51 protein-coding genes and 1 riboswitch (2 of these 52 only partly in view) are annotated in these 56,643 nt (G+C 61.3%); of the genes, 35 read left to right on the forward strand and 16 right to left on the reverse strand.

Translation table 11 applies throughout. The features are described 5' to 3' along the window. On the forward strand, positions 1-1,361 hold the 3' portion of the coding sequence (locus tag ACP7EW_RS20660) for a lipopolysaccharide kinase InaA family protein (RefSeq protein ID WP_426219329.1). It extends 82 nt beyond the left edge of the window; only the last 1,361 of its 1,443 coding nucleotides appear in the window; the start codon falls outside the window, past its left edge; the stop codon is at positions 1,359-1,361. Positions 1,362-1,387: 26 nt separating this feature from the next. Here the strand turns inward: ACP7EW_RS20660 and ACP7EW_RS20665 are convergent, their stop codons facing one another. Continuing rightward, positions 1,388-2,776, reverse strand: coding sequence for a surface-adhesin E family protein (locus ACP7EW_RS20665; RefSeq protein ID WP_426219331.1), 1,389 nt, complete (start codon positions 2,774-2,776; stop codon positions 1,388-1,390). Positions 2,777-2,852: 76 nt separating this feature from the next. Further along, positions 2,853-4,955, reverse strand: coding sequence for a TonB-dependent receptor family protein (locus tag ACP7EW_RS20670; RefSeq protein ID WP_426219332.1), 2,103 nt, complete (start codon positions 4,953-4,955; stop codon positions 2,853-2,855). 201 nt (positions 4,956-5,156) lie between these two features. On the opposite strand from ACP7EW_RS20670, the gene ACP7EW_RS20675 reads away from it, so the two are divergent. The 8 genes from ACP7EW_RS20675 (at position 5,157) to ACP7EW_RS20710 (ending at position 13,716) form a co-directional block, all read left to right on the forward strand. Beyond that, positions 5,157-5,513 carry a YceK/YidQ family lipoprotein gene (locus ACP7EW_RS20675; RefSeq protein WP_426219334.1) on the forward strand — a complete coding sequence of 119 codons (357 nt, stop codon included), beginning with the start codon at positions 5,157-5,159 and terminating at the stop codon, positions 5,511-5,513. 142 nt (positions 5,514-5,655) lie between these two features. Continuing rightward, the gene (locus tag ACP7EW_RS20680) at positions 5,656-7,413 is read left to right on the forward strand and encodes a carbamoyltransferase family protein (RefSeq protein ID WP_426219336.1); all 1,758 of its coding nucleotides are present in this window, start codon (positions 5,656-5,658) and stop codon (positions 7,411-7,413) included. After that, positions 7,397-8,527 carry a glycosyltransferase gene (locus ACP7EW_RS20685; RefSeq protein WP_033897822.1) on the forward strand — a complete coding sequence of 377 codons (1,131 nt, stop codon included), beginning with the start codon at positions 7,397-7,399 and terminating at the stop codon, positions 8,525-8,527. Before ACP7EW_RS20680 ends, ACP7EW_RS20685 begins: the two co-directional genes overlap by 17 nt. Then, positions 8,527-9,423, forward strand: a complete 897-nt coding sequence (locus ACP7EW_RS20690) for an antimicrobial resistance protein Mig-14 (protein ID WP_426219338.1) — start codon at positions 8,527-8,529, stop codon at positions 9,421-9,423. The genes ACP7EW_RS20685 and ACP7EW_RS20690 overlap by 1 nt, the downstream gene beginning before the upstream one ends. After that, positions 9,420-10,808 (forward strand): PIG-L deacetylase family protein, encoded by a 1,389-nt coding sequence (locus ACP7EW_RS20695; protein ID WP_426219340.1) that lies wholly within the window; start codon positions 9,420-9,422, stop codon positions 10,806-10,808. The genes ACP7EW_RS20690 and ACP7EW_RS20695 overlap by 4 nt, the downstream gene beginning before the upstream one ends. Then, complete coding sequence (locus ACP7EW_RS20700) at positions 10,805-11,761, forward strand: glycosyltransferase family protein (protein ID WP_426219342.1); 957 nt, start codon at positions 10,805-10,807, stop codon at positions 11,759-11,761. The genes ACP7EW_RS20695 and ACP7EW_RS20700 overlap by 4 nt, the downstream gene beginning before the upstream one ends. Before the next feature lie 51 nt (positions 11,762-11,812). Next, positions 11,813-12,574 carry a glycosyltransferase family 2 protein gene (locus ACP7EW_RS20705; protein ID WP_314524795.1) on the forward strand — a complete coding sequence of 254 codons (762 nt, stop codon included), beginning with the start codon at positions 11,813-11,815 and terminating at the stop codon, positions 12,572-12,574. A gap of 56 nt (positions 12,575-12,630) precedes the next feature. Beyond that, entirely contained in the window at positions 12,631-13,716 is a 1,086-nt protein-coding gene (locus tag ACP7EW_RS20710) for a glycosyltransferase (protein ID WP_426219344.1), read from the forward strand. On the opposite strand, the gene ACP7EW_RS20715 is transcribed toward ACP7EW_RS20710, so the two are convergent. Beyond that, positions 13,705-14,271, reverse strand: coding sequence for a toluene tolerance protein (locus ACP7EW_RS20715; protein ID WP_269134153.1), 567 nt, complete (start codon positions 14,269-14,271; stop codon positions 13,705-13,707). The two genes, ACP7EW_RS20710 and ACP7EW_RS20715, sit on opposite strands and share 12 nt — an antisense overlap. 148 nt (positions 14,272-14,419) lie before the next feature. Between ACP7EW_RS20715 and ACP7EW_RS20720 the strand changes: the two genes are divergently transcribed. The 6 genes from ACP7EW_RS20720 to ACP7EW_RS20745 all read left to right on the forward strand — a co-directional run bounded on the left by ACP7EW_RS20720 (position 14,420) and on the right by ACP7EW_RS20745 (position 21,330). Next, entirely contained in the window at positions 14,420-15,598 is a 1,179-nt protein-coding gene (locus tag ACP7EW_RS20720; protein WP_426219346.1) for an O-antigen ligase family protein, read from the forward strand. A 9-nt stretch (positions 15,599-15,607) separates the two neighbouring features. Beyond that, positions 15,608-17,416: a lipid A export permease/ATP-binding protein MsbA gene (gene msbA / locus ACP7EW_RS20725; RefSeq protein WP_426219349.1), complete on the forward strand. Its 1,809-nt coding sequence runs from the start codon at positions 15,608-15,610 to the stop codon at positions 17,414-17,416. A gap of 152 nt (positions 17,417-17,568) precedes the next feature. Further along, positions 17,569-18,273: a sulfotransferase family 2 domain-containing protein gene (locus tag ACP7EW_RS20730; protein WP_426219351.1), complete on the forward strand. Its 705-nt coding sequence runs from the start codon at positions 17,569-17,571 to the stop codon at positions 18,271-18,273. Further along, entirely contained in the window at positions 18,266-18,874 is a 609-nt protein-coding gene (gene cysC, locus ACP7EW_RS20735) for an adenylyl-sulfate kinase (protein ID WP_426219353.1), read from the forward strand. The genes ACP7EW_RS20730 and cysC overlap by 8 nt, the downstream gene beginning before the upstream one ends. Positions 18,875-18,977: 103 nt before the next feature. Continuing rightward, complete coding sequence (gene hldE / locus ACP7EW_RS20740; protein WP_033897841.1) at positions 18,978-20,402, forward strand: bifunctional D-glycero-beta-D-manno-heptose-7-phosphate kinase/D-glycero-beta-D-manno-heptose 1-phosphate adenylyltransferase HldE; 1,425 nt, start codon at positions 18,978-18,980, stop codon at positions 20,400-20,402. After that, positions 20,395-21,330 carry an NAD-dependent epimerase/dehydratase family protein gene (locus ACP7EW_RS20745; RefSeq protein ID WP_426219355.1) on the forward strand — a complete coding sequence of 312 codons (936 nt, stop codon included), beginning with the start codon at positions 20,395-20,397 and terminating at the stop codon, positions 21,328-21,330. The genes hldE and ACP7EW_RS20745 overlap by 8 nt, the downstream gene beginning before the upstream one ends. 25 nt (positions 21,331-21,355) lie before the next feature. Here the strand turns inward: ACP7EW_RS20745 and ACP7EW_RS20750 are convergent, their stop codons facing one another. From ACP7EW_RS20750 to ACP7EW_RS20765, 4 genes are read right to left on the reverse strand one after another with little or no spacing between them, the layout of a single operon-like run. Further along, complete coding sequence (locus ACP7EW_RS20750) at positions 21,356-22,315, reverse strand: hypothetical protein (protein WP_028615485.1); 960 nt, start codon at positions 22,313-22,315, stop codon at positions 21,356-21,358. A gap of 41 nt (positions 22,316-22,356) precedes the next feature. Further along, positions 22,357-23,169, reverse strand: a complete 813-nt coding sequence (locus tag ACP7EW_RS20755; protein WP_426219357.1) for an aldo/keto reductase — start codon at positions 23,167-23,169, stop codon at positions 22,357-22,359. After that, a complete protein-coding gene (locus ACP7EW_RS20760) occupies positions 23,166-24,341 on the reverse strand; it encodes an NAD(P)/FAD-dependent oxidoreductase (RefSeq protein ID WP_426219359.1) in 1,176 nt (391 codons plus the stop codon). Before ACP7EW_RS20760 ends, ACP7EW_RS20755 begins: the two co-directional genes overlap by 4 nt. Positions 24,342-24,396: 55 nt before the next feature. Then, complete coding sequence (locus ACP7EW_RS20765) at positions 24,397-24,732, reverse strand: DMT family transporter (protein ID WP_010213655.1); 336 nt, start codon at positions 24,730-24,732, stop codon at positions 24,397-24,399. 101 nt (positions 24,733-24,833) lie between these two features. Here ACP7EW_RS20765 and ACP7EW_RS20770 point away from each other — a divergent pair, with 101 nt between their 5' ends. Together ACP7EW_RS20770 and waaA are read left to right on the forward strand one after the other, a co-directional pair. Further along, a complete protein-coding gene (locus tag ACP7EW_RS20770; protein ID WP_033897848.1) occupies positions 24,834-25,724 on the forward strand; it encodes a LysR family transcriptional regulator in 891 nt (296 codons plus the stop codon). 23 nt (positions 25,725-25,747) lie between these two features. Next, entirely contained in the window at positions 25,748-27,025 is a 1,278-nt protein-coding gene (waaA, locus tag ACP7EW_RS20775; RefSeq protein ID WP_426219361.1) for a lipid IV(A) 3-deoxy-D-manno-octulosonic acid transferase, read from the forward strand. Between the two features lie 120 nt (positions 27,026-27,145). On the opposite strand, the gene ACP7EW_RS20780 is transcribed toward waaA, so the two are convergent. Further along, positions 27,146-28,585, reverse strand: a complete 1,440-nt coding sequence (locus tag ACP7EW_RS20780) for a TolC family outer membrane protein (RefSeq protein ID WP_028615490.1) — start codon at positions 28,583-28,585, stop codon at positions 27,146-27,148. A gap of 194 nt (positions 28,586-28,779) precedes the next feature. Beyond that, positions 28,780-28,885: riboswitch (TPP riboswitch) on the forward strand. 149 nt (positions 28,886-29,034) lie between these two features. On the opposite strand from ACP7EW_RS20780, the gene thiC reads away from it, so the two are divergent. Both thiC and cytX read left to right on the forward strand, forming a co-directional pair. After that, positions 29,035-30,924, forward strand: a complete 1,890-nt coding sequence (gene thiC, locus ACP7EW_RS20785) for a phosphomethylpyrimidine synthase ThiC (RefSeq protein ID WP_016975619.1) — start codon at positions 29,035-29,037, stop codon at positions 30,922-30,924. Positions 30,925-31,077: 153 nt separating this feature from the next. Next, positions 31,078-32,367 carry a putative hydroxymethylpyrimidine transporter CytX gene (gene cytX / locus ACP7EW_RS20790; protein ID WP_426219363.1) on the forward strand — a complete coding sequence of 430 codons (1,290 nt, stop codon included), beginning with the start codon at positions 31,078-31,080 and terminating at the stop codon, positions 32,365-32,367. On the opposite strand, the gene ACP7EW_RS20795 is transcribed toward cytX, so the two are convergent. After that, on the reverse strand, positions 32,336-33,073 hold the full coding sequence (locus ACP7EW_RS20795; protein WP_269132676.1) for an RsiV family protein: 738 nt from the start codon (positions 33,071-33,073) through the stop codon (positions 32,336-32,338). The genes cytX and ACP7EW_RS20795 overlap by 32 nt on opposite strands. 455 nt (positions 33,074-33,528) lie before the next feature. On the opposite strand from ACP7EW_RS20795, the gene ACP7EW_RS20800 reads away from it, so the two are divergent. From ACP7EW_RS20800 to ACP7EW_RS20835, 8 genes are all read left to right on the forward strand, one after another. Continuing rightward, on the forward strand, positions 33,529-34,146 hold the full coding sequence (locus ACP7EW_RS20800) for an NUDIX domain-containing protein (protein WP_033897867.1): 618 nt from the start codon (positions 33,529-33,531) through the stop codon (positions 34,144-34,146). Next, positions 34,137-34,586, forward strand: a complete 450-nt coding sequence (locus ACP7EW_RS20805; RefSeq protein ID WP_003171323.1) for a DUF1249 domain-containing protein — start codon at positions 34,137-34,139, stop codon at positions 34,584-34,586. Before ACP7EW_RS20800 ends, ACP7EW_RS20805 begins: the two co-directional genes overlap by 10 nt. 97 nt (positions 34,587-34,683) lie before the next feature. Next, positions 34,684-35,499, forward strand: a complete 816-nt coding sequence (gene cpdA / locus ACP7EW_RS20810) for a 3',5'-cyclic-AMP phosphodiesterase (protein ID WP_426219366.1) — start codon at positions 34,684-34,686, stop codon at positions 35,497-35,499. Between the two features lie 49 nt (positions 35,500-35,548). Continuing rightward, the gene (locus ACP7EW_RS20815) at positions 35,549-36,157 is read left to right on the forward strand and encodes a YqiA/YcfP family alpha/beta fold hydrolase (RefSeq protein WP_426219368.1); all 609 of its coding nucleotides are present in this window, start codon (positions 35,549-35,551) and stop codon (positions 36,155-36,157) included. 45 nt (positions 36,158-36,202) lie between these two features. Continuing rightward, the gene (gene parE, locus ACP7EW_RS20820) at positions 36,203-38,110 is read left to right on the forward strand and encodes a DNA topoisomerase IV subunit B (protein ID WP_033897857.1); all 1,908 of its coding nucleotides are present in this window, start codon (positions 36,203-36,205) and stop codon (positions 38,108-38,110) included. Beyond that, positions 38,110-39,105, forward strand: coding sequence for an esterase-like activity of phytase family protein (locus ACP7EW_RS20825; RefSeq protein WP_426219370.1), 996 nt, complete (start codon positions 38,110-38,112; stop codon positions 39,103-39,105). The genes parE and ACP7EW_RS20825 overlap by 1 nt, the downstream gene beginning before the upstream one ends. 73 nt (positions 39,106-39,178) lie before the next feature. Then, positions 39,179-41,443, forward strand: a complete 2,265-nt coding sequence (gene parC, locus ACP7EW_RS20830; protein WP_025999681.1) for a DNA topoisomerase IV subunit A — start codon at positions 39,179-39,181, stop codon at positions 41,441-41,443. 176 nt (positions 41,444-41,619) lie between these two features. Further along, positions 41,620-42,330 (forward strand): PqiC family protein, encoded by a 711-nt coding sequence (locus ACP7EW_RS20835; protein WP_033897860.1) that lies wholly within the window; start codon positions 41,620-41,622, stop codon positions 42,328-42,330. Positions 42,331-42,516: 186 nt separating this feature from the next. On the opposite strand, the gene ACP7EW_RS20840 is transcribed toward ACP7EW_RS20835, so the two are convergent. After that, entirely contained in the window at positions 42,517-44,004 is a 1,488-nt protein-coding gene (locus ACP7EW_RS20840) for an AhpA/YtjB family protein (RefSeq protein WP_426219373.1), read from the reverse strand. A 133-nt stretch (positions 44,005-44,137) separates the two neighbouring features. On the opposite strand from ACP7EW_RS20840, the gene serB reads away from it, so the two are divergent. Beyond that, positions 44,138-45,352 (forward strand): phosphoserine phosphatase SerB, encoded by a 1,215-nt coding sequence (gene serB / locus ACP7EW_RS20845; protein WP_028615502.1) that lies wholly within the window; start codon positions 44,138-44,140, stop codon positions 45,350-45,352. 49 nt (positions 45,353-45,401) lie between these two features. On the opposite strand, the gene asd is transcribed toward serB, so the two are convergent. Genes asd through ACP7EW_RS20860 form a run of 3 tightly spaced genes read right to left on the reverse strand, consistent with a single transcriptional unit; the run spans position 45,402 to position 48,686 of the window. Beyond that, entirely contained in the window at positions 45,402-46,262 is an 861-nt protein-coding gene (gene asd / locus ACP7EW_RS20850; protein ID WP_033898477.1) for an archaetidylserine decarboxylase, read from the reverse strand. Positions 46,263-46,277: 15 nt separating this feature from the next. Further along, positions 46,278-47,093 carry a rhodanese-like domain-containing protein gene (locus ACP7EW_RS20855; RefSeq protein ID WP_426219377.1) on the reverse strand — a complete coding sequence of 272 codons (816 nt, stop codon included), beginning with the start codon at positions 47,091-47,093 and terminating at the stop codon, positions 46,278-46,280. Between the two features lie 57 nt (positions 47,094-47,150). Next, positions 47,151-48,686 (reverse strand): HDOD domain-containing protein, encoded by a 1,536-nt coding sequence (locus tag ACP7EW_RS20860; RefSeq protein WP_426219379.1) that lies wholly within the window; start codon positions 48,684-48,686, stop codon positions 47,151-47,153. A gap of 166 nt (positions 48,687-48,852) precedes the next feature. Here ACP7EW_RS20860 and motA point away from each other — a divergent pair, with 166 nt between their 5' ends. Together motA and motB are read left to right on the forward strand one after the other, a co-directional pair. Next, positions 48,853-49,704 carry a flagellar motor stator protein MotA gene (gene motA, locus ACP7EW_RS20865; protein WP_016976894.1) on the forward strand — a complete coding sequence of 284 codons (852 nt, stop codon included), beginning with the start codon at positions 48,853-48,855 and terminating at the stop codon, positions 49,702-49,704. A 3-nt stretch (positions 49,705-49,707) separates the two neighbouring features. Then, positions 49,708-50,727: a flagellar motor protein MotB gene (gene motB, locus ACP7EW_RS20870; RefSeq protein ID WP_033898472.1), complete on the forward strand. Its 1,020-nt coding sequence runs from the start codon at positions 49,708-49,710 to the stop codon at positions 50,725-50,727. Between the two features lie 62 nt (positions 50,728-50,789). Here motB and ACP7EW_RS20875 read toward each other — a convergent pair whose 3' ends face one another. Together ACP7EW_RS20875 and rsgA are read right to left on the reverse strand one after the other, a co-directional pair. Further along, positions 50,790-51,185, reverse strand: coding sequence for a type II toxin-antitoxin system PemK/MazF family toxin (locus tag ACP7EW_RS20875; RefSeq protein WP_426219382.1), 396 nt, complete (start codon positions 51,183-51,185; stop codon positions 50,790-50,792). Between the two features lie 286 nt (positions 51,186-51,471). After that, positions 51,472-52,503, reverse strand: coding sequence for a small ribosomal subunit biogenesis GTPase RsgA (gene rsgA / locus ACP7EW_RS20880; RefSeq protein WP_025858074.1), 1,032 nt, complete (start codon positions 52,501-52,503; stop codon positions 51,472-51,474). Between the two features lie 108 nt (positions 52,504-52,611). Between rsgA and orn the strand changes: the two genes are divergently transcribed. Both orn and ACP7EW_RS20890 read left to right on the forward strand, forming a co-directional pair. Next, positions 52,612-53,154, forward strand: coding sequence for an oligoribonuclease (orn, locus tag ACP7EW_RS20885; RefSeq protein ID WP_003171343.1), 543 nt, complete (start codon positions 52,612-52,614; stop codon positions 53,152-53,154). 63 nt (positions 53,155-53,217) lie between these two features. Further along, complete coding sequence (locus ACP7EW_RS20890) at positions 53,218-53,832, forward strand: trimeric intracellular cation channel family protein (RefSeq protein ID WP_028615507.1); 615 nt, start codon at positions 53,218-53,220, stop codon at positions 53,830-53,832. Here the strand turns inward: ACP7EW_RS20890 and queG are convergent. Further along, positions 53,829-54,893: a tRNA epoxyqueuosine(34) reductase QueG gene (gene queG / locus ACP7EW_RS20895; RefSeq protein ID WP_426219385.1), complete on the reverse strand. Its 1,065-nt coding sequence runs from the start codon at positions 54,891-54,893 to the stop codon at positions 53,829-53,831. The genes ACP7EW_RS20890 and queG overlap by 4 nt on opposite strands. Positions 54,894-54,956: 63 nt before the next feature. Between queG and ACP7EW_RS20900 the strand changes: the two genes are divergently transcribed. The 3 genes in view from ACP7EW_RS20900 to ACP7EW_RS20910 are tightly spaced (at most 15 nt apart) and all read left to right on the forward strand, a layout consistent with a single transcriptional unit that may run on beyond the window. Beyond that, the gene (locus tag ACP7EW_RS20900; protein ID WP_426219387.1) at positions 54,957-55,817 is read left to right on the forward strand and encodes an NAD(P)H-hydrate dehydratase; all 861 of its coding nucleotides are present in this window, start codon (positions 54,957-54,959) and stop codon (positions 55,815-55,817) included. Beyond that, entirely contained in the window at positions 55,805-56,275 is a 471-nt protein-coding gene (gene tsaE, locus ACP7EW_RS20905) for a tRNA (adenosine(37)-N6)-threonylcarbamoyltransferase complex ATPase subunit type 1 TsaE (RefSeq protein WP_426219389.1), read from the forward strand. The genes ACP7EW_RS20900 and tsaE overlap by 13 nt, the downstream gene beginning before the upstream one ends. A 15-nt stretch (positions 56,276-56,290) precedes the next feature. Then, positions 56,291-56,643: the beginning of an N-acetylmuramoyl-L-alanine amidase gene (locus ACP7EW_RS20910; protein ID WP_033898464.1), read on the forward strand. Its footprint extends 1,069 nt past the window's final position; 353 of the gene's 1,422 nt are visible here — the first part of the coding sequence; its start codon is at positions 56,291-56,293; its stop codon lies off the right edge, out of view.

The following is a 56,643-nucleotide window of genomic DNA, read 5'->3' on the forward strand; positions in this document are numbered from 1 at the left end:
GCCAGTTGCAATTGCTGAGCCTGTTGCGTGTGCTGCCGGGCGAGCGCTACGTAGGCGCTGCCGTATGGCGTGGGCGCCCGGTGCTGGCAAAATTGCTGGTCGGCAGTAAGGCGGCGCGGCATTTTCAGCGCGAGCTTACGGGTGTGCGCCTGCTTGCCGAGCAAGGGCTGACCACGCCGTTGCTACTGGCCGATGGCTTGCAGGAAGGCGAGGGTGGCTGGCTGCTGTTCGAGTTTATTGAAGGCGCCGAAAGCCTGGCTGACGCCTGGCAGGCCGTCGAAGGTCTGCCGCCGCTGGCCGACGAGCAAACCGCGGTACTCGCCGAAGCGCTGGGCGCGATTGCGCAGATGCATACCCAGGGCCTGTGGCAGGAAGACCTGCACCTGGACAACCTGCTGCGCCAAGACGGCAAGCTGTACCTGATCGATGGCGCCGGGATTCGTGTGGAAGAGGCGGGCAAGCCGCTGTCGCGCAACCGCGTATTGGAAAACCTCGGCGTGTTTTTTGCCCAGTTGCCGAAGAACCTTGAGCCGTTTACCGAAGAGCTGTTGGTGTATTACCTGCTCGGCAACGGCGAACACGCCTTGCCGCTGGAAGCCCTGGAAAAACAGGTGCGCAAAGTCAGCGCCTGGCGCCTGAAGGACTTTCTCAACAAAGTCGGCCGCGAATGCACGCTGTTCAGCGTGCTGCGTGGGCCGTTTGCCTTGCGTGCCATCCGCCGCGAGGAAGAAGCTGCGATGCTGCCGGTGCTGGAACAGGCCGATGCGCTGCTCGACCAGGGCCATCTGTTCAAGACCGGTGGTGCCGCCACGGTGGCCAAGGCAGAAGTGGCCGGTCGTGCGTTGGTGATCAAACGCTACAACATCAAGGGTTTCGCCCATTGGCTCAAGCGCTTCTGGCGCCCGAGCCGCGCCTGGCATTCCTGGCGCGAAGGCAATCGCCTGACCTTTCTTGGCATCGCCACGCCCAAGCCGCTGGCCGTGCTGGAAAAGCGTTTTTTCTGGCTGCGCAGCCGTGCCTACCTGGTGACCGAACTCATCACGGGGCCGGACATCATCGAGCGCTTTGCGCCCTACGTTGAAAAAGGCAATGCGCCGGAAGATGAGCTGCTGGCCCTGGATCACCTGTTTGCCGAACTGATCCGCGAGCGCATCAGCCATGGTGATTTCAAAGGCCACAACCTGTTCTGGGACAAGGACCGCTGGTCGTTGATCGACCTGGACGCCATGCGCCAACACAGCTCCGCCGCGAGCTTCGCCCCGGCGTTTGCCAAGGACCGCGCGCGGTTTATGCGCAACTGGCCTGAAAGCAGCGCGTTGTATCAACTGATCGATCAGCGCCTGCCTAAACAGATCGCCTGATCCGTTTAGGCCTCAGTTTGCCGGCGCTATTGCGCGTTGACCAGCGTGGTACGGGTTTTGTATTTGCCCTGGATAAAGTCCTGGCTGGCGAAGAAATACCCGTAGTCTTGCAGGTACATGACCGTGCCGGTTGCCTGGTAGTTATCGCCAGCAGCCGAGCAATTGAGCTCTTTCGCGTTGCCGCTCAGTGCCGAATTGACTTGGCTGGCCGGCAGTTCGCGTGCGACGACGCAGGTCGAATCACGGGAGAGCAGGCGGTCCTCTTCGGCGGTGTTGCGATTGCGCTCTTTTACCTTGAAGCCCAGCGTTGCGCCGACCGGCATGTGCTTCCAGTCGCCGGTGAAACTGAGTTGTTCAAGGTGGCTTGCGGCCGAGACGTTCAACCCGCGCAATTCAAATCCGCCTTGGAATGTCAGGCTGAACAATCCACGGAACGTCGTGATGTGGGCGGTCGAGAACTTAGTCACGCGGCGGGCTTTAAGTTGGTTTTCTGCAGCGCCGGGCTCAATGAATACGTCGGTTTGCAGGCTGGAGGAGCCCAGGTCGCGCTTCTCCACAAGGTGATGGAGTGACTGAGGGGCAGCGGGCATGCCCAGGGCAGAGATGGCCGCCGTTACCGTTGCGGGAACGGGCGGTGGTGTCAGGGTTTCCTGGACCTTGTCGCGTGCAACGGCGACCGGCAACTGCGCAACGGTTGACGAACATGCAGCTTTGAGCAGGGGCTGGCTGTCCGCCTCGGCGCTGCTGAAGGGCTGGTCAATGGGGACGGCGACGACGTTGCCGAAGGTGACCTTGTTGTTTTGGGTGAGGCTGAAAGCTGCCAGGGTGCGATAAGTCTGGCGATTGCAGTTGACCTCTAAATGGATACGCGTCTGGGCGTAGGGCATTTTCTTGAGTTTGTTGATCAGGATGAGCGGCTCATCGTAGGCGCCCCAAAACTCCACTTTCTCGCCCACGGTCTTGAGGCTGGCGCGGTCGATGAGCAACTGGCGTTGAGTCTCTGTCGTGCTGACCAGGCGCCAATCCGGGCGCGGCGTGCGGGCGCAAGCGTCGGTAAAGCTGGTGTTCTGTTGCAGTTCGCCAATCACTGCGGGTACCAGGTCGCGCATGACCGTGATGCGTGTAGGCTGGCCATCGCGCCCTGGGGTGCCGGGGGCTTCCAGATACAGCAGGCTCCCGCTCGGGGTGGTGCAGGATGCCTGGATCTGCGCGATATCCGGCACAGAGGTGTTGTTGGTCAGGGTGACGTGAACCTGGTAACTGAGGTCGTCGCCATCGCGCATGATCGAATCGGCCAATAGCGGCTTCTTGAGCATGTCTTTATACGGGGCGTCGGCCTTGTCGCCGCTCTTCAGGCCTTGCGCGCCGCAACCACTGAGCAGGCCTAGGGCGACGATAACCGCGATGTGTTTCATGAGCGTTCCTTGCAGGGATGAGAGGTGATCAGGGCCTTTCGACCCGCCGCATCGCGTTTTGTGCGGGGTGCGCGGTTCAGAATTGATACTCCGCCCCTGCACCCGCATACCAGGAGCGCCCCGGCGCGGCTTCGTAATAGCGGTTGTTGCCATCGCCGACGATCACCGAACCGACGTACTGGCGGTCGAGCAGGTTGTCCAGGCGCAGGGTCTGGTGGAAGGTCCAGTGCTCGACTTTCTGCTCGAAGCGCGCGCGCCAGTTGAACACGCTGTAGGCCGGTGCGGCGTGTTGGCTGTTGGTGTCCTCGACATAGACCTTGCTGCGGTACAGGCCTTCGATGGCGGTGCTGACCCAGTCCCGGGGTTTCCAGTTCAGCTCGGCGAACAGCGTGGTTTGCGGCACGCCGGGCAGGTAATTGCCTTTGTCGACGGCAGTGTTGCCGCCGCTGACAAAGTCACTGTCGTAGGTGGCTTGCAGGCGGGTGTAGGCGAGGTTGGTGCTCCAGTGTTCGCTGAGCTGGCTTTCGATGCCCAGTTCGAAGCCGCGGCGCAGGGTGCGGCCGGCGTTTTGATAAGTCGTACGGCCGCCGCTGGATTGCTGCACCACCAATTCGTCTTCGGTCGTGATCTGGAAGACGGCGGCGTTGATGCGCGTGTCCTGGCCGACGCGTGCTTTCAGGCCAACCTCATATTGCGTACTGACCGAAGGCTTGAGCGCAAAATTGAAACCGTTTGAGCTGTTGGAATAAGCCGATTCAGCTTGCGTCGGGGTTTCAAAGCCTTTGCCTGCGCTGACGTAGCCGTGCAGGTCAGGCGTGAACGCGTACATGACGCTGACTGACGGTGTGTTCTTCTGGTAAGTCTTGCTGCCGCTGTCGTTGCCGTCGCTGAGGAAGTGGTCGTCGACCTTCATTTCCATGGTGCTGTGGCGTAGCCCTGCTTGCAGCGTCCAGTCACCCAGTAACCAGTTGGCTTGCACGAATGGGTCAAGGCTGGTGGCGGTGTCGATTTCGTCGCGGCCAAGTGCGCCTTTCACGCCGTGAACGCCATTGACGGTGTTGGAATAGCCTTGGCGATCATCCTGGCTGCGGTCGTAGTCGAGCCCGGCGATCAGGGTCAGGTCGCCCGGGGCGCTGGTGATGGGTTGCAACCAGTGGACGGAACCGCCGTAGAACTTGCGGTCGAACGCCACCACGCCGCCGCGTGCATTGGCGGGGTTGGTCACGCCACTGGCGAACTTGTCAGGGATCGACAGGTACTGAATCACACTCCGCCGCCCCGTATAGGCATTCACCTGCAACGTCGCATCGCCGATGTAGCGCTCGTAATTCAAGCCCAATTGCTGATGATCGATGCTTTTGCGCGTGTTGTAGGTCAGCGCATTGGCACTCACCGAGCGTGGATCGGCCTTGTACGCCGCCCAGGTCTGCCCCAGCGGATCTTGCGTGCCGTTCTGTTCCAGGCTGCTGTAGATCAGCGCGAGTTTGCTGTCGTCATCCGGCTGGAAGTTGAGCTTGGCGAAGGTCTGGTCGCGGCGCGCGCTGCTGTGGTCACGGTAGCCGTTGGTGTCCATGCGTGAGGCGTCGAGCACAAAGCCTGCACCATTCGCTGCGCCCTCGGCGGTCAGGTGGTTCTTGTTCAAGCCGTCGCTGCCCACCAGGGTCTCGGCGCCGATGCGTGGTGGGCCTTCGCCGTCGCGGGAGAACATCTGGATCACGCCGCCGGCGTTGCTGCCATACAGGGTGGCCGCCGGGCCGCGCAGGACTTCGATGCGCTCGGCGGTGTCGAGGTTGAACGTGGCGGCCTGGCCCTGGCCGTCTGGCGTGCTGGCAGGGATACCGTCGGCGATCAACTTGATACCGCGTACGCCGAAGGCCGAACGGGCGCCGAAGCCGCGGGAAGAAATCTGCAGGTCCTGGGCGTAGTTCTGGCGGTTCTGCACCACCAGGCCGGGCACGCGGGACAGGGCTTCGGAGACGTTGATGCCCAATTGGCCGTCGCTGATCTGCTCGCGGCTGATGCCGTCGACCGAGTAGGGCAGGTCGAAGGTCGGGCTGGCGCTGCGGGAGCCGGTGACCACGCTGGGGTCCAGGATCAGCGGTGCGTCGTCAGCCCGCGCGGCATCACTCAAGGCGAGCAAACCGGGCAGCAACAAGGTGAAGCGGGCGAGGGTTTTCATGGGTCAGCCAGAATCCGTGGCGCGTTGTATAGGAGGTAAACGCGCAAAGGGGCGCGAGTTTAGTGACTTGGGCGAGATTTATCATTTAGGAATCGTCTTACGCTGCACATCGGAGGTGCCACCCTGGGACATCAGCCTTTGCGATGTTAGCGTGGCAGGCCTTGGTAACGACAATGGCCGATGGGTCAAAAGGAGGGGGTCATGAGGGTTGGGTCGAAAGTCGTGTGGCTTGTGCTGTGCTGTCTGCTCACCGGTTGCGGAACCGTCAACACGGTCATGCGTCCGGACGCCGTTGCCAGCCAGAACCTCAAGGATTCGCGCAGCCACTGCGAGAGCGTGCCCCGTATCTACAGCGGGGTGATCTACAACTTTTGCACGCTCAATGGCGAGCCGGCCCCCGACAAGAGCCTGACAAGCAATAGCCTGAAAGACCATAGCGGTGCCGCGCTACCTTTCGTTGCCGTCGATTTCATTGCCTCCGGCGTGGTCGATACGCTGGTGTTGCCCTACACCCTTTACCGCCAGAGCAAAGACGGCAGCATCGAGATCTTCCGCTGATCCTTCTTGCCACTCGCCGCTAACAGCTCCCCCCTGGTTTTAAGCTATAATCCCGCCCTTTAGCTGTTTCCTGCCCAGGCGGGAAGCACACTTTTTCGCGGCGTAACCCGCCTGCATGCAGACTAAAAGAGGCTAGACCCCTGTGGCATTGACGATTCTTGGCCTGTCCGGCGCCCTTAGCCATGATCCTTCCGCAGCCTTGTACATCGACGGCAAGCTGATCGCGGCCGCCGAAGAAGAGCGCTTCGTACGCGACAAACATGCAAAGAACCGCATGCCCTACGAGTCGGCGAAGTTCTGCCTGGAACAGGCCGGCATCAAGCCTTCCGACGTTGACGTGGTGGCGATTCCGTTCGCCCCGATCAGCCTGTTCGGTGAGGCGCGCTGGCACTACGCCAAGCGTTACTGGTACGCCCCGGACCGCGCCCTCGACGCGATCCTGATGGGCAACCGTCGCTACAAGCGCTATCGCAACAAGATCGTCTGGTGCCTGGAGCAACTGGGCTTCGATCCGAAGAAAATCAAGATCGAACCGGTTGAACACCACCTGGCCCACGCGTCCAGCGCCTACCACTGCTCCGGCTTCCAGGAGAAAACTGCGATCCTCGGCATCGACGGTAAAGGTGAGTACGCCACCACGTTCTTCGGCTACGGCGAGAACGGCAAGATCCACAAGATTAAGGAATTCTACGACCCGGACTCCCTCGGCGGCCTGTACGGCGCAATTACCGAGTTCCTCGGTTTCGAGATGCTCGACGGCGAGTTCAAGGTTATGGGCATGGCGCCGTACGGCGATGCCAGCAAATACGACTTCTCGCGCCTGGCCTCCTTTGAAAACGGCGAGCTGGTGATCAACACCGACTATGCCAACGTCATCGGCCTGCGCCGCTATAAAGAGAAAGGCAAGGGGTTCTACTTCTCGCCAAAGCTGATCGAGTGGCTGGGTCCGAAGCGCGAAGGCGATATCGCCGACGAGCCGTACATCCACTACGCCGCCAGCATGCAAGCGCTGTTCGAGAAGCTGGCCCTGCAGATGATCGACCACTACCTGGGCGACGTCCTGAAAGACACCGGCAAGCTGGCCTTCGCTGGCGGCTGCGCGTTGAACGTCAAGCTGAACCAGAAGATCATTGCCCGTGACGACGTCAAGGAGCTGTTCGTACAGCCGGCGTCCGGCGATGCCGGTACGGCTGTCGGTGCAGCGGCCTACGTGTCCCACGCCCGTGGTGTGCCGGTGGAGAAGATGGAACACGTCTACCTCGGCCCGTCCTACAGCAACGAAGAGGTGATTGCGGCGTGCGCCAAGCACGAGAGCAAGCCTGTATGGCGCAAGATCGACAACATGCCCCAGCGCATCGCCAAGATCATGGTCGACGGCAACCCGGTGGCCTGGTTCCAGGGCCGCATGGAGTTTGGCCCGCGTGCCCTCGGCGGTCGTTCGATCATTGGTTGCCCAAGCGCCACCGGCGTGGCTGACCGCATCAACCACCAGATCAAGTTCCGCGAGCGCTGGAGGCCTTTCTGCCCGTCGATGCTCGACACCGTCGCCCCGCAGATGATCAAGGTCGATCACCCGGCGCCGTTCATGACCTTCACCTTTGAAGTGGCTGAAGAGTGGAAGACCCGCGTGCCGGAAGTGGTCCATGAAGATGGTACGTCCCGCGCCCAGGTGCTCAAGCGCGAGTACAACCCGCGTTACTACGACATGATGAAAGAGCTGGAAGTGCTCACCGGTAACGGTGTGTCGCTGAACACCTCGCTCAACCGTCGCGGCGAAGCGATGATCTGCTCGCCGAAAGACGCGCTGGACATGTTCTTCGGCTCTGACCTGCAATACCTGATCATGGAAGACATCCTGGTCGTCAAAGACGGCGTGGACCCTTATGACACGGTCGGCTGAACGCCACGTCCTGCAGTTCTGCCACGGCTATGACGGGCCGTTCCTGGACTGCGCGCGGCAATACGCCAGCCTGTTCGCAGGCTCCGGCTACAAGGTGACCACGGTGTTTCTCACCGGGGTTGCCGACCCTGAGGTGGCGGCGGGTTGCGCCAGTGATGAGGTGTTGTTCATGGAGTTCAGCTCGAAGGCCATTCGTGGCCTCAAGCTGGGCGCCATCGCCGAGATGCGCAAGATTGCCGCCTCGCGCAATTTCAGTTTCTGCATCGCGCACCGCGCCAAGCCGATCTACGTGGCGTTGCTCGCCACGCGGTTGCAGGTGATCGGTGTGCACCATGCTTTCGGTGATTATCAGCGCCGTGGCCGCCGCCTGTTCGCGTCGATCTTCCGCAAGCGCCTGAGCCTGCTGGGGGTATCCGACGCCGTGCGCGATGACATCCGCCGCTGCCTGCCGAGTTGGCCGGCGGCGCGTATCCAGACCTTGTACAACCGCATCGATGTGCAAGCCCTGCAAGCCCAGCAGGTTTCCAGGGATGACGCGCGGGATGCCCTGGGGTTGTCGCCGGATGAATGGGTGGTCGGCAATGTCGGCCGCCTGCACCCGGACAAGGACCAGGCCACCCTGCTCAAGGGTTTTGCCTTGGCATTGGCGCAATTGCCGGTTGAAAGCCGCCTGGCGATCCTCGGCACCGGGCGCCTGGAGCAGGACCTGAAGGAGCTGGCCCGCGAGTTGGGGATTGCCGACAAGGTGCTGTTCCTCGGCCAGGTGCCGGAGGCGCGCCGCTATTTCCGCGCGTTTGATGTGTTTGCGCTGAGCTCCGATCACGAACCCTTCGGTATGGTGCTGCTGGAAGCCATGGCCGCTGGCGTACCACTGTTGGCCACCGCGTGTGGTGGTGCACGGGAAGTGGTCGAAGGTGTTGGCATCCTGTTTCCGTTCGGTGACGCCGAGCACCTGGCCCAAGGGCTGTGTCATCTGGCCGCGATGGACCCACACCAGCAACACCAGTGCGCAGAGCTGATGCTGGAGCGCCTGCACGCACGATTCTCGGATCAGGCGGTGCGCGACACTTTCTGGCAATTGCCCCATGTCATTGAACTGACCGCGAGGGCTTGATGCTCAATCGATTCCAAGGCTGGCGCGAGCGCGGCTGGTGCGTCGTCGATGCACCGGCCTACAACGAGGCCTGGCAGCGTTTTGGCGGCAGCGTCGCGACCCATCCGCAAGTGATCGAGCGCCTGGCTGGGCTGGCGCAGATTCCTGTGCGATACCTGGCCTGGGAGCAGGCGGGTGAACTCAAGGCGTGCATTGCTACGTGGGGGCGCGACCTGGCGTTATCCAAGGACGTGCTCAAGCGCAGCGGCAAGAAAGGCCTGTTCGACCTGGGCAATGCCGAGGTGATCCTGCCGGCCGCCGCCGATGCGCAGGCGCCTTTGCGTCAGCGTGCACGCTACCTGTCGACCCTGAACGAAGGCCGCTTCAGCGGCCTCAAGCCCCAGGCCGAGCAGTTGGCCATGGCGCGCACTCCAGAAGAGCTGTCGAAGAAGTTTCGCTACAACCAGCGCCGCGAACTGCGTTTGCTGGAAGAGGCGGGCGGCGTGGTGCGGCCAGTCAGCGAGTTTTCCAGCGCAGAGTTGGCGGCCATCTACTGTGACCTGTTCCTGCGCCGCTGGGGCTTCACCGCCACGGGCGCCGAGCGCTTGGCCGAAGTGATCGCGCTGATGCGCGAGTGGTTGATCGGCTCGGTGATTTTTCTGAATGATGCGCCTATCGCGATTCAGTTGGTGTATCGGGTCGAATCGCCGGGATGGATCAGCGTGGAGTACGTCAACGGCGGGGTCGATCCTGAAACCCGTGCCTTCAGCCCCGGTAGCGTGTTGAGCTTTCTTAATACCCAGAGCGCCTGGGAGCAGGCGCGCGAAGTCGGCAAGCCATTGCGCTTCTCCTTTGGCCGGGCCGATCGCGAGTACAAGGACCGTTGGTGCAACCCCGTGCAGGTATTCAGCGTATGACCCGTAAGCAGCAACTGCTCAAGCGCCATCGGCGCAACAAGCGCACGGCGCTGATGGTTGGCGTACTGCTGCTGGTGGTGATCGGTATCCTGGTGGCCTGGTGGTTGCCATTGCTGTTGGCCGTGCTGGCCTGGATCGCCCATGAGGCCTGGTTTGCCGACCATCTGTTCTATGCGCCTAACGAGGATTACCAATACCGTTTTGCAGCGGACGCCGAGGTGTCGGGCGTGCGCCTGGAACATGGGCGCTTGCTACTGGACCAGCCGGTGGACACGGACGCAACGCGGGTGCTGGCGATCAAGATCAAAAGCACGTGGCTGGGACGCTTCCTTGACCCGAGCATTGAACTGGCGGGCGACCGGCAAACCTTTGAGCGCGGCGTCAACGGCGTGCGTTACCTGAACCTCAGCGGCTTGGCGCTGAACGAGTTGCCGTTGCGCGGTCGGCATTGCCGAGTGATCGGCACGCCACGCTTGTGGGCTTGGAACCACCCGGATTACCGCACGCAGCGCGTGATGGTGATCGCGCCCCATGCCGACGATGCCGAATTGGCGGCCTTTGGTCTGTACAGCCAGGCTGAAAAGCCTTGGATCGTCACCCTGACCGCAGGTGAAATCGAAGCCGAGCATTACCAGCAGATGGGCCTGGACGCGGTCGAAGCCGCGCGCATCAAGGGTCGCCTGCGCGCCTGGGACAGTATCGCGGTACCTCTGTGGGCCGGCGTGCCACAAGCCCATTGCGTGCAACTGGGTTATTTCTGCCTGCAATTGCAGGCGATGCAAGCCGCCCCGGATCTGCCGTTTGCTTCCCGTGAAGCCGAGATGACAGACGTTCGGCCGTTCCGCCAATTCAATCCGTTTAAATTGCCGGCGGACAGCGATGGCTTGCCGACCTGGAACAACCTGTTGGCCGACCTGCGCCAAGTGTTGTTGATGGCGCGTCCAGAGGTGATTGTGCTGCCGCATCCGGTATTGGACCCGCATCCAGACCATATCTGCGCGCAGCACGCGGTTCTGGAAGCCTTGCAAGGTCTTGAGTGGCAGCCGACGACAGTACTCGGCTACGCCAACCACTTGCACGACAACGACCGCTGGCCCATGGGCGACGCGGGCACCGGCATTGCGTTGCCGCCGCTGTTCGACGCGACCGAAGAGCTGCTGCCCTGCAGCCTGCCTCTGACGCTGACACAGCAGCGTGACAAGGCCATGGCGCTGGGCATGATGCATGACTTGCAACCGTCACCGCCCTTCAAGCGTCGCGTACGGCGTTGGCTGCAGCGAGTGTTGGCGGGCCGTGCGCAGTCGCCGTATGGTGAGAACGAATTTTTCCGCAAGGCCGTACGACGGCATGAGCTGTTCTGGCGTTTGGGAAAGGATAAGTCATGAAAGTCTTGTTTTTGGTGCAGAAAGAGCAGCGCGCCATCCTCGATCGCTTGTACGAAGGCGTGGCTGAGCACTGCGAATGCGATATCCGTTGGTTGAGCAGCGATGAGCAGCGCAACCTGCGCGGTTACTTCCGGCGTGAGGTCGACGTGACCCGCTACGACCGCATTGTGTTCTTCCTGCGCTTCAAGCAGGAAATCCGCCAGGCCGGGTTTATCCGTACGATCCCGAACCTGGTGATCCTCGAACACGACGCCTACCAGAACTACATTCCTTGCAAATACACCGGTAAATTCAGCGCTCATTACCGCCGATTGCCTTGGGCGCGGGTGATCAGCTCCGGCTACATGGTGACCGAACGGCTGCGCGCCGAGGGCTTTGACGCAGTGTTCGTGCCCAAGGGCTATGATCAGGCGCTGTTGCAGCCGCAGGAGCGTGAGCGGGATATCGAGTTGGCGTTTGTCGGCAGTACCAACAGCGTCGCCTACAGTGGTCGCAAGGCGCTGCTCGATGAACTGGCACAGGTTGAGCCGTTGGTGGTCACACGCACCAAATCCGGTGAAGAATATTGCGCCACGCTCAACCGGATCCGCTTTTTCGTCAGCGCCGATGTGGGCATGGGCGAGTACATGATCAAGAATTTCGAAGCCATGGGCTGTGGATGCGTGCTGCTGGCATTCGATCAGGGCGCCGAGGAAAACGCGGCCCTGGGGTTCGAAGAGATGGTCAATGTGGTGTTCTACAAGGACATCCCACAGTTGCAGGAAAAGCTGGCCGTGTTACGGTCCAATCCGCAGTTGGCGACCGATATTGCGCGCAAGGGCCAGGACCTGGCCGTCAGCCAGTTCAGCTTTGCCAGGATCGGCCAGCGAATTGTCGAAGCCCTCGAGTCGCCGCTGCGGCCCCGTGCTCCATTGAGTCTGCTGGAAAGGTTGCGCCTGAAACTGGGCGTTTGATATCGGCCAGATGGCCGCAAATGATGGCTATGTGATATTATCGAGGCTTGAATGCAATTCTCCGATCAAAGCGACATAACGCTCGTAGTGACCAGTTGCGGTCGCTTCGATTTGTTGAAGCGCACGCTCGAGAGCTTCGATCAGTTCAATACCGCGGCGATACGCGAAGTCTTCATTACCGAAGACTCTGGTGATGACGCCGTGCGCCTTGCGGTTCCAGAGCACTGGCACAGTCATTGCACTTTCTTGATCAACCGCCCGAAGCTTGGGCAGTTGGCTTCCATCGACTTGGCCTACGAGTCGGTCAAGACCCCCTACATATTCCATTGCGAGGATGACTGGGCGTTTTATCGACCTGGCTTTGTCGAGGACTCCAAGACGGTACTGGAGCATCGACCGGATATTTTGCAGGTGTGGTTGCGTAACTACGTCTACGACTTGCAGGTGCACAGCCCCTATATTCACCTGGGGCCACGTGAAGTGGTGGGCGGGGTGCCGTGTTATCCCCTGTTGTCCGACAAGCCTGAGTGGCAGGGGTTTTCGTTGAACCCTGGCTTGCGGCGTATCAAGGAATATCGTTTGTGTGCACCCTACGCAGGGTTCGAGGGTGAGAAGGGACTATCGAAGCGTTACGCGCAGCTGAACCTGGCGGCCGTGACTCTGGAAGGCGATGCGGTTCTGCATACCGGTTTCGGTTTGCATGTGGCGACGGCAGAAGAGCGCTTGACCAAAGCGCGGCGCAAGCGGCGCGAGCGGATCAAGCTGGCAGCTATGCTGGTACTGGGTGTCGGTATTGGCTGGTTGATCCATTAAGTACAGGTAAGTACAGGCGACAAGCCACCACACTGCCGCAAAAGGTCATTTTTTCTATGAGTATCCTCAACATCATGTGGGCCGGTGGTTCTGCATTCGCTTCGGTGCAGAAGGTTCATCAACAGATACTTTCCCACGCTGTATGCCGTGCGCCGATCACGACTTGGTTGCTCCAAGGTCGATCGCAGGAGGGTGAGTCGGCACTGGAGTGGGATTTATCCTCTGCCCGACTTAAAGGCCGTCACCTCTGGAAGCTACTGATGCCCTGGATGCGCACGCGTTTCCAGAAGGCGCTGCCTGACGATCTGCAGGTTGTGTTGCTGGACGGGGTGGGCGTGGCCAGGGTGATGCTGCCGGCGCTCAAGCACTTGCCGCACGTGCGCGCCGTCGTGGTCTTTCATGGTGTCACACGCATGCGCCGGGCGGACCAGAAGCTGTTTGAGCAGTTTTCCGCCGAGCAACTGACCCTGGCGGCGGTTTCGCAAACCCTGGCTCACTCGATCGAGCGTTTCCTGCAACGGCCGGTAACCGTGCTGCGCAGCGCATTCGACCCGGTGGCCTTCCGCAACGCCGCGCTTTCTCGGGAGCAGGCGCGCACTCGTCTTGCCCTTCCGTTGGACGGCTCGCCCGTACTGGGTGCGGTGGGCCGATTGGTCGACGGCAAAGGGTTCAGCTGTTTGCTGGAGGCGTTTGCCGGTGTGTCGGTGCATCAGCCGGATGCGCGGCTGGTGATAATCGGTGAGGGGGCGGCGAGGGATACTCTGGAGGCGCGTATCGAGCAGCTCGGCTTGCAGGGCAAGGTTTCGCTGCCGGGTCATTTGCCGGACGCGGCGACGCTGTACCGGGCCTTTGACTGGGTGGCGATTCCGTCGACGCAAGAGGGCTTGGGGTTGATCCTGCAAGAGGCCGTGATGGCCGGTGTGCCCGTATTGACCAGCGAATTGGCCGTGTTCCGCGAGCAACTGGCAGACGCCGGCTGGTATGCCCCTTCGGATAATGCACAGGCCTGGGGCCGTTTGATGGAACGTGCCTTCGCCACTTCGGCCCAGGACGTGCTCGACGCTCAATTGCGGGCACTGGCGCCGGAGCAAGCCTGGAAGGACTTCAGTGAGACCTCCCAGCGCTTGTTTTCATGCCGCTAGCAGGGCCTGCTCCAGTGCTTGCATTGGAAAGCGTTCGTTCAGCTTCTCGCGCGCAATATAGCGTGCGAAATGCTGCAAGTTGCGCCGCGCGAGCTCCGCGTTCAGCGGCGCGCGTAAAAAGCGCATGTCCGCCACATCGATCAGGCCCATTTCGTTATCAGGTGTAACAACGATATTGCCCAAATGCAGGGAGCGGAAGTAGATTCCCGCACCATGCAATCGGCGGATAAGTGCCACCAGCGGGTCGAGGTTCGCTTGCCAGTCAAAGCCTTCCTTGTTGGAAATCTGGCGCAACGTTTCACCCGGCAGCGGTCGATACAGCACCGCAGTCATGCCGGGCGCGGCCAGCTGGAAGAACGCAAGTACGGTCAACGTGGGAATGCCACGTTGTTGCAACTGCGCCACGTTGTCGATGAAACGCTTGGAGTAGGGGCGAAACAGCGCCGACGAAAACAGGCGCTTGCGGCGAAACAGTTTGAGGATATTCCCGTCAGCCAGCAGGTAGACCTTGGGGCCGTAGCTGTCCTTTTCGAGGATGCGGGCACCTTCAATCATTGCGTTTAAATCGGCTTGGGGAAGCCTTGAACATTGCATCGTCGGAAAGCCTTGTAGGAGTCGCGGGCACAGTGATCGGTAATAATGCCGAAAGTTTTGGGTTTTAACCATGCCGCGTTGGCGGGGTGGACGTATTCAGGAGCGGGTGATGCAAGCAAGTCGTTGGGCGCAGGTATGGATGATTTTCGGGTTACTGTGGTTTTTGCTGGCGATTGCCTTTGCGCCGACCAACAAGATTTATCAACAAGGCTTGACCCTGTTTCTCTGGTTACCCGCCATGGTGTTGGCCTGGTCGGCCCGTGAGCGCTTGAAGGAAGTCTGGGGCGAGCAGCGTTGGATGTGCCTGATGGTGGCGGCGTTGGCCGTCTGGGGTGCCATCAGCCTGTTGTGGACCAATGCCGAAGATCCATCACGCGAGGCCAAGCGCCTGCTGTATATCGGTGTGTTCCTGCTGTTTTTCCCGGTGCTTGCCTGTGGGCAGACCGAGCGGATCATCCGTGTGATGCAGTGGGGCGGTTTTGGATTGGCCTTGTCGTCATTGGTTGCGATCATCAAGTTCTACGGCGTTGAACACAACGCCTGGTTTGCGCGCCTCGAGGGCATAGGTCAGTTGTCCCACCCGATTCTGGGGGCTTATGTGATTGGTCTTGCTGCCGTCTGGCTGCTGCATTGGCTGCCACGCGGCCGCTGGATGCAGGTGGTGTGGGTTGTGTCCATCGCATTGCTTGGGCTCTTCGTCGTGTTGAGCCAGAGCCGGGGGGCTGCACTGGCCTTGCTGCTGACCGTCGTGGCGATGCCGGCCTGGTGTCGTGATCGTCGTACGGCAGTGATCGCCATTGGCGCAGTCATCACGGCGCTGGCGGTGTTCTTTGCCATGCAATCGTTGATGCTTGCTCGCGGCGTTTCTTATCGTCCACAGATCTTCATGTCTGCCATGCAGATGATTGCCGAGCGCCCGTGGACCGGCCTGGGGTTGGGAGGGGACTATAAAGTCCTGGCTGAGGGCGTGTATTTCGATCATGCCCACAACCTGTTCTCCCACGTTGCCATCGAGCTCGGCCTGCCCGGCCTGCTGCTGTGGTGCGGCCTGTGGTTTGGTGTGCTGTGGCAAGCCTGGAAAGCCCGCGATACGCTCTATGGCAAGGGTGTCATCGGGATGTGGGTGTTTTCGTTCCTGGCCATGCAGTTCGATGCCGCCAGCCTCACGGGCACTCCGCGGGCCGAATGGTTTATCTCATGGCTGCCGATTGCGCTGGCGACTGTCTTGGTCTGGGCTCGGGCCAACCCCGATGCATGTGATAAAGTTCGCGTCCTACCCAATCAGTGAGCTCGACACATGAGTGACGCACCGCCCAAAGCGGACCAGGAATCCAGCCTGAAAATCTATTTCAGGCTGCTGGGCTATGTGAAACCGTACATCGGCATGTTCATGCTGAGTATCGTGGGCTTCGTGATCTTTGCTTCCACCCAGCCGATGCTGGCCGGGATCCTCAAGTACTTCGTGGATGGCTTGAGCAATCCCGACGTGGTGTTCCTGCCCAAGATCCCGTTGTTCAAGGACCTGAAGCTGTTGATGGCCGTGCCGCTGCTGATCATCCTGATCGCCGCGTGGCAAGGCCTCGGCTCGTTCCTGGGCAACTACTACCTGGCCAAGGTTTCCCTGGGCCTGGTGCATGACCTGCGGGTCCAGCTGTTCAACAAGCTGCTGGTATTGCCCAACCGTTATTTCGACACGCACAACTCCGGTCACCTGATTTCCCGCATCACCTTCAACGTGACCATGGTCACCGGCGCCGCCACGGATGCGATCAAGGTGGTGATTCGCGAGGGCCTGACGGTGGTGTTCCTGTTCGGCTACCTGCTGTGGATGAACTGGAAGCTGACCCTGGTCATGCTGGCGATCCTGCCGTTGATCGCAATCATGGTGGGCAGTACCAGCAAGAAATTCCGCAAGCAGAGCAAGAAAATCCAGGTGGCGATGGGCGACGTCACCCACGTGGCCTCGGAGACCATCCAGGGTTACCGCGTGGTGCGCAGCTTCGGTGGCGAAAGCTACGAAGAACGCCGTTTTGCCGCGGCCAGCCAAGGCAACACCGACAAGCAACTGCGCATGAACAAGACCGGCGCAGTCTATACGCCGATGCTGCAACTGGTGATCTACACCGCCATGGCGGCACTGATGTTCCTGGTGCTGCTGCTGCGCGGCGATGCCACGGCGGGTGACCTGGTGGCCTACATCACCGCAGCGGGCCTGTTGCCCAAGCCGATCCGCCAATTGTCTGAAGTCAGCTCGACCATCCAGAAAGGCGTCGCCGGTGCCGAAAGCATCTTCGAACAGCTGGATGAAGAGCCGGAAGTCGACAGCGGCACCGTGGAGCGTGACCGCGTCAGCGGTCGCCTGGACGTGCGCAACCTGAGCTTCACCTACCCAGGTGCCGAGCGTGAAGTGCTGAAGAACATCAGCTTCACCGCAGAGCCTGGGCAGATGATCGCCCTGGTCGGGCGCTCGGGCAGTGGCAAGTCCACGCTGGCCAGCCTGATCCCGCGCTTCTACCACCACGAAACCGGCGAAATCCTGCTGGACGAGGTGGAAATCGAAGACTACCGCCTGCGCAACCTGCGCCGGCATGTGGCCCAGGTGACCCAGCACGTCACGTTGTTCAACGACACGGTGGCCAACAACATCGCCTACGGCGACCTGGCGGATGCACCGCGTGACGACATCGAAAAAGCTGCCACCGATGCCTATGCCATGGACTTCATCGCCGAGCTGCCCAAAGGCCTGGACACCGAAGTCGGCGAAAACGGCGTGCTGCTCTCCGGCGGTCAGCGCCAGCGCTTGGCTATCGCCCGGGCACTGCTGAAAAATGCCCCGCTGCTGATCCTGGATGAGGCGACTTCGGCGCTGGATACCGAGTCGGAGCGGCATATCCAGGCCGCGCTGGACAAGGTCATGAAGGGCCGTACCACCCTGGTGATCGCACACCGACTGTCCACCATCGAGAAAGCCGACATGATTCTGGTGATGGACCACGGTGAAATTGTCGAGCGTGGTACACACGTGGAACTGCTGGCCATGGGCGGCTATTACTCGCGCCTGCACGCCATGGGCCTGGATGAGCCGGTAACGGCCAACATCACCTGATGTGCCGGGGCGCGCAATGCGCCCCGGTGTTTGTATCAAGCCTCTTACAGGCTTGACCAAAGCCAAATAATTCGCTGCCTATCGTTTGTTATGTTGGCCTTCTCGATTCGATTGACGAACGAGAGGGCTAACCTTCTTGCGTGGGTAACGGAATGTTGCAACGTCTGTTCTGGAAATTGCTTCCCAAACCCCAACGGGTGTTTCTGCTGGGGCGTTTATCGGTGGTGGATCGTCAGGCGGTGAACAAGTCCCTGTCTGGGGTGACCACACTTGCGCCGGCGTTCGAACGTCATAACTGCGTATTTATCCATGTGCCTAAATGCGCCGGCAGCAGCGTCTGCTCGGCGTTGCTCGACGGGCGCTGGCCGGGGCACCTGCCGTATTACTGGTACCAGCAGCAATTCCCCGAACACTGCGAACGCAGTTTCAAGTTTGCCTTTGTGCGCGACCCATTGGAGCGCGCCTACTCGGCCTACACCTACTTGCGCAGCAACCACATGGGCACCCGTGATTTGCATGCCCAGGCACTGGTGTGCAGCTACCGCGACTTCGATCATTTCGTGGGCAACTGGCTGCACCCGGACAACCTGCGCCGCCAACTGCATTTCGCCCCACAGACTGATTTCCTGGTCGATCACATGGGGCGCATGGCCATGGACTTTCTTGGGCGCCAGGAATCACTCGAGAATGACTTCCAGCAGTTGTGCGAGCGCCTGGGCGTGAGCGCTTCCCTGCCACACCTGAATGTTTCACAGGGGCGGCGCAGCGAACCGGTCAGGGATTTTTGCTCGCTGCGTACGCGACGTCTGGTCCGACGAGCCTATCAACGTGATTACGAGGTCTTGGGGTATGAATAGTCAGTCGCTCTCCGGTGGTTCTGCTTCTATCCGACCCTTTGCCTTATCGTTGTCGGTCGCCGCACGGGCTGCGCTCAAGCACCAGCAGCCTTGCTGCCTGTGGCTGACGGGGTTGTCCGGGTCCGGTAAGTCGACCTTGGCCAACGCTCTGGAAGTGCAACTCAACGAGCAGGGCCGGCATACCTTCGTGCTCGATGGCGATAACTTGCGCACCGGGTTGTGCAATGACCTGGGCATGAGTGAGGCGGCGCGCAAGGAAAACATCCGGCGCATCGGCGAGGTGGCGCGGCTGATGGTGGACGCGGGGCTGATCGTGATCGTTTCGGCGATTTCCCCGTTCAGCGCTGATCGGGCAACCGCCAAGGCACTGTTCGGGCCTGGGCATTTTTTCGAGGTCTACATCAGTACGCCGTTCGAGGTGTGCGCACGGCGTGATCCCAAGGGGTTGTACCGTGCGGCACTGGAAGGCCGGATCAAAGCCTTCACCGGGCTGGACAGCCCCTATGAAGCGCCGATCAAGGCTGACTGCGAAATCAATACCGATGAAGTCGAACTGGCCGACGCGGTGGATCACATTTTGGCGGTGCTGTTCAAAAAATGATCAGATTTCGCATGTGATGCATCCCACATAAAGCTCTCGAACTAGGCGGCGCTCACCCTGTGCTAATATCGCGCCCCTGTTCATTTTGTATGTGGGATGCTCCATGAAGTTGTCCATGCCGCGATTCGATCAAGCCCCTGTCTTGGTGGTCGGCGATGTCATGCTCGACCGTTACTGGCATGGCGGTACCTCACGGATTTCCCCTGAGGCGCCGGTACCGGTAGTCAAGGTCGAGCAAATCGAAGACCGTCCGGGCGGCGCTGCCAACGTTGCCCTCAATATTGCCGCCCTCGGCGCCCCGGCCTCCCTGGTCGGCGTGACCGGTGACGATGAAGCCGCCGACAGCCTGGCCAACAGCCTGCGCGGTGCCGGCGTGCGCGCGCTGTTCCAGCGCATTGCCCACCAGCCGACCATCGTCAAGCTGCGGGTCATGAGCCGTCACCAGCAACTGCTGCGTATCGATTTTGAAGAACCCTTCGCCACCGATGCCCTGGCCCTCAGCGGCCAGGTCGATGAGTTGCTCGAAGGCATCAAGGTGCTGGTGTTGTCCGACTACGGCAAAGGCGCCTTGCGCAACCACCAGGTGCTGATCCAGGCCGCCAAGGCCAAGGGCATTCCGGTACTGGCCGATCCCAAGGGCAAGGATTTCTCGATTTATCGCGGAGCCAGCCTGATCACGCCGAATCTCAGCGAGTTCGAAGCCATCGTCGGCGGTTGCGCCGATGAACACGACCTGGTCACCAAGGGCGCTGCGCTGATGGCCGACCTCGACCTGGGCGCCTTGCTGGTCACCCGTGGCGAGCACGGCATGACCTTGCTGCGTCCTGGCCACCCGGCGATGCACCTGCCGGCACGTGCCCGTGAAGTGTTCGACGTTACTGGCGCTGGCGACACCGTGATCTCCACCCTGGCCGCCTCGATTGCGGCGGGCGAAGAACTGCCCCACGCCGTGGCCCTGGCCAACCTGGCGGCGGGCATCGTAGTGGGCAAATTGGGTACCGCTGCCATCAGCGCACCTGAATTGCGCCGTGCGATCCAGCGTTCAGAAGGCTCGGAACGCGGTGTGCTGACCATCGAACAATTGCTGCTGGCAATTGACGACGCTCGTGCCCACAACGAAAGCATTGTGTTCACCAATGGTTGCTTCGACATCTTGCACGCCGGCCACGTGACCTATCTGGAACAGGCGCGCGCCCAAGGCGATCGCCTGATCGTCGCGGTCAACGATGACGCGTCGGTCAGCCGCCTCAAAGGTCCTGGCCGTCCGATCAACAGTGTCGACCGTCGCATGGCGGTGCTTGCAGGTCTGGGCGCGGTGGACTGGGTGATCAGCTTCCCTGAAGCGACCCCGGAAAACTTGCTGGCCCAGGTCAAGCCGGACGTGCTGGTCAAAGGTGGTGACTACTCCGTCGACCAAGTGGTAGGGGCGGATATCGTCAGCGCCTACGGTGGCAAGGTCAAAGTACTGGGCCTGGTCGAGAACAGCTCGACCACCGCCATTGTCGAGAAGATCCGCAACAATGAGTAACGCTGATAAGTGGGTTCTGATCACCGGCGGCGCCGGCTTTATTGGTTCGCATCTGGTCGATGCGCTGCTTGCCAAAGGCTACGGCGTGCGAGTGCTGGATAACCTGTCCACCGGCAAGCGCAGCAATTTGCCGCTGGACAATCCACGCGTCCAATTGCTCGAAGGTGATGTGGCGGATGCCGATCTGGTAGCCCGCGCCGCCGTCGGCGCAACAGCGGTGGTGCACCTGGCGGCAGTGGCCTCGGTGCAGGCCTCGGTGGATGATCCGGTCAGCACGCACCAGAGCAATTTCGTCGGCACCTTGAATGTCTGCGAAGCCATGCGCAAGGCCGGCGTCAAACGTGTGGTGTATGCCTCCAGCGCGGCGGTGTATGGCAACAATGGCGAAGGCGCTTCGATTGACGAAGACACCACCAAGGCGCCACTGACGCCCTATGCGTCCGACAAGCTGGCCAGTGAGTTCTACTTTGACTTCTACCGACGCCAGCACGCGCTGGAGCCGGTGATTTTCCGCTTTTTCAATATCTTCGGGCCTCGCCAGGATCCGTCATCGCCGTATTCCGGCGTGATCAGCATCTTCAGCGAGCGCGTGCAGCAGGGCGTGCCGATTGCCGTGTTCGGCGATGGCGAGCAAACCCGTGACTTCATGTACGTGGAAGACCTGGTGGACGTATTGGTTCAGGCGATTGAAGCGCCGACCGCACCACTGGGCGCGATCAATGTGGGCTGGAACCGCACGACTACCCTCAAGCAGGTGTTGCAGGCGTTGGAAGAGATCGTCGGCAAGTTGCCAGCAGTGACTTACGGACCAGCGCGTTCCGGGGATATCCGGCATTCGCGGGCGAATAACCAGCGCTTGCTGGCGAGCTTCAAGTTGCCCGAGCCCACTCCCTTGAAGGTCGGGCTGGAGCGCTTGCTCAAAGGCTGACGCGATTTGTAGTGAGCGGGCTGATTCAGGCCTTGGCTTTTTTCTTCGGCACGATCTTGCGCAGCACCCGCTGTGCCAGGCGCTTCAATTTCGACTCTTTCTCCGGCTCCGCCAACCCCTGCTGGCGTAGCCAATCCTTCCAGCGAATCCGCTCTTCACGCACCAGCCAGCCTTCCTGCTGGGCGAAGCTTTCCGCCAGGTACAAACCGCGAGTACTCGCCGGGTACAGCTGGTCTTTCTTGACGGTGTACAACTCGGCCAGGGGCTGGCCGTCTTTCAACGGCATCAGGTACAGGTCAGGACGCTGGCGGTCCAGGCGTGCCACCAGTTGATCGCCTTCCAGGCGCTCGTCCACATGGAACAGGCTCAGGGATTTGGCTTCCTTGGGCACTTCCAGGCGCAGGTCATAGATCAGTTGCAGGGAGGCGGTGGGCAGGTGCACGTAGGCGCGCGGGCGCTCGATCAATTGGGTGGTGGCGCAACGTACCGGGCGGGCGGCACCGGACAGCGGGCTGAGGCGAAAGGGCAGGGCTTCACGGTAATGCAGCGCGGCGGAATAAGGCGCCGGTAGCCAAGTGTCGTTGAAGCGTCCGCCCAGCCAACCTTCTGGCGTCTCCAACAGGCACTCTTCGGCGATTTCCTGGATGGCGGTGTGCAGCGGCAGGTTCAGTTCATGGGCGGGTACGTAGCCGGAGATCAGCTTGAGCACCACATCGCCACGGTCTTGGCGGCGTTGGCGCACCAGCACCCAATAATCGCGGTTTTGCCAGTGCAGGGTCAGGCGTACCGATACCCCGAGGTTGGCCAGTTCCAGGGCGAAGCGCTCTGGGTCGGCCACTTCCACCGGTTTGCGCCGTTGCAGGGTCTGGGCAAAGTTGAGCGGCATGCCGACGCTCTGGTAACTCAAGCCTTCGGGGGTGGCTTCCACGTGCAGCGGCAGTGTCTTGAAGTTGCTGGGGTTTTTTCTTATGAGCGTTCGCGGCATGTCGGCTCCTTCTTGCGACGGGGTCGGCCGCGTGGGCGGCATCAGAGTTGACGAATGACCTGGGCAGCGGTCGCCACGTTATGGGCCAGGTGCAGCGGATTGATGGTCCCGACAATAGCACTGGCGACGCCCGTTTGCGCAAACAACAGCATGAAACTCGCACGAATTGGATCCATTCCAGACTCCAGGCAAACGTGACCACTGGCCAAGGCCTTTTTCACCAGGATGCCCTTGCCATGGGCGGCCGCATAATCAATGACGGCTTTCTCGGCCTGTTCGTTCAAATTGTAGGTGACCATGGCGCAATCGCCCTGTTCCAGAGCCTTCACCCCGCCTTCGACGGTTTTTCCGGAGAAGCCGAAGCCGCGGATCTTGCCTTCTTTTTTCAGCTCGGCCAGGGTCTGGTAGACCTCACAGTCGTTGAGGATGTGCAGGTCGTTACCGTCGGAGTGCACCAGCACCAGATCGATAAAATCGGTTTCAAGTCGTTTCAAACTACGCTCGATCGACCGGCGGGTGTGAGCCGCGCTGAAGTCGTGGGTGGATGCGCCATTCTCGAACTCTTCACCGACCTTGCTGACAATCACCCAGTCCTTACGTTGATCGCGCAGCAGCGGCCCCAGGCGTTCCTCGCTCATGCCATAGGCCGGCGCGGTGTCGATCAGGTTGATGCCCAGTTCGCGGGCTTGTCGCAACAGCATGCGCGCCTCGTCGTCACCGGGAATCTGGAAGCCGCTGGGGTACTTCACCCCTTGGTCGCGGCCCAGCTTGACGGTGCCCAGGCCCAGTGGCGAAACCATCAGGCCGGTGCTGCCCAGGGGGCGATGCAGGTCGTGCAGGGTAGGCAGGCTCATGGCAACAGTTGCTCCCAGGCAGGTACGCCGATGGCGGGTTTTGGTAGGTCGGGCAGGGGCTCGCTGGCGCTTGGGCGGATACCGTCACGTTCCAGGCTGTTGATTACCCTATCGGCGAAGTCCGGTGCCAGGGCCAGTTTGGTCGGCCAGCCTACCAACAGGCGGCCTTCTTCGGCGATGAAGGCGTTGTCGGGACGAGTGAGGCCCGATTGCAGTGGCTCGGCACGGTCGACGCGCAGGGTGGCCCACTGGGTTTGGCTCATGTCGATCCACGGCAACAGCTGAGCAAGCTCTTTCTGCGCCGTGGCGATCTGCTCTTGCGGCGTGCGCGCCACTCCATCGGCTTCGGCAATGTCACCGCCCATGTACCACACCCAGTTGCCATCGGCGGCCGGGTGAGTGGTAACGGTGATGCGCGGCTTGGTGCCGCCGCCCAGGCAGTGGGCATACAACGGCTTCAGGCCAGGGCCTTTGGCGATGATCATGTGCAAAGGACGCTTCTGCATCGCCGGCTGGCTCAGGCCCAGCGCGGTCAGCAGATCTGCCGTGCCCGCGCCGGCACTCAACACGATGCGCTGGGCGCGGATCTCGCGGCCGTCCACTGTCAGGCCGACGAGTGTGTTGCCTTCCAGCAAAGGCTCGATGTGCTGCCCGGCGAGCAAACCATCACCGGCCAGCTGCGCGAGGCGCTCGATCAGGCTCGGCACGTCGATGACCAGCTCGGCCAGGCGATAGACCTTGCCCTTGAATCGACGGTCTTGCAGGGCTGGCGGCAGGTCGTCGCCCTTGACCTGATCGACACGGCCACGCACGGCCTTGCTGGCGAAGAAGCTGGTGAGGTTGCCTGCGAGGGTGCCCGGCGACCACAGGTAATGGGCTTCGGACAGCAGACGCACGCCGGTCAGGTCCAACTCACCGTTACCCGCCAGCGCTTCACGCCAGCGGCGCGGCATGTCGGCAATGGCTTCGGAGGCGCCAGTTAGCGCGCCATGCAGGGCGTATTTCGCACCGCCGTGAATGATCCCCTGGGACTTCACGCTTTGCCCGCCACCCAAGGTGGCGCTTTCCACCACCACCGTGGAAAACCCCTGGCGGCGCAGGCGCGCATTCAGCCAGAGGCCGGCAACCCCGGCGCCGACAATCAGAACGTCGGTGGAAATAACGGATGGCATGGGCGACCTCAGTGTTCAAGACAAGAGGCGCAGTATACAGGCTGTTGAGGAGTGGTCAGTGCCCGGCGGTTTTCGAGAACAACTGGATCACCACCACGCCCAGCACAATCAGGCCCATTCCCAGCATCGCCGGGATATCCAGCTTCTGCCCGTAGATAAACAGCGCCGCGATGCTCACCATCACAATGCCCATCCCGGCCCACACGGCGTAGGCGACGCCCACCGGCACCGTGCGCACCACCAGCGTCAGCATCCAGAACGCCACGCCGTAGCCGACGATCACCAGCAGCAGGGGGATCGGCGTGCTCCAGCCCTTGATGGCCTTCATGGAAACAGTGGCGATCACTTCCGAGCAGATGGCAATGGCCAAGTAGTAGTAAGCGACGTTCATGGTCAATCCTCGGGATAAAGCAATCAGATAAGGCTGGCATTTTAGAGTTTAATTAGATGGGGTAAAGTCATTACCTATCTAAATTGGAGATGGGTTGAGCCATGAGCGTGCAATGGGATCTGGAGCAAATGCGCCTGTTTGTCAGCGTCGCCGAACAGCGCTCGTTTTCGGCCGTGGCGCGCCAACAGCGCAAGGCGCAGTCGGCGGTGAGCAATGGGATTGCAATGCTGGAGGCGGACCTCGGCGTCAGCCTGTTCGAGCGTAGCAGCGGCCGCCAACCACGGTTGACCGAAGCCGGCAGCGTATTGCTAGAGGAAGCACGCGAAGTGCTGCGCCAATGTGAGCGCCTCAATGGCCGGGCGCTTTCACTGACCCGCGGCGAGGAGGCGTGCCTGCGCCTGGCCCAGGACGAAGCCATGCTGTTTCAGCCGGTCCTCGACAGCCTGGAAGCCCTGGCCGGCGAATACCCATTGCTGGAAGTGCAGCTGTCCAGCGCCGCCCAAGGCGATGTGGCGCGCAAGTTGGTGGAGCGCAAGGCTGACCTGGGCCTGCTGTTCTATCACGACCAGATCCCCGAAGCCTTGGAGCGACGGGTGGTCGGCAGTGTGGAGATGGTCACGGTGTGCGGTGTGAATCACCCACTGGCCAAGGAGCAATACGTGACGTGCCAACGCCTGGCGCAGTTCCGCCAGTTGCTGATGTCGACCCAGACCAGCGTGTATCCCGGCAGCGAAGCGGCCAGCCCGCTGGTATGGCGCGCCGACAGTTTCTACGTGTTGGCCGAGTGGCTGATGAGCGGCCTGGGTTGGGCCTGGCTGCCCCGGCATATCGTGCAGTACCCGACCTATCAGCAACAGATGGTGGAGCTGGACAGCGAATGGACGCCGCCGGCCCTGGTGGTGGAGTTGGTCTGGCGCCGCGACGAACACCTGGGACCTGCCGCGCGCTTCCTGGCCAAACGATTTGCCGAGTGCTTGCAGGCGATCGACTGAAAAAGCCGATAAACTCCGCCGCCATGAATAGAACTCTCTACAGCTGTCTGTTTTACCTGGCGCTGCCGTTGGTGGCTTTACGTCTGTGGCTGCGCGCGCGCAAGGCGCCGGCCTATGCCAAGCGCGTCGGCGAACGTTTCTCCTATGGCCTGCCGGTGATGCAGCCCGGCGGGATCTGGGTGCATGCTGTGTCGGTAGGCGAGAGCATTGCCGCCGCGCCCATGGTGCGCGGGTTGCTGGCGCGTTATCCGACGCTGCCGATCACTGTTACCTGCATGACGCCCACCGGGTCCGAGCGCATCCAGGCATTGTTCGCCAACGAGCCACGCATCCAGCATTGCTATTTGCCGTATGACTTGCCGTGCGCTGCCAGACGTTTCCTCGACCGTGTGCAGCCGAAACTGGCGGTGATCATGGAAACCGAGCTGTGGCCCAACCATATCCACGCCTGCGCCCAGCGTGGGATTCCGGTGGCATTGGCGAATGCGCGGCTGTCGGCGCGTTCGGCCAAGGGCTATGCACGCTTTGCCAAGCTGACGGCGCCGATGCTGGCGCAAATGAGCCTGTTCGCCGTGCAGACGCACGCCGAAGCTCAGCGTTTCCTTAGCCTTGGCGCTCGCCCGGAAACCGTCGACGTCACCGGCTCGATCAAGTTTGACCTGACCATCGACCCCGAGCTGCCAGCGCGGGCCGCTGCGTTGCGCGCGCAATGGGGCGCCAGCGAGCGCCCGGTGTGGATCGCCGCGAGTACCCATGAAGGTGAAGATGACGTCGTCTTGGCAGCCCATCGCCAATTGCTCGAAAGCTATCCCAACGCGCTGCTGATCCTGGTGCCGCGCCACCAGGAGCGCTTCGGGCCGATGTTCGAGCTGTGCCAGCAGCAAGGTTTTGCCACCGTGCGTCGCTCCAGCGGCGAAGCCGTCACCGCGCAAACCTCGGTTCTGCTCGGCGACACCATGGGTGAATTGCTGTTTCTCTACGCCTTGGCCGACAGCGCTTTTGTCGGCGGCAGCCTGGTGGCGACCGGCGGGCACAATCCCCTGGAGCCGGCGGCATTGGCCAAGCCTGTGATCATGGGGCCGCACGTGTTCAACTTCCTCGAAATCACCGCGATGATGCGCGAAGCCGGGGCGTTGCGAGAGGTGGATGACGCCGAAGGCTTGGCCGAAGCCGTGCGCCAGTTATTCGAACTGCCGCAGGATGCGCGCAAGATGGCGCAGGCGGGGCTTAAGGTGATGCAGGCCAACCAAGGCGCTCTCAAGCGTTTGCTCGATGGTTTGGGCAGATTGCTAAACCACTGACAACACAAATCAAATGTGGGAGCGGGCTTGCTCGCGAATACGGTGTATCAGTGCCAGATGTACTGGCTGACACGCCGTATTCGCGAGCAAGCCCGCTCCCACATTAGTTATGCGGTGAACTCAATAGCCGGGACGGGCCTTGAGCTGTTCGGCGGCAGCTTTGGCCAGGTCCGGCGGCAGGAAGTCGCGGTCCGGGTTGTAGTCAGCCTTTAAGTAGCGCGCCAAGTCCTGCAAGTCACCTGGGTTCAAAGTGCCCGCTGCTTGCTTCAAGCGCAGGTTGTCGAGAATGTAGTCGTAGCGGCTGTTGTTGTAGTTGCGCACCGACGCGTAGAGCTGGCGTTGTGAATCCAGCACATCGACGATATTGCGCGTACCCACCTGATAACCGATTTCCGTGGCTTCCACCGCGCTCTGGTTGGAGATGATTGACTGGCGGCGCGCCTGTACCTGCTCCACATCGGTGTTCACCGCACGGTGCAGGTTGCGAGTGTTTTCCACTACCTGGCGGCGCAGGCCTTCGCGTTGTTGCTCGGTCTGGCCCAGGCGCGAGTAGGACTCACGCACTTGCGAGCTGGTCAGCCCGCCGCTGTAGATCGGGATGCTCAGGCGCAGGCCGATGGTGCGTTGTTCCACATCGCCGCGGTACGGCGTGCCGAACGCATTCGGGTTGCTGAAGCCCAGGGCGTCGTTGTCACCTTTTTCGTATTGCGCCACGGCGTCCAGGGTCGGGGCATGCCCGGCTTTGCGCTGTTTTAAGGTCTCCTCGGCGGCGGTGACGGCGTAGTTGCTGGCCAGCAGGTTGAGGTTTTGGCGGCCGGCGGTTTCGACCCAGGCCTTGGCGTCGTTCGGCAGCGGCGGTAGCACCGGCAGCGTGTGGACAATGCCCTGGATCGAGTTGTATTGGCGGTTGGTCAGCGTGATCAAGGCTTCGAACGCGTCCTCCACCTGGCGTTGGGCCAGGATGCGGTTGGCGCGGGCGGTGTCGTAGCTGGCCTGGGATTGCAGCACGTCGGTCTTGTCCGACAGGCCGACGTCGAAGCGCTCGTTGGACTGGTCCAGTTGGCGCTTGAAGGCATTCTCTTCGGCCTTGGTCGACGCCAGGTTGTCTTGGGCGCGCAGCACGGCGAAGTAATTTTCGGCACTTTGCAGAATCAGGTTCTGTTCGGTGGCCGACAGTTGCAGCGCCGCCTGCTCGTTGGTGGCCTCGGCCGCCTGCAGTTGGAACCAGCGGTCGGCGCGGAACAGCGGCTGGCTCAAGGTGGCCCGCCAGGAATGTGCATCGCGGTTGGCGGTGGCGGCGGGTGTGTCGATCTGGGTGCGCACGTTATTGATATCGGCGCCACCGGTCAGGTTCGGCAGCAGCCCGGCGCGGGCCTGGGGCACCACTTCTTTTTGCGCGCCGTATTGGGCGCGGGCGGCGGCCAGGTCGGCGTTGTTGTCCACCGCTTCCTGGTAGACGCTGACCAAGTCAGTTTTAGCGGACAAGGGCGCTTCAGCTGCCCAGACCATTCCGTTGGTCGCACAAGACACGGCGAGAGCCAGTGAAAGTTTGCGCAGCATGAGGCGATCCCTAGATAAATATTATGGATGTAATTTAGCGCCCAAGGCTAAGGCTCGCCCTGTGTGGCGTCAAGCCTTGAAGCAGTTCCCGAGTGTAGTGGCGCGATCACCGCACAACAATCTGCAAAAGAGCCATTCATCACGCTGAATGCACCGCCATTGGCAATTTGCCCACGCCATGGTCTAGACTGGCCGCGTTCTTGTCGGGGTGCCTTGTTGGAAGGCTGAGATCGGTAAATACCGGATCCCGTTGAACCTGATCAGGTTAGCGCCTGCGTAGGGAACAAGATTTCTCGTCACCCGGCGAGTCCTCTTGTGCTTCGTCCGGGTTGTTGTTCGTTTTTTGAACAGCTCTCGTGCGCCAAGCACAGCACTGGTTTCAGTGCGCCCATCCGTCACAGGTTCGCTCCGACAAAAATCCACCGCCTGGATAAGTTGGAGAGCCCGTGATGACGACAAAACTAAAAAATACCGTGCACCTGAGTGAATCGGCCAAGGTCGACTCCGGCTCTGTGCAGCCCTTTACCCGCTCGCAAAAAATCTACGTACAAGGCACTCGCCCGGATATTCGCGTGCCGATGCGTGAAATCAGCCTGGACGTGACCCCCACCGACTTCGGCGGTGAAATCAACGCGCCGGTCGTGGTCTATGACACCTCCGGCCCGTACACCGACCCTAACGTCATCATTGACGTGCGCAAAGGCCTTGGCGATGTACGTTCGCCATGGATCGAAGTGCGTAACGACACCGAGCGCTTGCCTGGCCTCAGCTCGCATTTCGGCCAGCAACGCTTGAGCGATGCCGAACTCACCGCGCTGCGCTTCGCCCACGTGAAGAACCCGCGTCGCGCCAAGGCCGGCGCCAACGTCACGCAGATGCACTACGCGCGCAAAGGCATCATCACCGCCGAGATGGAATACGTCGCCATCCGCGAAAACATGAAGCTGGAAGAAGCCCGCGCCACTGGCCTGCTCGACCAGCAACACGCCGGTCACAGCTTTGGCGCCAGCGTGCCGAAGATCATCACTCCGGAATTTGTGCGCGAAGAAATCGCCCGTGGCCGCGCGATCATCCCGGCCAACATCAACCACACCGAACTGGAACCGATGATCATCGGCCGTAACTTCCTGGTGAAGATCAACGGCAACATCGGCAACAGCGCCCTGGGTTCGTCCATCGAAGAAGAAGTGGCGAAACTGACCTGGGGCATTCGCTGGGGTTCGGACACCGTGATGGATTTGTCCACCGGCAAGCACATCCACGAAACCCGCGAGTGGATCATCCGCAACTCGCCCGTGCCGATCGGCACTGTACCGATCTATCAGGCCCTGGAAAAAGTCGGCGGCGCCGCCGAAGACCTGACCTGGGAGTTGTTCCGCGACACCCTGATCGAACAGGCCGAGCAAGGTGTGGATTACTTCACCATCCACGCCGGCGTGCTGCTGCGCTATGTGCCGCTGACCGCCAAGCGCGTCACCGGCATCGTGTCCCGTGGCGGTTCGATCATGGCCAAGTGGTGCCTGGCGCACCACAAAGAGAACTTTACCTACACGCATTTCGACGAAATCTGCGAAATCATGAAGGCCTACGACGTCAGCTTCTCTCTCGGCGACGGCCTGCGCCCAGGCTCGATTGCCGACGCCAACGACGCCGCGCAATTCGGCGAGCTGGAAACCCTCGGCGAGCTGACCAAGACCGCCTGGAAGCACGACGTGCAAACCATGATCGAAGGCCCTGGCCACGTGCCGATGCAGTTGATCAAGGAGAACATGGACAAGCAGCTCGAATGCTGCGACGAAGCGCCGTTCTACACCCTCGGCCCGCTGACCACCGACATTGCGCCGGGCTATGACCACATTACCTCCGGCATCGGCGCGGCGATGATCGGCTGGTTCGGTTGCGCCATGCTCTGCTACGTCACTCCCAAGGAGCACTTGGGCCTGCCGAACAAGGATGACGTGAAGACCGGGATCATCACCTACAAGATCGCCGCCCACGCGGCTGACCTTGCCAAAGGCCATCCGGGCGCGCAGATCCGCGATAACGCCTTGAGCAAGGCGCGCTTCGAGTTCCGCTGGGAAGACCAGTTCAACCTCGGCCTGGACCCGGACACGGCGCGTTCGTACCACGATGAAACCCTGCCAAAGGACTCGGCCAAGGTCGCGCATTTCTGCTCCATGTGCGGGCCGAAGTTCTGCTCGATGAAAATCACCCAGGAAGTGCGTGAATACGCGGCCAACCAGCGCATTGAAGCAGTGGACGTGGATGTGGCCAAGGGCTTGGCGGAGCAGGCGGAGCGGTTCAAGCAGGAAGGCAGTCAGCTGTACAAAAAGGTCTGATCCGGGACTGTAGTTGTCCTTAATGGCCTCTTCGCGAGCAAGTCGAATCGTCGCACCGCCGCTCCCACATTTGGAGCGCATTCCAAATGTGGGAGCGGGCTTGCTCGCGAATGCAATCTCCCAAACAACAAATGTTCCTCAGAGATAACACCCTTGAGCATTCAACCGAGTACTTACTCCCCGGAGATCGCAGTACCGAGCGACAAAAGAGTCTTCGGTGCCCGCGACCTGTTCTCCCTGTGGTTCTCCCTCGGCATCGGCCTGATGGTCCTGCAAACCGGCGCCTTGCTTGCGCCGGGCCTGGGCCTGTCCGGTTCGTTGCTGGCGATTTTCCTCGGCACCCTGGTGGGTGTCCTGTTGCTGGCCGCCGTCGGCGTGATCGGCAGCGACACCGGCCTTTCCGCCATGGCGGCCCTCAAGCTCAGCCTTGGCGCCAAAGGCGCAAGCCTGCCGGCGCTGCTCAACCTGCTGCAGTTGATCGGCTGGGGTTCGTTTGAAATCATCGTGATGCGCGATGCAGCCAGCCTGTTGGGCACGCGGGCGTTCAGTGACGGCAGCCTGTTGGCCAGCCCATTGCTGTGGACCCTGTTCTTCGGCGGTCTGGCAACGCTGCTGGCGGTCAGTGGTCCGCTGACTTTTGTGCGTCAGATCCTGCGCAAATGGGGGATCTGGCTGCTGCTCGCCGCCTGCCTGTGGCTGACGTGGAATCTGTTCGCCAAAGCCGACCTCGTCGCACTCTGGGCCAGGGCGGGTGACGGTTCCATGCCGTTTGCGGTGGGTTTTGATATCGCCATCGCCATGCCGCTGTCGTGGCTGCCGCTGATCGCGGATTACTCACGCTTCGGCAAGCGTGCCAAAAGTGTGTTCGGCGGTACCGCGCTGGGGTTCTTTATCGGTAATTTCTGGCTGATGAGCCTGGGTGTGGCCTACACCCTGGCGTTTGCGCCGAGCGGCGAAGTGAACGCGCTGTTGCTGGCGTTGGCCGGGGCTGGCCTGGGGATCCCGCTGCTATTGATCCTGTTGGACGAATCGGAAAACGCCTTCGCCGATATTCACTCGGCGGCGGTTTCCAGCGGGATATTGTTGCGTTTGAAGGTTGAGCACCTGGCGCTGGCGATTGGCGTGATCTGCACACTCATCGCCTGCTTTGCGCCATTGGCTCAGTACCAGAACTTCCTGCTGCTGATCGGCTCGGTATTCGCGCCGCTGTTTGGCGTGGTGCTGGTGGATCACTTCATCCTGCGCCGTCGTAGCGGGGGAGCCTTAGCCAGCCTGCGCTGGCCGGCGTTAATCGCCTGGCTGGGTGGCATTGCGGTTTACCACCTGCTGGCCAATCTGTATCCGGACATCGGCGCGACCCTGCCGGCGCTGGTGCTGGCAGGGCTGTTGCAACTTATCCTGGGTCGGGCCTTCAGCGGCGCGCAGGCACCAGTTCAGGCTTGAGGATGCCGTCCAGGCGCGAGTACGGAATCTGCAACTCGACGTGGCCCAAGGCATACGGCGCGATGGTGGTGGTGGGGTACTTGAGGATCACGCCACCGTAGGTGAGCGCCACGTTCGGGGTTTTCTGGAAGGGGTACTGTTTCACGTACTCCGGCTCCAGGCTCAGGCGGGTGCTGATCAGCCAGCTGTTATGGGCCACTTGGGCGGCTTTCCAGAAGGCGTCTTCCTTGCCGGGCAGCAACATGTCGGTGAGGGTCAGGGCCTTTTGCTGCTGGCGCGAATAGTTGATGAACGCACGGCCTGGCTCGCCGTGGGTGGCGCCCTGGTCCAGGTAGCTGGAGAGTTCGATGATCACCAAGCCGTCATGCTGCTCACGTACCTTGGCCTGCAAGTACATGCTGTTGCGTGGAGCGGCCGTGCGCAGGAACTGCTCGCTGTAGGTCGCGAGGCTGGTTGGCAGCGGGTCGGCCTGGGTCATTTCCAGCAGGCGCTGTTCGATCAAGGCGTCCAGCTTGGGCTCCTTGGCAAAGTGCACCGTGTCGATGTTCACCAGCGGGCAATCGGCGCTGGCGCAGCCTGGCTTGCTTTGCTCGGTGGCGTCGCGGGTGGCGTCCAGCGGGGCTTTATAGCTGGGCTGGAACAGGCTTTGGCAGGCACCGAGGGTCAATGCGATACAGGCCACGGAGGCGATTTTTAAAAGCGACATGTAGGGTCTTCGTCCGTCGATAAGAGCGAAATTGTGCAGCTTCGACTACCGGCAAGGCAGTCAGTTCGCCACTAAGCTGATTAGGGGGGCGTTCTCAGTTAGTTTCCCCGTCGCGTTGTCGCCTTAAAGCGGGCCAGGCAAGGCGCAGGCCGCTGGGAATGGTGTTCCCTTTCCAAGGCCTGCAACGCAGCATGGCCCGCTTTAAGGCACAACCCGAAGGGCCGGGCCTGCTGCTGTGCAGGGCTGCGTTGCTCGAAGCTTATTTGGAACAACCAAACCACGCTTCTCGCGCCTTGCCCTGCACAGCAGCAGGCCCGGCGCGACGGGGAAACTAATTGAGAGCGCCCCCCTGAGTTTGACGCCCGCCGTCTATCCCGGCAACTGGAAAGGGGCTGCATCCAGAGGCACGGGCGCGTTAGGATGGCGCCAATTGCGCAGGTTCAACGGGGATGGATATGACGGATTTTGCAAAGTCGGCGCCGGACAAGATCGAAATTGTTCAGCACGACAATCTCTACAAAGGCTTCTACAAGCTGGATCAGATACAACTGCGCCATGAAAAATTCGACGGCAGCATGAGCCGGGTGATCAACCGCGAAGTGTTTGTGCGCCATGATGCCGTGTGTGTATTGCCCTACGACCCGCAGCGCGATGAAGTGGTGTTGAACGAGCAGTTTCGCGTCGGAGCCATGGGCCGTACCGACAACCCCTGGATGATCGAAATGGTCGCCGGCCTGATCGACAAGGACGAGCAACCTGAGGAAGTTGCGCACCGCGAAGCCGAGGAGGAAGCTGGGCTGACGTTCTCCGCGTTGTGGCCGATCACCAAATATTTCCCGTCGCCCGGCGGCAGTACCGAATATGTGCACTTGTACCTGGGTCGCTGCGACAGCGCTGGTGTGGGGGGCGTCCATGGATTGGAAGAAGAAGCTGAAGATATCCGCGTCACCGTCTGGGCCTTCGAAGATGCCCTTCAAGCGGTGCGCGACGGCAAAATTTCCAACGCAGCCAGCATTATCGCCCTGCAATGGCTTGCGCTTAATCGCGCGGAAGTGAGGGGGTTATGGCAGTAAAGGCACGGGAACGTTATCGAGTCGACCTGATCGGGCTGCAAGCCGCCTGCGAGGCCAACTATGCGCGGCTGATGCGCTTGCTCCCCGACATGCGCCATGCCCCGGAGGCCCGCCGCATTGGCGTGACCCACGGCGACCAGATGCTCGGCGTGCTGGCGCTGGAAGTCATCGTCAACTGCCCGTACACCACCACCCTGCGCGTGCGTCAGGAACACAGCCTGCCCTGGCTGCCGGTGCCGCAACTGGAAGTGCAGGTGTACCACGACGCGCGGATGGCCGAAGTCATCAGCGCCGAGCATGCACGACGCTTTCGCAGCATCTATCCTTACCCCAACGTGTTCATGCACCAGCCCGATGAGAAAGCACAACTCAATGTGTTCCTCGGTGAATGGTTGAGCCATTGCCTGGCCTTGGGCCATGAGTTCGAAGTTGTGCGGTAGATGTGAACTGCATCTGCTTCCCAAGGTTTCCTCTTGTGTCCTGCCCCAGCATAATCACGCCACACGTCCATTCCTGTGATTGCCTTGGGAGAGCGCCTTGCCGAGCGTATCCACTGTGAGTCCCGATGCGCCCGCATTGCTGGTGCAACTGTCCGACAGCCATTTGTTTGCCGAGGCCGACGGTACGCTGCTGGGCATGAATACCCGTGACAGCCTGCAAGGTGTGATTGAACGGGTGCGCGCGCAGCAGCCGCGCATCGATTTGGTGTTGGCCACGGGGGACCTGTCCCAGGACGGCACGCTGGAGTCGTACCAGCAATTTCGCGACATGACCCGGCAGATCGACGCCCCGGCGCGCTGGATTCCCGGCAATCATGACGAGCCGCAGATCATGGCTCACGCCGCCGTGCACAGCGATCTGCTGGAGCCGGTGCTCGATATCGGCAACTGGCGCGTGACCCTGCTGGATTCCGCCGTACCCGGTTCAGTGCCGGGCTACCTGCAAGACCAACAGCTGCAGCTGCTCGCCCAGGCCCTGAGCGAAGCACCTAACCGTCATCATCTGGTGTGTTTCCACCATCATCCGGTGCCCATCGGTTGCGCCTGGATGGACCCCATTGGCTTGCGCAATCCTGAGGCATTGTTTGCCGTGCTTGACCGTTTTCCGCAGGTGCGGGCGGTACTGTGGGGGCATGTGCACCAGGAAATCGACCGCGAGCGCAACGGCGTGCGCCTGCTGGCATCGCCGTCCACCTGCATCCAGTTCGCACCGGGCAGCGAGGATTTCAAGGTCAGCGAGCAAGCGCCGGGCTACCGCTGGCTGCGTCTGCATGCCGACGGACGGTTGGAGACCGGGGTAGAGCGCTTGGTCGGCTTCGCGTTTACGGTGGATTACGGTAGCAACGGCTACTGAGATTTACCTGTAAACTGCGCCTTTTTGGCGCAAGCACGGAGAGCCCGGCATGTCCGCTTCGATCCTGTATATCCACGGTTTCAACAGCGCGCCTGCGTCCAACAAGGCCACTCAATTGATCACCGTAATGGGTGCCATTGGCCTGGCCGACCAATTGCGCGTACCGGCCCTGCATCACCATCCCCGTCAGGCGATTCCTCAGTTGGAAGCGGCGATCGCTGAACTGGGGCGGCCACTGCTGGTCGGCAGCTCACTCGGCGGCTACTATGCAACCCATCTTGCCGAGCGCCATGGCCTCAAGGCGCTGCTGGTGAACCCGGCGGTCAGCCCTCACCGGATGTTCGACGGTTACCTGGGCACCCAGAAGAACCTCTACACCGATGAAACCTGGGAACTGACCCACGACCACGTCACGGCGCTGGCCGAGCTGGAAGTACCTGCTCCCCAGGATGCGGCGCGGTATCAGGTGTGGTTGCAGACCGGGGATGAAACCCTGGATTATCGCCTCGCCCAGCAGTATTACCGGGCCTGTGCCTTGCGCATCCAGTCCGGCGGCGACCATGGTTACCAGGGGTTCGCCCAGCAATTGCCGGCTATGTTGAGCTTTGCCGGCATTGGCGCAGATCAGTATCAATCCTTCGATTTTTCTTCATTGTAAGAATCGCAGGTCACTTTTTAATCGAACGACTCACGACGAGACCCCATGGCCACTCCCAGCGCTAGCTCTTATAACGCCGACGCCATCGAAGTCCTCTCGGGCCTCGACCCGGTGCGCAAACGCCCCGGCATGTACACCGACACCAGTCGGCCGAACCACCTTGCCCAGGAAGTCATCGACAACAGCGTCGACGAAGCCCTGGCCGGCCACGCCAAGTCGGTGCATGTCATTCTCCACGCTGACCATTCCCTGGAAGTGTCCGACGATGGTCGCGGCATGCCGGTGGACATCCACCCGGAAGAGGGTGTGCCCGGCGTTGAGCTGATCCTCACCAAGCTGCATGCGGGTGGCAAGTTCTCCAACAAGAACTACCAGTTCTCCGGCGGCTTGCACGGTGTGGGTATTTCGGTGGTCAACGCCCTGTCCACGCTGGTTCGCGTCAGGGTCAAGCGCGATGGCAACGAGTACGAGATGACGTTCGCCGATGGCTACAAAGCCACCGACTTGGCAGTGATCGGCACCGTAGGCAAGCGCAACACCGGCACCAGTGTGTACTTTGCGCCGGACCCGAAATACTTCGATTCGCCGAAATTCTCCATCAGCCGCCTCAAGCACGTGCTCAAGGCCAAGGCTGTCCTGTGCCCAGGCCTGCTGGTGACCTTTGAAGACAAAGGCACCGGTGAGAAGGTCGAGTGGCACTACGAAGATGGCCTGCGCTCGTACCTGGAAGATTCCGTCAGCGACTTCGAGCGCCTGCCCAACGAGCCGTTCTGCGGCAGCCTGGCCGGTAATAAAGAAGCCGTGGACTGGGCGCTGCTGTGGTTGCCGGAAGGTGGCGACAGCGTGCAGGAAAGCTACGTCAACCTGATCCCGACGGCCCAGGGCGGCACCCACGTCAATGGTTTGCGCCAAGGCTTGCTGGATGCCATGCGCGAATTCTGCGAATACCGCAGTCTGCTGCCGCGCGGCGTGAAGCTGGCGCCGGAAGACGTGTGGGAGCGCATCGCGTTCGTGCTGTCGATGAAAATGCAGGAGCCGCAATTCTCTGGCCAGACCAAAGAGCGCCTGTCGTCCCGCGAGGCGGCGGCGTTTGTCTCCGGCGTGGTCAAGGACGCGTTCAGCCTGTGGCTCAACGAGCACCCAGAGCTGGGCCTGGCCCTGGCGGAACTGGCGATCAACAACGCCGGCCGTCGCCTGAAGGCCAGCAAGAAGGTCGAGCGCAAGCGCATCACCCAGGGCCCGGCATTGCCCGGCAAGCTGGCCGATTGCGCCGGGCAAGACCCAATGCGCTCCGAGCTGTTCCTGGTGGAAGGTGACTCCGCCGGTGGTTCCGCCAAGCAAGCACGGGACAAGGAATTCCAGGCGATCCTGCCGTTGCGCGGCAAAATCCTCAACACCTGGGAAGTCGATGGCAGCGAAGTCCTGGCCAGCCAGGAAGTGCACAACATCGCCGTGGCCATTGGGGTAGACCCAGGCGCGGCGGACATGAGCCAGCTGCGCTACGGCAAGATCTGCATCCTTGCCGACGCCGACTCCGACGGCCTGCACATCGCCACGCTGCTGTGCGCGCTGTTCGTGCAGCACTTCCGCCCGCTGGTGGATGCCGGTCACGTCTACGTCGCCATGCCGCCGTTGTACCGGATCGACCTGGGCAAGGAGATTTACTACGCCCTGGACGAAGCCGAGCGTGATGGCATCCTCGACCGCCTGGTGGCCGAGAAGAAACGCGGCAAGCCACAGGTCACACGATTCAAGGGCCTGGGTGAGATGAACCCGCCGCAGCTGCGCGAAACCACCATGGACCCGAACACTCGGCGTCTAGTGCAGTTGACGCTGGGCGACGACTTCGCCGCCACCTCGGAAATGATGGACATGCTGCTGGCGAAGAAACGCGCGCCGGACCGCAAATCCTGGCTGGAATCCAAAGGCAACCTGGCCGAGGTTCTGGGCTGATGCGCACAGGTTTCGCCCTGGCGATCCTGATGTTGAGCGGGCTGGCGGCTACCCCAGTGGTGGCCGCGCCCGTGGCTGAGTTGAAGCTGGTGTCTGAACACCCGGTAGACGGCATGCGCGGCGGCAACCTGTCGGGCCTGGCCCTGTGTGGCAAGGAGTTGTGGACGGTTTCCGACCGCGATGACGACCAGATCTACCGCCTGGATATCAGCGCGCCGACCTGGCAGGCCGAGGCGGTAAAGATCGACGTGCCACCGGTGCCCGAGTCCGGGTTGCCCTGGGGTTTGCGTTCGCGCACCAAGGCCGCATCGTTCATTCGCGGTGGTGACTTGGACTTTGAAGGCATCACCTGCGATGCCGCCGGCAACCGCTACATAGTCAGCGAAGCCCATGCGGCGGTGCTGCAAGTGCCGGTGACGGGCGCGCCTGAGTGGTTGAAGATCGCGCCGGGCATGGTGCGTGAAGCGCGCGCCAGCGGCATGCTGCTGCACTTCAATGCATTGTTTGAAGGCCTGGCGATCAACCCCGAAGGCAACCAGATCTGGCTGGCCGCTGAGCGCGAAAGACGTGGACTGATCTCGATCAAGCGTCCGCAAAGCCTGTGGGACTGTGACGGCCCCTGCGTTTTGTTGAGCGAAGCCGGCCAGGAAGTGCAACCGGCCCAGTTCCCGAACGCCAAGGCGGTGTCCAAGGACTTCGCCGACCTGGCGCTGTTCAACGGCAAGCTGTTTACCCTGGAGCGCAATGCGTTCCAGATTTGCCGGCGGGATGCGGTCACGGCCAAGGTCGAACTGTGCTGGTCGTTTGCCGACGAGACCCTGACGCCCGAGCGGCGTTATCCCCAGCCCTATGGCCTGGCCGAAGCCCTGGTGGTGGATGCCGACGGCGCCTGGCTGGGCATCGACAACAACTTCGGCCCGCGTGCCGATGGTGAAAAGCGCCCCGTGGTCTATCGTTTCGCCGCCCCTGCCGGTGGCTGGAGCGCTCGCCCATGAGCCCCTGTTTTTTTGAATTGACCCGGTGCAGCGGCAGTTCCGCAGCACCTTACCCGACCATGATGAGGCCCGCATGAGTGACATCCTCGCAGACAGCTTAGATGGCGTAGAACGCCGGTCGCTGGCTGACTTCACCGAAAATGCCTACCTCAACTACTCCATGTACGTGATCATGGACCGTGCCTTGCCGCATATCGGCGACGGCCTGAAGCCTGTACAACGGCGCATTATCTACGCCATGAGTGAGTTGGGCCTGGACGCCGATTCCAAGCACAAGAAGTCGGCGCGTACCGTCGGTGACGTGCTCGGTAAGTTCCACCCCCACGGCGATTCCGCCTGCTACGAAGCCATGGTATTGATGGCCCAACCGTTCAGCTACCGCTACACGCTGGTAGACGGCCAGGGCAACTGGGGTGCGCCGGATGATCCCAAGTCGTTCGCAGCGATGCGCTACACCGAGGCACGCCTGTCGCGTTACTCGGAAGTCCTGCTGAGCGAATTGGGCCAGGGCACCGCTGACTGGGGCCCTAACTTCGACGGCACTCTCGATGAACCGCTGGTGTTGCCGGCACGTTTGCCGAATATCCTGCTCAATGGCACCACCGGCATCGCCGTCGGCATGGCCACCGATGTGCCGCCGCATAACCTGCGCGAAGTCGCCACCGCGTGCGTGCGCTTGCTGGATGAGCCCAAAGCCACGGTGGAACAGCTCTGCGAACACATCCAGGGCCCGGACTACCCGACCGAAGCGGAGATCATCACGCCGCGCGCCGACCTGCTGAAGATGTACGAAACCGGCAAGGGCTCGGTGCGCATGCGCGCCGTGTACCACATCGAAGATGGCGACATTATCGTCACCGCGCTGCCGCATCAGGTGTCCGGTGCCAAGGTGCTGGAGCAGATCGCCGCGTTGATGCAGGCCAAACCGTCGAAATTGCCGCAGGTTGCCGACCTGCGCGACGAATCCGACCACGAAAACCCCTGCCGTATCGTGATCATCCCGACCAACAGCCGGGTCGACCACGAAGTGCTGATGCAACATCTGTTTGCCAGCACGGACTTGGAGTCCAGCTACCGCGTCAACGTCAACATCATCGGCCTGGACGGCAAGCCGCAGCTGAAAAACCTGCGCAACTTGCTGGTGGAATGGCTGGAGTTCCGGGTGCAGACGGTGCGTCGCCGCCTGCAATTCCGCCTGGATAAGGTCGAGCGTCGCCTGCACCTGTTGGACGGCTTGCTGATCGCCTATCTCAACCTGGATGAAGTGATCCACATCATCCGGACCGCCGAGCACCCGAAAGCCGAGTTGATCGCGCGTTTCGAGCTGAGCGAGATCCAGGCTGACTACATCCTCGACACCCGCCTGCGTCAATTGGCGCGGCTGGAAGAAATGAAGCTGCGCGACGAACAAGATGCGCTGCTCAAGGAACAAGCCAAGCTGCAAGCGCTGCTGGGCAGCGAGGCCAAGCTGAAGAAGCTGGTGCGCAGCGAGTTGATCAAAGACGCGGAAACCTACGGCGATGACCGTCGTTCGCCGATCGTCCAGCGCGCCGAAGCGAAAGCGCTGACAGAAACCGAGCTGCTGCCAAACGAGAAAATTACCGTCGTTCTGTCGGAAAAGGGTTGGGTTCGTTCCGCCAAAGGGCATGATATTGACGCCACTGGCTTGTCGTACAAGGCCGGCGATGGTTTCAAGACCGCCGCTGCCGGGCGTTCCAACCAGTTTGCGGTGTTTATCGACTCCACCGGGCGCAGTTATTCGGTGCCGGCCCACACCTTGCCATCCGCAAGGGGGCAGGGCGAGCCGTTGACCGGGCGCCTGACGCCGCCGCCAGGGGCGAATTTCGAGTGCGTGTTGCTGCCGGACGATGATGCGCTGTACGTGATCGCCTCCGACGCGGGTTACGGGTTCGTGGTGAAAGGTGAAGACCTGCAGGCCAAGAACAAGGCGGGCAAGGCTCTGCTGAGCCTGCCGAACAACGCCAAGGTGATCCTGCCTCGGCCGGTGGACGATCGCGAGAGCAACTGGTTGGCGTCGGTGACCACCGAAGGGCGTTTGCTGGTGTTCAAGATCAGCGACCTGCCGCAGTTGGGCAAAGGCAAGGGCAACAAGATCATTGGTATTCCCGGCGAGCGGGTGGCCAGTCGCGAAGAGTACGTGACCGACATCGCAGTGATCCCGGAAGGCGCGACGTTGGTGCTTCAAGCCGGTAAACGTACCCTGTCGTTGCGTCCTGACGACCTTGAGCATTACAAGGGTGAGCGCGGTCGGCGTGGTAACAAATTGCCTCGCGGCTTCCAGCGCGTGGATGCTTTGCTGGTGGAAACGCCGGTTTAACGCGTATTAGAGCCCTCGATCTACGATTTAACGCGTAGATCGACGCTTTGGCGCTGGAGTCATGGCGCATATTCACGGATGATATGGCCTTTCCAGCGCCGGCGTGGCCGAGCGTGTTTAGGTTATTTTTAGTATTACATTGTGGTTCGCCTTGTGGCAGCCACCTGGATGGGATGATGACTGCTCCACGCCTTCCTTTATTTTTTGTGCTCGCTGGCCTTTTGGGGCTGGCGGGTTGCAGCACACATCAACCGGTGTCGCTGTACCAGCTGGACAGCGGAAGTCCGGCTCAACCTGCACAGACCGCCGGCATGGCCGTCTTGCTGGGCCCGGTGGTCGTCGCCGACTACCTGCAACGCGAAACACTCCTGCAACGTCAGAACGACGGCAGCCTGCAAGGTTCCACCGATGGTCGTTGGGCGGGCAGTTTGTCCTCCGACATCAACCAATTGATGTTGCGCCAGGTGGCGGGTCAACTGGACAGCCAGCGTGTGGTGCTGGCGCCCGCGCCGACGGGTTTTACCCCTGATGTGCAGGTGTTGCTGACCATTACCCGTCTTGACTCCGGTACGTCGCAACCGGCGATCCTCGATGCGCAATGGCGCTTGATCGATCGTCGTGGCCAGGTCCGCGATAACCGCATTGTGCACCTGCAGGAGCAACACACCGGCACCACCGCGTCCCAGGTCCAGGCCCAGGGCGTGTTGTTGCAGCATCTGGCACAACAGCTGTCGGTGGCCCTCAAGCCATTGGCCAACCAGCCGCCGATTGCCGAAGCACCGCGCAAGCAAAGCGCCCCGGTACAGGCTAAGCCGGCAGAACCGCAGAAGCCGAAGATGCCGATGGCAACGCCGATTCGTACGGATATGGAAGTGTTCAGGTTCTGATCTGAATCGCAGATACAAAAAAGGCCCGCTGATTCAGCGGGCCTTTTTTTGTGCGATTTTGGTAGCACTGAAGATCAACTGTGGGAGCGGGCTTGCTCGCGAAAGCGGTGGCTCAGTCACCAATGTATCCGACTGACACTCCGCATTCGCGAGCAAGCCCGCTCCCACACAAGCCCACTCTGTTGCTCAGGGCTTGCGGGTCTCGTGCATCCGCGCCAACTGCCGCTCCAGCATCGACGGATACGGTTCCATCAACCGCTCCACGCAGCTGGCACCCTCTGGGCTGGCAATCGGGCGGATTCGTGCGCGTTGGCGGATCAGCGTGTCTTCGCTGATCTTGCGCTCCACCAGCAGCAGGTTGCGACTGTGTTGCGACAGCGCCAGGGCGTCCTGGGCGCTCTCGGTGAGCAGCAGGTCGATCTGGGTCATGCCAAACAGGTCATCGCTCACCGTCAGGCCCAACTGCAGTTGCAGCGTGATGCCACTGTCGGCCACTTCGATCTGCAGGGCATGGCCCAGGGCGCGCAGCAACTCGCCGCAGCAGATGGCGTTGGTCAGGTAGTCTTCGCCGCTGTCTTCACTGTGGAACAGCATCAAGGTACTGCCATCGTTCAGGGTGTGCAGTTCGCTCTGGTACAGCGACGCGGCCTGGTCGAGGCAGTCGCGGTAGCGCTCCAGCAGCTCGGTCAGGCGTGCGCGGGGCAGGCGACGCAGTTGGTCCTGAGCGCCCAGTTGCACCGCCAGTACAGCGCTGAACTGAGGTTCGGTATTCTTCACCGGGGCGGGTTTTGGTGCGACGGCCGGTGCGCTGGCCGAGGTGTCGCGCAAGTCGGCGAAGGGGTCTTCGTCGTCCAGTTCGTCTTCTTCGGCTTTGAACGCCTGGCGGGTGGCAGGCTTCAGGCCAGCCACCGGGGTGTCTTCCACTGCAAATTCAGGCTCATCGTCGAACTCAGGCTCTGGCTCCACTTCGCGCACCACCGGCTCCGGGGCGAAACTGGCGTGCAGCTGGCGGGCGAGGTCGCCGATTTCATCCTGGCGGTCAGTGGCCGGGGTGTGTTCGTCGATATCGCGCAGCCAGATGCGCAACTGCATCAGCGGCGTAGAGATGTGTCGACCCAGGCGCAGGCTCAAGGCCAACGCCAAGGCCAGCAGGATTGCGCTCAAGATGCCCATGCTTTGCAGGCTGATGGTCATCGGCTGCTGGAATTGCTGCATGTCCAGGCTGATGCGCAGTTGGCCGGCCTTCACATCCTGAAACGTAATGTTGCTCTGGTACAGGCCTTCGGCTTCACCCAGCAGGCCGTTTTTCGGGCGCTGCCCGGCTTCGGCCATGATCCGGTTGTCCACGCTGTAGATGGCGGCGTGGGCCACCAGCGGGTTTTTGGTCAGATTGTTGAGCAGCACGTTGAGGCTGAGGATGTCGTTGGACACCAGCAGCTCAGTCGCCGAGGTGGCGGTCTGGGTGGTCAAGCTCTCGCCCAGGGCGTCGGCTTGCTCGTGCATGGCCTGTTTGAACTGCAAACCCATCACACAGGCGTAGATCACCAAGGCCAGGGCGACCAGGATCACGTTATGGCTGGCGATGCGTAATGCGATCGGTACACGGCGGTGGCGCAGTGCCCGGAAGATCAGCAGGAAGAAATTATCGGTTTTTACTGGCGTGGGCCGGTTCACTTGCGCTCGGCTCTTGGTCCGTGAAGTTGACGCGCAGTATAGCGACAGCCCTAGAACCGGCAAAGCGCTGGCTGTGCCCGATGGTCACTGAAAGTGGGTAGAATGCGGTTTTTTTCCAGCCTGGGGGTGCGCCTTGCGCGAAATTGTCCTGATTAACATCACGGGGGAAGACCGCCCAGGTCTGACCGCAGCCATTACCGGCGTTCTGGCCCAGGGTGGTGTGAACATTCTCGACATCGGCCAGGCGGTGATCCACGACACCTTGTCGTTCGGCATCCTGGTCGAGATTCCGAGCACTGAACAAGCGTCTTCGGTACTCAAGGACATCCTGTTTACGGCGTACAAGCTGGATCAACAGGTGCGCTTCACCCCGGTGTCCGAAGAGGACTACCAGCAATGGGTCGCTGGCCAGGGCAAGAAACGCCATATCGTGACGCTGCTGACCCGCAAGGTCACCGCGGAACAATTGCAACGCGTCAGCTCCATTACCGCGCAGTACGGTCTGAATATCGACCATATCGACCGTCTGTCGGGTCGCATGCCGCTGGACACCCCGGCTGACAAAGGCAAGGGCTGCATCGAATTCTCCGTGCGCGGTGAGCCGGCCGATCCGCAAGCCCTGCGCGCCGAATTCCTCAGCGTGGCCCAAGAGCTGAACGTCGACATCGCCTTCCAAGAAGACTCGCTGTTCCGCCGCAACCGCCGCCTAGCGGTGTTCGACATGGACTCCACGCTGATCGAAGCCGAAGTCATCGACGAATTGGCCAAAGCGGCCGGCGTGGGCGAGCAGGTTTCCGAAATCACCGAACGCGCCATGGCCGGTGAGCTGGACTTCCGCGCCAGCTTCAAGGAGCGCCTTGCGCTGCTTAAAGGCCTGGACGTGAGCGTGCTGGACTCCATCGGCGCCTCCCTGCGCCTGACCGAAGGCGCCGAAACCCTGTTCGCTGAACTCAAGCGCCTGGGCTACAAGACCGCGATCCTGTCCGGTGGCTTCACCTACTTCGCCAAGCAATTGCAGGCCAAGCTGGGCATCGACTACGTGTTCGCCAACGAGCTGGAAGTGGTGGATGGCAAGGTGACCGGCGTGGCGGTCGAGCCGATTGTCGACGCTCAGCGCAAGGCGGACCTGCTCAAGGAATTGGCGCACAAGGAAGGTTTGCGTCTGGAGCAGACCATTGCGGTCGGCGACGGTGCGAATGACTTGCCGATGCTGGCAATTGCCGGGTTGGGTGTGGCGTTCCGCGCCAAGCCGTTGGTGAAGCAGTCGGCCAAGCAGGCGATTTCGACGTTGGGCTTGGATGGCGTGTTGTATCTGCTGGGCTTCCGTGACCGCGACGGTCAGCTGTAACTCGCTCTAACGGGTAAATGTGGGAGCCAGGCCAGGCTCCCACCTTCAATCAGGCTTTCGGTAGACCGATGCCTTGGCCCATCTGTACCGGGGTGCCAGCGGCCAACTCTTCTGCCCACTTCACCTGATCCGGCCCAAACAGCACAATCGCGGTCGAACCCAGCTTGAAGCGACCCAGCTCCGCACCTTTCTCCAGATGAACCGGTGCGCGCGCAGCTTCGTCATAGCGGAAGGTTTTCAGCTCGCGCTTCGGCGGCGTCACTAGCCCGGCCCACACGGTTTCAATCGACGCCACAATCATCGCGCCCACCAACACCACGGCCATTGGGCCGCGTTCGGTGTCGAAGATGCAGGCAACGCGTTCGTTGCGTGCGAACAGCTCAGGTACGTTTTCGGCGGTAGTCTGGTTCACCGAGAAGATGCGACCCGGGATGTAGACCATCTCACGCAGCGTGCCGGCCAGCGGCATGTGCACGCGGTGGTAGTCCTTTGGCGACAGGTAGATGGTGGCGAAATCGCCGCCCATGAACGGAGCCGCGACGGCCGAGTCGCCGCCCAGCAATTCCAGCACGCTGAAACTGTGGCCCTTGGCCTGGAACACCCGGCCATGCTCGATCGGGCCCAACTGGCTGACAGCACCATCGGCGGGGCTCAACACCGCGCCTGGGGTTTGATCCAGTGGGCGGGCGCCATCTTTCAGGGCGCGGGTGAAGAAGGCGTTGAAGTGCTCGTAGGCGGTCACGTCTTCAACCAGGGCCTGGGACATGTCCACTTGATAACGCTTGGCGAACCAGCTGGTGAAGGCATTCTTGAACCAGCGCACGCGGCACTCGGCAATGCAACCGGCCAGGCGCGACAGCAAGTGGTGCGGCAGCAAGTACTGGCTGAGGATAAACAACTGCTTTTTCATAACTGTCCTTAAACCTTAAATCTCGACGGGGGTGTCGGGGTGGTTGCCCCATTCGCCCCAGGAACCGGCATAACCTTTGACTCGCGGATAACCGAGCGCCTTGGCCACCAGGTAGGTGAAGCCAGAACGGTGGTGAGTCTGGCAGTGGGTGATGATTTCTTTGTCTTTGGTCAACCCGAGGTCTTCGAGGATCTGCGGCATGTCGCGGCGGATACGCAGGTTGCGCGCCTTGTCCATGCCGGCAGTCCATTCGAAGTTCACCGCGCCGGGGATGTGCCCGCCTCTGGCGGCGAGCACCTTCTCGCCGGAATACTCCAGCGGACCGCGTGCATCCCAGATGCCCAGGTCGGCGGCACCCAGGCGGCTTTGCAGGTATTCGCGGGTGGCGGTGGGGCCATCGTGCAACGTGAGGCTGACCGGGCCGCCGGCGGGGGCGGGCACGTCGGTGGAAACCGGGTGCTTTTCTTCCAGCCAGGCCAGCAGGCCGCCGTCCAGGTAGTGGTATTTCTGGTGGCCGATCACGTCGAGCATCCAGATGAATCTCCCGGCCCAGCCGCCGCCTTCGTCGTCGTAGACCACGTAGGTGGCGTCCGGGGTGTGGCCCAGTTCGCCGAACAGCTTCTCAAGATCAGCCTTGTTGGGCAGCAGGCCGGGCGCCGGGGGCTGGCCCAGTTGGGTGCGCTTTGGGTCAACGAAATGCGCGCCGGGGATATGCCCTTCGGCGTAGCGGGCGGCACTGGTGAGGTCCACCAGTATCAGGTGTTCGGTATCGAGGCGACCAAGCAGGTCGCTGGATTCGATCACCAGCGGCAAGCCAGAGAAGTCAGGCATGTGAGGTCTCCTGGGCACAAATGTTGGCGATAAAAGACGGCGATTGTAGCGCAAGCATCAGGCGCTGCGGTTGGTAAAGCAGTGCAGGGCTTTCTCGATGCATTGGGCGGTTTTGCCGAAGGCCTGCACGGTGGTTTCCGAGAACGGTCCGCCGCCTTGGTCGGCCACCATCAGCATCACCACCTTGCCATTACAGCTCAGCGAGCGCAGCAACAGGTGTTCGCCGGTGAACAGGCGACGCAGGATCGGCGGCAGCAAGGCCGAGAACTGCGCATGGTTTTCAGGGTTGAGGCGTACCTGCGCGGATTTTTCCAGCAAGCGCTGCAAGAGCGTGCTGTTGACCACATCCAGGCTCAAATTGGCCGCATCCTTCGGCAGGCCATCGACCTGGTGAACACGCAAGGTGCTCATGGCGCGGTCAGCCATCAACAGCATGACCCGCTGCATGCCACTGGCCACCAGGGCCTCCTTGGCGCAGGTGGTCAGGTGCATGGCGTTGGCAAAGCGGCTCGGTTCCACCAGCAGTTCGGTGCAGCGCTTGCGCCACACGGCCAGGGCCTCAGCGGTGGGCGGTGGCGCTGGAAGCAGGCCGCGATGAATCTTTTGTACATGCCACGGCCAGATCAGCGACAGCGCCGGGTGCCAGAGGTCAGGCATCAAGGTGGTGCGGGCGCTGGTGACGGCCTGCTGGTGGACCTGCTGCTGCACCTCGCCCAGGGGCTGTTGCAGGTACAGCGCTGTGAGGAGTTGCCAGCGTTCGGTGTGCGGGCAGGTCCAGGATTCCTGGGCCGACATCGCCAGGCCGTTGGCCAGCAGCACGGTATTGGCCGGTTGGTTCAACCAGCGGCGCAGGTTGGGTTCGGCGTCGAGCAATTGCTGGTGGCGCAGTGGGTCGTCTTCGCGGGCGATGTGCAGCGCCTTGACCAGCAAGCGCTGCTCGCTCATCAGCAGCTTATAGCCCTGGGACACCCAGATCGGCAGGTGCCAGGCTTCGGTCAGGCCGACGCACAGGTCCAGCAGGCGCACGCCGAACAGTGCCTGCTCGACCTCGCGCGCCGATTGGCCTTTGTGGATCACCCGCAGTTCCCATTCTTCCAGGAGCTTGGGGTAGGCGACCGCCATCGGCCACAGCGGCGACAGAAACAGCAGGCTGCCCCAGTGAATGTCCTGCCACAGTCGCGCCAGGCGGCTGCCGAACAAACCGTTGGCTTGCTGCGACGCGTGCTGGCTGACCAACAGCAGTTGGCGCAGCGCCACGGGGATCTCATTGGCCGGCACCGAAGGCAGGCGCGCCAGCAGTTCTTCGGCGCGCTTGAGGCCCAGGCGGTTGAGCGCCACTTCGAGGTTTTCCGCCGGTTCCGCCAGGCTGCCATGGGTGTGGCTGTTGGCCTCGCGCATCACGCTGAGCACGAGCGCCGGGCTGCTTTGCATCAGATCGGCAATATCTCGCAATGAACTGCGGCTGTCGCGGATGCCTTTGCACACCCGGTCGTGACTGGCCTGTGGAACAGGCAGCAGCACATCGTCCAGGCGCTTGATCCAAGCGGCGAGAGAGTTGGGTTTTGCACTTGGGACTGTCGTTTCATTAGCCATGATAGGGGCGCGATCATCACTTGCGGTCTACACGCCCGGAGCGGGCCGAACTGGCTTTTCGCCTTAACGGGCTATAGTCTGGCGCAGTTTTGCCGATAAGTAGAACAAGAGTTTTCTGCTACACCCAATATGTCCATGAACCCGACGGCGCAAGTACTCATCCCCTATGGCTAAAATTATCGGCATCATCGTCGTCATCGCAAGTGTGCTCGGTGGCTACGTCCTGTCCCACGGTAAAATTGCGGCGTTGATCCAGCCCTTTGAAGTGCTGATCATCGGTGGTGCGGCGTTCGGCGCATTCTTGCAGGCCAACCCCGGCTACATGACTATGCACGTGGTCAAGAAGTCGCTGGGGATGTTCGGTTCGCGCTTCACTCACACGTTCTATCTGGAAGTGCTGGGGCTGGTCTACGAGATCCTCAACAAGAGCCGCCGCGAAGGCATGATGGCCATCGAGGCCGACATCGAAGACGCCGCCGCCAGTCCGATTTTCGCCAAGTACCCGGCTGTGCTCAAAGATGAGCGCATGACCGCCTACATCTGTGACTATCTGCGCATCATGTCCTCCGGCAACATGGCCCCCCATGAGCTGGAAGGCCTGTTCGACATGGAGTTGTTCAGCCTTAAAGAAGAGTTGGAGCATCCTTCCCACGCCGTGACCGGCATCGCTGACGGTATGCCGGGTTTTGGTATCGTCGCGGCGGTACTCGGTATCGTGGTGACCATGGCGTCCCTGGGCGAGGGCGACCAAGCCGCCATCGGCATGCACGTGGGTGCGGCACTGGTCGGTACGTTCTTCGGTATTCTCGCGGCCTACGGCTTCTTCGGTCCGCTTGCGACCTCCCTGGCCCATGACGCCAAGGAAGAAATCAACCTGTACGAATCGATCAAGGCCAGCTTGGTCGCCTCAGCCTCCGGCATGCCGCCGTCGCTGGCGGTGGAATTCGGCCGCAAGGTGCTGTACCCGAAACATCGCCCAAGCTTCGCCGAGCTGGAACAAGCGGTTCGCGGTCGCTAAGCCATGGAAAACAACCAGCCGATAATCATCAAGCGCGTCAAGCGCTTCGCTGCGGGGCACCATGGCGGCGCCTGGAAAATCGCCTTCGCCGACTTTGCGACGGCGATGATGGCGTTCTTCCTGGTGCTGTGGCTGATGTCCACCGCCACGCCGGAACAGAAGATCGCCATCGCCGGCTACTTCAAAGACCCGATTGGTTTCTCGGAAAGCGGCACGCCCTTCGTGATCGACCTGGGTGGCTCGCCGCAACTGGCGCCTGAGCGCACCATCAACCCGGAAATCAAGACCGAGTCGCCCCAGGAGAAAATCCCGATCGAGCGCGACACCGTCGAGTCCATGGCTGAGCAGGTCGAGCAGGAGCGCCTTGAGCTGCTGCTGCAAGAGCTGCAGACCAAGGTCGAAGAAAACCCGCAACTGCTGAAATTCAAGGACCAGATTTCCTTCGAAATCACGCCCGAAGGCCTGCGCATCCAGATCACCGACGCGGCCAACCGGCCGATGTTCGACTCCGGCAGTGCGCGCTTGAAGCCGTACTTTGAAGACATCCTGCTGGCCATGGCCGACACCATCAAGGCGGTGCCGAACAAGATCAGCATCAGCGGCCACACCGATGCCAAGCCATACGCGGGCCAGGGTGATTTCGGCAACTGGGAACTCTCGGCCAACCGCGCCAACGCCGCGCGCCGGGCGCTGGTTGCCGGCAGTTATCCGGACCCGCAAGTGGCGCGCGTGGTGGGGTTTGCTTCGTCGCAGCTGTTTGATCATCAAGACCCGTTCAACCCGGTCAACCGCCGGATCGATATCGTGGTGCTGACCAAAAAGGCTCAGCGTGCGATTGAGGGTGATCAGCCGCCGACGCCGCAACCTACCCCAGGCGCAGGCGCGCCGGGAGAGGTCCCGGCCGATCCGAACGCGATTCCACCAGGACAGGAGCCGTTGCCGGCGCATGAACTGCGTCAGAAGCTGAACTTGTTTGATGATGGTGGGGTGAAGGATCCTACGGTGCCGGGTACCGGGTCGTAGGCCCTTTTCGACAAACTTCGTCGGTGAAAACGCCCCAACTCATTGGGGCGTTTTCGTATCCGTCAGAGCGGAAGATAGGCTTTCACACCGCTGATCACGCCTTGCATGTCGTCGGTACATAACCTCGGTACGAAGTACTCTCGCCCTTTGGAACGGGTCTTCCTGTGAAGCTTGTCGAGCCGCTCGAAGCTGACGGTGTAAATCATGTCGCACTTCACCCACAGCTCTTTATAGCCATCCGTTAGAAGTGGATTGGTGTGAAGTAAATGGTGCCAGTCGTGCTGTATCTCGGGAGCGGTAGAAGAGATCGGCACTACCGTGCAGAGCTTGCGGTTGTGGGTAGCTGTCGGGGATATCACTACGACTTTGCGGATCTTCAACATTTCTGGTGCAACAAAGCCTCGTGTGAAGTCGCAGAGCAGCACATCGCCTTGTTTGGGGTGATAGAAGAGAGGCAATCGTTAATTCCCCACAAAAAGCAAAGCCGCCCGAAGGCGGCTTCATTCGACACGCAGTGGAGCTTGCTTCGCCCCTTCTGCGCCGCTGGATCAACCCCGAAAAGGATCCAGACTCCTGCCAGCTTTCGCTGGTGACGGAGCAATTATGCGCATCAGAAATTCCGAATTCAAGCTGGCTCGTGTCGACTGGCCGCCCAGTTGTCCTGAATTCTTGATGCCAAACCCCGTTAAATCAATGGACTAGGCCGACCTCTGCCTTACTTTATGTGTATCAAGGCATGGCGGCTCAGTAACTGCTCTCCGGCAAGCTCGCAATAATCGACCGATAGCTGTTCATCCGCTGCTGCTGCACACGCCCATCCTCCAGCGCCTTGAGCAATGCACAGCCCGGCTCTCGGTCGTGTTTGCAGTCGCGGAAGCGGCAGGTGCCGATCAGGTCGTTGAATTCGATGAAGCCCGCTTCCACATCGCTGCGGCTGACGTGGCCGAGGCCGAATTCGCGGATACCGGGGGAGTCGATCAGCTCACCGCCGCCGGGGAAGTGGAACAGGCGCGCGGTGGTGGTGGTGTGGGTGCCCTGGCCGGACAGTTCCGACAGCGGGCCCACGCGGGTGTCGACTTCCGGCAGCAGGCTGTTGACCAGCGAGGATTTACCCACGCCCGACTGGCCGACAAACACGCTGATGCGTCCGTCCAACTGCTGTTGCAGCTGCTCCATGCCATTGCCGTGATGCGCCGAGACTTCCAGCACCGGGTAGCCGAGCGTGCGGTACACCGCCAGCAGGGCATTCAGCGCCGGGGCGTTCTGCTCGTCGATCAGGTCGAATTTGTTCAACAGCAACAGTGGGCGGATGCCAGCGTGCTCGGCTGCGACCAGGTAGCGGTCGATCAGGTTGGCATGGGGCTCGGGTAGTGGCGCGAACACGATGACGATCATGTCGACGTTGGCCGCCACCGGCTTGAGCTGGCCACGGCTGTCGGGGCGGCGCAGTTCGGTGGTGCGTGGCAACTGGGCAACAATCACGCCGATGCCCTGGTTGCCGGCACGCCAGACCACTTGGTCGCCGGTCACCAGAGCAGGCAGGTTGGCGCGCAAGTGGCAACGGAACACTTGGCCTGCGAGTTCGCCTTCGAGCGCCTCGACTTCGACCTGCACACCAAAGTGCGCGATCACCAGGCCCGTTTGTTCAGGACCCAGGTCGCCGCCTTCAAGCGCTTCCACGGCGGAGGATTCACGTTTGGCGGCGCGAGCGGCGCGTTCACCTTGAATCTTTTCGATGCGCCAGTTTTGGCGACGGTTGAGCTGGCGTTTGGCCATTGGTGTTCCGTGTCGATAATGCAAAGGTTGGGTAAAACGGTCGCGAGTCTAGCACGCCCCCGCCTGCTAAACTGCGCAGCTACGCCAAGGTGCCAAGAGAATCAAGCCATGCAAAACCCACAGAACCTGATTTGGATCGATCTGGAAATGACCGGTCTGAACCCCGACACCGACGTCATCATCGAGATGGCAACGATTGTCACCGACAGCAACCTCAACACCTTGGCCGAAGGTCCGGTGATCGCCATCCACCACAGCGATGCCGTCCTTGCCACCATGGATGAGTGGAACACCCGTACCCACGGCAACTCCGGCCTGACCCAGCGTGTGCGCGACAGCCGCATCAGCATGGCCGAAGCCGAAGCCGAGACCATTGCCTTCCTGGAAAAATGGGTGCCCAAGGGCAAGTCGCCGATCTGCGGCAACAGCATCTGCCAGGACCGTCGCTTCCTTTATACCCACATGAAAGGGCTGGAAAGCTACTTCCATTACCGCAACCTGGATGTGTCGACGCTTAAAGAGCTGGCTGCGCGTTGGGCGCCGGAAGTCAAAGACAGCTTCCATAAAGGCAGCACGCATTTGGCGCTGGATGATATTCGCGAGTCGATTGCCGAGTTGCAGCATTACCGCAAGCATTTCATCAAAGCGTGACGCCCCCTTTTGGTGCCGTCAGCAAATGATTAGACTGCCGGCCTCAATGCAAGGATCGCCCTCATGCTGCTGATGCTCTACCTCATCGCCATCACCGCCGAAGCCATGACCGGCGCGCTGTCGGCCGGGCGACGCGGCATGGACTGGTTTGGCGTAGTGCTGATCGCGTGTGTGACGGCGTTGGGGGGCGGTTCGGTGCGTGACGTGCTGCTTGGGCATTACCCGCTGACCTGGGTCAAGCACCCGGAATACCTGGTGCTGACCTCGATTGCCGCGCTGGTGACGATCTTTATTGCACCGCTGATGCGTCGCCTGCGCTCGCTGTTCCTGGCGCTGGACGCCGTGGGCCTGGTGGCCTTCACCCTGATTGGTTGCATGACCGCGTTGGAGATGGGCCACGGCATGCTGGTGGCGTCGGTCAGTGGTGTGATCACTGGGGTTTTCGGTGGCATCCTGCGCGACATCTTCTGTAACGACATCCCGCTGATCTTCCGCCGCGAGCTGTACGCCAGCGTGTCGTTCCTCGCCGCCTGGTTCTACATGCTCTGCCTTTATCTGGAACTGCCCAGCGAGCAGTCGATCCTGCTGACCCTGTTCAGCGGCTTTTTATTGCGGCTGCTGGCGATCCGTTTTCACTGGGAAATGCCCAAGTTCGTCTACAACGACGACGTGCACTAGCGCTTAGCGTGCTGGTTCAGCGCCCATTCCACGTGTTCGCGCACCAGCTCCGACGGGTAATCCCGGCGCGCCTTCAAGGCTTCCAGCACCGGAATGCTCGACGGCGCATTGCCCAGGCCCACCGCCAGGTTGCGCAGCCAGCGCTCGTAGCCGGCACGACGCAGCGGTGAGCCCTCGGTACTGCTGAGGAATTTATCCTCGTCCCACATAAACAGTTCGGCCAGCTCCGCGTTATCCAGGTTGTGGCGCGGTTTGAAATCGCTTTCGGCGGTGGAGCGGGCGAAACGATTCCATGGGCATACGATCTGACAGTCATCACAGCCGAATACCCGATTGCCGATCAGTGGGCGCAAGTCCTCTGGGATTGCGTTCTTGAGCTCGATGGTCAGGTAGGAGATACAGCGCCGCGCGTCCAATACATAGGGGCCGACGAAGGCGTTGGTGGGGCAGATATCCAGGCAAGCGGTGCAGCGGCCGCAGTGTTCGGTGCTGTGGGGCGCGTCGATCGGCAGCGGCAGGTCGACGAATAATTCGCTGAGGAAGAAGTAACTGCCGGCCTTTCGATTAAGGACCAGGGTGTTTTTACCGATCCAGCCCAGCCCGGCTTTTTCGGCGATGGCTTTTTCCAGCACGGGCGCGCTGTCGACAAAGGCGCGGAAACCGAACGGGCCGATCTGCGCTTGAATGCGATCAGCCAGTTGCTGCACGCGCTTGCGGATCAGCTTGTGGTAGTCACGGCCCAGGGCGTAACGCGAAATGTAGGCTTTTTCTGGCTTGGCCAGCAATTGGGCCATTTGCGTGTCGCCCGGCAGGTAATCCATGCGCAGCGACACCACGCGCAAGGTGCCCGGCACCAGTTCGTCGGGATGGGAGCGTTTGCTGCCATGGGCGCCCATGTAGTCCATCTCGCCGTGGTAGCCCGCGTCGAGCCAGCGTTGCAGGTGCTGCTCATGCTCGGCCAGGTCCAGGCCGCTGATGCCGACTTGTTGAAAGCCCAGCTCGCGGCCCCAGTCTTTGATCGATTGGGCGAGGGCGGGCAGATCGGACGTAATAGCAGGCATGAGACACGGGAAACCACAGGTTAGATGCGTATAATTCTGCCAGACATCGGAGCTTGAAGACGCATGCCGCAGACAAAACACGCAATAACCGACGTACAGCCCCTGTTGCACGGCCATTTGCCGCAACTGGCGGCCCGTTCGCCGGACGCCCATAAAGGCCAGTTTGGCCACCTGTTGGTCATTGGCGGTGACCACGGCTTTGGCGGCGCCGCCTTGCTGAGCACCGAAAGTGCCTTGCGCAGTGGCGCGGGCATGGTGTCCCTGGCGACGCGCCCAGAACACGTGCCAGCCGCTTTGGCCCGCTTGCCGGAAGTCATGACCGTCGGCGTCAGCTCGGCCAACCAACTGATGGGCTTGTTGGAAAAGATCTCGGTCATTGTGATCGGGCCTGGGCTGGGTGAAGCGTCCTGGGGCAAAAGCCTGCTGTCCGTCGCCGCCAACGCCAAGCAGCCGCAAGTCTGGGATGCCGACGCCTTGAATCAGCTCGCCAATGGCGGCATCAGCTTGCCAGCCAACAGCGTGATCACCCCGCATCCGGGGGAGGCTGCGCGGTTGTTGGGCCTTTCGACAGCCGAGGTTCAGGCCGATCGTCTTAAGGTGGCGCGCGCGTTGACTCAGAAATTCAATGCAGTGGCTATCCTCAAGGGGGCTGGCAGTTTGATTGCCAGCCCGGACGGACGTGTTTCACGGTGTGACCAAGGCCATCCGGCGATGGCAACGGCGGGGCTCGGTGATGTCCTGGCCGGGCTGGTGGGCGCATTGCTTGCCCAGGGCATGCCGGCCTATGAGGCAAGCTGCCTGGCGGTTTGGTTGCATGCCACGGCGGGTGATCGCCAGGGCACTTTTGGTCGCGGCTTGGCTGCCAGCGACTTGATACCCGCCATTCGTCAATTGCTGGAGGAGCAATCGCCGTGTCTGAAGTAATCCTTTTCCTGGCCGATGAAGAGGCCATGGTTGCGTTTGGGCAACGCATTGCGCAGGTGACGGCGGGTGCGGGGCTGATCTTTCTGGAAGGTGACTTGGGGGCGGGCAAGACCACGCTATCCCGAGGGATTATCCGAGGGTTGGGCCATACAGCGGCAGTAAAAAGCCCTACGTTCACCCTGGTAGAACCCTACGAGATCGGCGCAGTGCGCGCCTTCCACTTTGACCTTTATCGTCTGGTGGACCCCGAAGAACTCGAATATATGGGGATCCGGGATTACTTCGATGAAGATGCGTTGTGCCTGATCGAGTGGCCAGATAAAGGCACAGGCTTTTTGCCAAAGCCTGACATGACCATTACCATTACGCCGCATGAGCATGGACGTCAGTTGAAGTTGTTGCCCCAGAGCGCGCGCGGCCAGTCGTGGTGCGCCGCTTTGGCATTGGAATTCAAATAATTGGTGGGGTTAGGTATGCGCTTTCGCGCGTTGGTTGCTGTCGTGGGGGTGTTGCTTGCGGCAATGACTGTCAATGCTCTGGCTGCTTCACAGGTGAAGAGTGTTCGCCTGTGGCGAGCGCCGGATAACACGCGACTGGTGTTCGACCTGTCTGGCCCGGTCCAGCACAGCGTCTTTACCCTGACGGCGCCTGATCGCCTGGTGATCGACATCAACGGCGCGACCCTGGCCGCGCCGTTGAAAGTCTCCACTGCCAATACCCCGATTACCGCCATGCGCTCGGCCCAGCGCACGCCGACTGATCTGCGTGTGGTGATCGACCTGAAAAAGGTCGTGACCCCGAAAAGCTTCTCCTTGGCGCCCAACGC

Source organism: Pseudomonas sp. DWRC2-2, from assembly GCF_049897885.1.
Classification (GTDB): Bacteria; Pseudomonadota; Gammaproteobacteria; order Pseudomonadales; family Pseudomonadaceae; genus Aquipseudomonas; species Aquipseudomonas azotoformans_A.

Excerpts from the sequence above, each read along its gene's own strand:
- ACP7EW_RS20730 (WP_426219351.1), top strand. The coding sequence starts at position 17,569 with ATGTTGCAACGTCTGTTCTGGAAATTGCTTCCCAAACCCCAACGGGTG.
- ACP7EW_RS20710 (WP_426219344.1), top strand. The coding sequence starts at position 12,631 with ATGAGTATCCTCAACATCATGTGGGCCGGTGGTTCTGCATTCGCTTCG.
- parE (WP_033897857.1), top strand. The coding sequence starts at position 36,203 with ATGGCCACTCCCAGCGCTAGCTCTTATAACGCCGACGCCATCGAAGTC.
- ACP7EW_RS20780 (WP_028615490.1), bottom strand. The coding sequence starts at position 28,585 with ATGCTGCGCAAACTTTCACTGGCTCTCGCCGTGTCTTGTGCGACCAAC.
- motA (WP_016976894.1), top strand. The coding sequence starts at position 48,853 with ATGGCTAAAATTATCGGCATCATCGTCGTCATCGCAAGTGTGCTCGGT.
- ACP7EW_RS20690 (WP_426219338.1), top strand. The coding sequence starts at position 8,527 with ATGCTCAATCGATTCCAAGGCTGGCGCGAGCGCGGCTGGTGCGTCGTC.
- asd (WP_033898477.1), bottom strand. The coding sequence starts at position 46,262 with ATGAAAAAGCAGTTGTTTATCCTCAGCCAGTACTTGCTGCCGCACCAC.
- cysC (WP_426219353.1), top strand. The coding sequence starts at position 18,266 with ATGAATAGTCAGTCGCTCTCCGGTGGTTCTGCTTCTATCCGACCCTTT.
- ACP7EW_RS20715 (WP_269134153.1), bottom strand. The coding sequence starts at position 14,271 with ATGATTGAAGGTGCCCGCATCCTCGAAAAGGACAGCTACGGCCCCAAG.
- rsgA (WP_025858074.1), bottom strand. The coding sequence starts at position 52,503 with ATGGCCAAACGCCAGCTCAACCGTCGCCAAAACTGGCGCATCGAAAAG.
- ACP7EW_RS20765 (WP_010213655.1), bottom strand. The coding sequence starts at position 24,732 with ATGAACGTCGCTTACTACTACTTGGCCATTGCCATCTGCTCGGAAGTG.
- ACP7EW_RS20720 (WP_426219346.1), top strand. The coding sequence starts at position 14,420 with ATGCAAGCAAGTCGTTGGGCGCAGGTATGGATGATTTTCGGGTTACTG.
- ACP7EW_RS20805 (WP_003171323.1), top strand. The coding sequence starts at position 34,137 with ATGGCAGTAAAGGCACGGGAACGTTATCGAGTCGACCTGATCGGGCTG.
- ACP7EW_RS20750 (WP_028615485.1), bottom strand. The coding sequence starts at position 22,315 with ATGCCGCGAACGCTCATAAGAAAAAACCCCAGCAACTTCAAGACACTG.
- ACP7EW_RS20770 (WP_033897848.1), top strand. The coding sequence starts at position 24,834 with ATGAGCGTGCAATGGGATCTGGAGCAAATGCGCCTGTTTGTCAGCGTC.
- ACP7EW_RS20755 (WP_426219357.1), bottom strand. The coding sequence starts at position 23,169 with ATGAGCCTGCCTACCCTGCACGACCTGCATCGCCCCCTGGGCAGCACC.
- parC (WP_025999681.1), top strand. The coding sequence starts at position 39,179 with ATGAGTGACATCCTCGCAGACAGCTTAGATGGCGTAGAACGCCGGTCG.
- queG (WP_426219385.1), bottom strand. The coding sequence starts at position 54,893 with ATGCCTGCTATTACGTCCGATCTGCCCGCCCTCGCCCAATCGATCAAA.
- ACP7EW_RS20670 (WP_426219332.1), bottom strand. The coding sequence starts at position 4,955 with ATGAAAACCCTCGCCCGCTTCACCTTGTTGCTGCCCGGTTTGCTCGCC.
- ACP7EW_RS20825 (WP_426219370.1), top strand. The coding sequence starts at position 38,110 with ATGCGCACAGGTTTCGCCCTGGCGATCCTGATGTTGAGCGGGCTGGCG.
- orn (WP_003171343.1), top strand. The coding sequence starts at position 52,612 with ATGCAAAACCCACAGAACCTGATTTGGATCGATCTGGAAATGACCGGT.
- thiC (WP_016975619.1), top strand. The coding sequence starts at position 29,035 with ATGACGACAAAACTAAAAAATACCGTGCACCTGAGTGAATCGGCCAAG.
- ACP7EW_RS20815 (WP_426219368.1), top strand. The coding sequence starts at position 35,549 with ATGTCCGCTTCGATCCTGTATATCCACGGTTTCAACAGCGCGCCTGCG.
- ACP7EW_RS20745 (WP_426219355.1), top strand. The coding sequence starts at position 20,395 with ATGAGTAACGCTGATAAGTGGGTTCTGATCACCGGCGGCGCCGGCTTT.
- ACP7EW_RS20665 (WP_426219331.1), bottom strand. The coding sequence starts at position 2,776 with ATGAAACACATCGCGGTTATCGTCGCCCTAGGCCTGCTCAGTGGTTGC.
- ACP7EW_RS20800 (WP_033897867.1), top strand. The coding sequence starts at position 33,529 with ATGACGGATTTTGCAAAGTCGGCGCCGGACAAGATCGAAATTGTTCAG.
- ACP7EW_RS20675 (WP_426219334.1), top strand. The coding sequence starts at position 5,157 with ATGAGGGTTGGGTCGAAAGTCGTGTGGCTTGTGCTGTGCTGTCTGCTC.
- ACP7EW_RS20855 (WP_426219377.1), bottom strand. The coding sequence starts at position 47,093 with ATGCCTGACTTCTCTGGCTTGCCGCTGGTGATCGAATCCAGCGACCTG.
- ACP7EW_RS20835 (WP_033897860.1), top strand. The coding sequence starts at position 41,620 with ATGACTGCTCCACGCCTTCCTTTATTTTTTGTGCTCGCTGGCCTTTTG.
- ACP7EW_RS20760 (WP_426219359.1), bottom strand. The coding sequence starts at position 24,341 with ATGCCATCCGTTATTTCCACCGACGTTCTGATTGTCGGCGCCGGGGTT.
- motB (WP_033898472.1), top strand. The coding sequence starts at position 49,708 with ATGGAAAACAACCAGCCGATAATCATCAAGCGCGTCAAGCGCTTCGCT.
- hldE (WP_033897841.1), top strand. The coding sequence starts at position 18,978 with ATGAAGTTGTCCATGCCGCGATTCGATCAAGCCCCTGTCTTGGTGGTC.
- ACP7EW_RS20890 (WP_028615507.1), top strand. The coding sequence starts at position 53,218 with ATGCTGCTGATGCTCTACCTCATCGCCATCACCGCCGAAGCCATGACC.
- ACP7EW_RS20700 (WP_426219342.1), top strand. The coding sequence starts at position 10,805 with ATGAAAGTCTTGTTTTTGGTGCAGAAAGAGCAGCGCGCCATCCTCGAT.
- ACP7EW_RS20705 (WP_314524795.1), top strand. The coding sequence starts at position 11,813 with ATGCAATTCTCCGATCAAAGCGACATAACGCTCGTAGTGACCAGTTGC.
- ACP7EW_RS20795 (WP_269132676.1), bottom strand. The coding sequence starts at position 33,073 with ATGTCGCTTTTAAAAATCGCCTCCGTGGCCTGTATCGCATTGACCCTC.
- msbA (WP_426219349.1), top strand. The coding sequence starts at position 15,608 with ATGAGTGACGCACCGCCCAAAGCGGACCAGGAATCCAGCCTGAAAATC.
- ACP7EW_RS20685 (WP_033897822.1), top strand. The coding sequence starts at position 7,397 with ATGACACGGTCGGCTGAACGCCACGTCCTGCAGTTCTGCCACGGCTAT.
- waaA (WP_426219361.1), top strand. The coding sequence starts at position 25,748 with ATGAATAGAACTCTCTACAGCTGTCTGTTTTACCTGGCGCTGCCGTTG.
- ACP7EW_RS20860 (WP_426219379.1), bottom strand. The coding sequence starts at position 48,686 with ATGGCTAATGAAACGACAGTCCCAAGTGCAAAACCCAACTCTCTCGCC.
- ACP7EW_RS20695 (WP_426219340.1), top strand. The coding sequence starts at position 9,420 with ATGACCCGTAAGCAGCAACTGCTCAAGCGCCATCGGCGCAACAAGCGC.
- ACP7EW_RS20900 (WP_426219387.1), top strand. The coding sequence starts at position 54,957 with ATGCCGCAGACAAAACACGCAATAACCGACGTACAGCCCCTGTTGCAC.